Here is a 56,525-nt window from a genome sequence, read left to right as displayed (position 1 = left end):
GGTCCGGGTCAGCGCGCAGACCGCCCACAACCATGTCTGCGGCTGCACCAAGTGCTGGAAACCCGACGATGCGGTGTTCAGCCAGATCGCCGTGGTGTCCCGCGATTCCGTCGAGGTCCTGGAGGGCGCCGACAAACTGGAGGTCGTGGACGCTGGGGCCGCCATCCAGCGCCACCGCTGCCGCGAGTGCGGCGTGCACATGTACGGCCGGATCGAGAACAAGGACCATCCGTTCTATGGGCTGGACTTCGTTCATACCGAACTGTCGGGGGAACAGGGTTGGTCGGCGCCGGAATTCGCGGCATTCGTCAGCTCCGTCATCGAATCGGGGGTCGAACCAAGCCGCATGGACGGCATCCGTTCGCGCCTGCGCGAACTGGGGCTGGAGCCCTATGACGCGCTGTCCCCGCCGCTGATGGACGCGATCGCCACCAGCATCGCCAAGCGCTCCGGTGCGCTGCCCGCTTGACGGGGATGCGCATTAGACTGGAAGAACAGCCAAGGGGCCGCTTGTCGGCCCCTTAGACCTGACTGAAACGCCCGACCGACAAGCCCGTGAGGGAACAGGAGAATAGTCATGAGAACCCGTGCCGCCGTGGCCCTTGAGGCCGGCAAACCGCTGGAAGTGATGGAGGTCAACCTGGAAGGCCCCAAGGCCGGCGAGGTCATGATCGAAATCAAGGCCACCGGTATCTGCCATACCGACGAATTCACCCGTTCGGGCGACGACCCGGAAGGCATCTTCCCCGCCATCCTGGGCCATGAGGGCGCGGGCGTCGTGGTCGAGGTCGGCCCCGGCGTCACCTCGCTGAAGGTCGGCGATCACGTCATTCCGCTCTACACGCCCGAATGCCGCGAATGCGCGTCCTGCCTGTCGGGCAAGACGAACCTGTGCACCAAGATCCGCGCGACCCAGGGAAAGGGCCTGATGCCCGACGGCACGACCCGCTTCAGCATGCTGGATGGCACGCCGATCTATCACTACATGGGCTGCTCGACCTTCGCCAATCACACGGTCCTGCCCGAGATTGCAGTCGCCAAGGTCCGCGACGACGCGCCCTTCGACAAGATCTGCTATATCGGCTGCGGCGTGACCACCGGCATCGGCGCGGTCATCAACACTGCCAAGGTCGAGATCGGCGCCAAGGCGGTTGTCTTTGGCTTGGGCGGCATCGGCCTGAACGTCGTGCAGGGCCTGCGGCTGGCAGGCGCGGACATGATCATCGGTGTCGATCTGAACAACGACCGCCGCGAGATGGCCGAACGCTTCGGCATGACGCATTTCGTCAATCCCAAGGAAATCGACGGCGGCATCGTCCAGCACATCGTCGAGATGACCAAGACCCCCTTCGACCAGATCGGCGGCGCCGATTACAGCTTTGACGCGACCGGCAGCACCAAGGTGATGCGCGACGCGCTGGAATGCACCCACCGGGGCTGGGGCGTGTCGGTGATCATCGGCGTGGCCGCGGCGGGCGCCGAGATCAGCACCCGCCCATTCCAGCTGGTCACCGGCCGGGTCTGGAAGGGCACGGCCTTCGGCGGCGCGCGCGGGCGGACCGACGTGCCCAAGATCGTCGACTGGTACATGGACGGCAAGATCGAGATCGACCCGATGATCACCCACACGATGCCGCTCGACGATATCAACAAGGGCTTCGATCTGATGCATCACGGTGAATCGATCCGCTCGGTCGTCCTTTACTGATCCTTCATGGCTGCTTAGGTAAAAGAACGGCGGGGCCCCGGTCCCGCCGTCGCCATGAGAGAGAACAAGGAGCAGGCCGATGCGTCACCAGTGGCTGGACGATGACGACGACGAACCGCAAGAAGACGACCGCCGCCACAAGGAAGAGGGCGGGCTGGGCCTGCCCGAAGGCGACAAGATCGGCAAGCTGTACTTCAAGTCGCGCACGGTGATCGTCGCCGGCGCCATCAACGACAAGCTGGCGCAGCGCACCGTGGCCCACCTTCTGGCCTTGGCCGAGGAAAGCGACAAGCCGATCAACATGCTGATCTCGTCCCCCGGCGGGCATGTGGAATCGGGCGACATGATCCACGACGTGGTCAAGTTCATCCGTCCCACCGTACGCACCATCGGGTCGGGATGGGTCGCCAGCGCCGGCGCGCTGATCTTCGTCGCGGCGAAGAAGGAAAACCGCTACTGCCTGCCCAACACTCGCTTCCTGATCCACCAGCCCTCGGGCGGGATCGGCGGCACGTCCTCGGATATGATGATCCAGGCGGAACAGGTGCGCCTGATGCGCGATCGCCTGAACCAGATCTTCGCCGAGGCGACCGGTCAGAAGGTCGAGCGGATCGAAAAGGACACGCAGCGCGATTTCTGGCTGAACACGCAGGAGGCGCTGGATTACGGCCTGCTGGGCCAGGTGATCCGCAGCGCGGACGACCTGAAATGACGGCAGGGGGCGGATTGACCATCCGCCCGGCCACCCCCGCCGATCACGATGCGATCTGGGCCATCCTGGAGCCCGTCTATCGTGCCGGAGAAACCTATTGCATCCCCCGCGACATCACCCGCCCCGAGGCGATCGCCGACTGGTTCGGACATCCCTTCACGGCCTTCGTCGCGGTGCTGGACGGCCGCATCCTGGGGACCAGCCATGTGGGCGCGAACCGCCCCGCAGGCGGGTCGCATGTCGCCAACGCGTCCTTTGCGACCCATCCGGACGCGCGGGGGCGGGGCGTCGCCCGCGGGCTGGTCGAACATGCGAAATCATGGGCCGCCGCGCAGGGATTCGCCGCGATGCAGTTCAATTTCGTGGTGTCGACCAATGCCGATGCCGTCCATTTGTGGCAGAAGGCCGGATTTTCCATTGTCGGCCGGCTGCCGGGGGCGTTTCGTCATCCCCAGCTTGGACCGGTCGATGGGCTGGTCATGTTCCACACCCTGAAGGGAGAGCCCGATGAGCCTTGAGACCCTGTCCGAAACCCGCAGCTTCGGCGGCACCCAGGGCGTCTATCGCCACAAGTCGCAGGCCACCGGCACCGACATGACCTTTGCCGTCTACCTGCCGGAGATGGCGCTGCACGGGCGCGTACCGGTTCTGTGGTACCTGTCCGGCCTGACCTGCAACCACGAGAACGCGATGACCAAGGCCGCCGCCCAGCAGTGGTGCGACGAGGCCGGCATCGCCATCATCTTTCCCGACACCTCGCCCCGCGGCGAGGGTGTGGCCAACGACGAGGCCTATGACCTGGGCCAGGGCGCGGGCTTTTACGTGAACGCCACGCAGGACCCGTGGAAGCCGCATTTCCAGATGTGGCATTACATCGTCCATGAACTGCCCGAACTGGTGTCCGACAACTTCGCCATCGACCGCGATGCGATGGGCATCACCGGCCATTCGATGGGCGGGCACGGCGCGCTGACCATCGCGATGACCCATCCCGACCGCTACAAGTCGGTGTCGGCCTTCTCTCCGATCGCGAACCCGACGGAATCGGACTGGGGTCGCAAGCAGTTCACGGCCTATCTGGGCGAGGATCGCGCCACATGGCGGGCCCATGACGCGACGCTGCTGATGACCGAGAAGGGCTATCCCGGAGAGGTGCTGATCGACCAGGGCGCCAATGACCAGTTCCTGGACCTGCTGCGTCCCGAATCGTTGGCCCACGCGATGATGGCACGCCGCCAGCCCGGTCAGTTCCGCATGCATCCGGGCTATGACCACAGCTACTTCTTCGTCCAGAGCTTCATGGCCGACCATGTCTTCTGGCATGCCGAACGGCTGGTCTGAACCGATTGCCGAACATTCCCGATGCTCCTGCCGTTTTCCCATAAGACTTTAGGGGCAAAGGGCAGGGGCCGCGATTGACGCAAGGGGGTGCCCGACCAACTACTTGGACATGGAATGCCGCGGGGGGAGGAAATCCGCGGCGCTTATCCAGGGAGCGGAGGAGCACTCGATGAAACATCTCTTGAACAGCGCGGCTGTCGCGCTGCTTTTGACCGGCGCATCGGCTTACGCGAATGAAAGCGTCCTGACCGAGACCGCCGAGGCCGGACAATGGGCCATCCAGACCGGCGACTATGCCAACACCCGGTATTCCGAACTGGACCAGATCACCCGTGAGAACGTCGGCGACCTGCGCGTCGCCTGGACCTTCTCGACCGGCGTGCTGCGCGGACACGAGGGCGGGCCGCTGGTCGTGGACAACGTGATGTATGTCCACACGCCCTTTCCGAACAACATCTTCGCGCTGGACCTGAACGACAACGGCAAGATCCTGTGGCGCTACACGCCCCAGCAGGACCCCGAGGTCATCGCGGTCATGTGCTGCGACACCGTCTATCGCGGTCCGGCCTATGCAGACGGACTGATCCTGTCGCACCAGGCCGACACGACGCTGGTGGCGCTTGACGCCAAGACCGGCGAGGTCAAGTGGTCGGTCAAGACCGGCGATCCGGCCATCGGCGAGACGAACACCGCGACCGTGCTGCCCGTGGGCGACAAGGTGATCGTGGGCGTGTCGGGCGGCGAATACGGCGTGCGCGGCCGCGTCACCGCCTACAGCCTGGCCGACGGGTCCGAGGTCTGGAAGGCCTATTCGACCGGTCCCGACGAGGAGATGCTGGTCGATCCGGAAACCACCATGCACCTGGGCAAGCCCATCGGTGCCGACAGCTCACTGAACAGCTGGGAAGGCGATCAGTGGAAGATCGGCGGCGGTTCGACCTGGGGCTGGTATTCCTATGACCCGGACCTGAACCTGATCTATTACGGCACCGGCAACCCGTCGACCTGGAACCCGTCGCAGCGTCCCGGCGACAACCGCTGGTCCATGACCATCATGGCCCGCGACGCCGATACCGGCATGGCCAAGTGGTTCTACCAGAAGACGCCCCATGACGAATGGGACTATGACGGCGTGAACGAGAACATCCTGGTCGACAAGGAAATCGACGGCCAGATGCGCAAGCTGCTGGTGAACTTCGACCGCAACGGTTTCGGCTACACGCTGGACCGCGAGACGGGCGAACTGCTGGTGGCCGAAAAGTTCGACCCGGCCGTCAACTGGGCGACCGAAGTCGACATGAACAAGGACTCCGAGACCTACGGCCGTCCGCTGGTCGTGTCGGAATACTCGACCGCCCAGAACGGCGAGGATACCAACACCACCGGCGTCTGCCCGGCGGCGCTGGGCTCCAAGGACCAGCAGCCGGCGTCCTATTCGCCGAAGACCGGCCTGTTCTATGTGCCGACCAACCACGTCTGCATGGACTATGAACCTTTCCGCGTCGCCTATACCGCAGGTCAGCCCTATGTCGGCGCGACGCTGTCGATGTATCCGGCGCCCGAAAGCCATGGCGGCATGGGCAACTTCATCGCCTGGGACGCCGTCGCGGGCGAGATCAAGTGGTCGCTGCCGGAGCAGTTCTCGGTCTGGTCGGGCGCCTTGGCGACCGCGGGCGACGTTGTCTTCTACGGCACGCTGGAAGGTTACCTGAAGGCTGTCGACGCCGAGACGGGCGAGGAGCTCTACAGCTTCAAGACGCCGTCGGGCATCATCGGCAACACGATGACCTACGAGAACAACGGCAAGCAGTATGTCGCGGTTCTGTCGGGTGTCGGCGGATGGGCCGGCATCGGTCTGGCGGCCGGTCTGACCAATCCCAATGACGGTCTGGGTGCCGTGGGCGGCTATGCGGCCCTCAGCGACTATACCGAATTGGGCGGTCAGCTGACCGTGTTCGAACTGCCGGACTGATCTGCCGGCCGCGGGGCGTCTCATACTTTCGTTCCGCATACGCAAGCGTGACCTATGACGGCGCCGCCCCAGCACTAGACTGGGGCGGAACCGTCTGAGGAGACAGACGACTTTGGGAGGACTTCCGACATGAAAGCCATCACCAGCCTCACGGCGCTGGTTCTGGGCGCGTCCTTGGCCGGCATGGCTTGGGCGCAGACCGAAACGACGCCCCCGGCGGACGCGGGCGCTGGTGCGGCCGCCGCCGTGTCGGGTGATGCCGCGGCAGAGGCCCCCGCCGATGCCGCAGCCGCCGAACCTGCAGCCGACGCAGCCGTCGAAGGGACCGAGACCGCAGCCGCAGGCGCCCATGTCCTGCCCAACGGCCAGGACACGACCCCGGTCGAGGAGCTGGACGGCCGCTGGCGCAATGACGAGGGCATTCCGACCTTCAAGGTCGAGGATGGCGTCGTCGATTTCGCGACCTTCAACGGTTTCCGCCGCTATCACGCGGAATGCCATGTCTGCCACGGTCCTGACGGCGAGGGGTCGACCTATGCCCCCGCGCTGAAGGAATCGGTGCTGCGCATGGATTATTACGACTTCATGCAGACCGTGGCGTCGGGGCGGCAGGGCACGAACTCGGTCATGCCCGCCTTCGGCACCAACAAGAACGTCTGGTGCTATATCGACGACATCTATGTCTATCTGCTGGCGCATGGCACAGGCGAGATCGGTCGCGGTCGTCCGGCGGAACGCGCCGACAAGTCAGAAGAGTATACCGCGCAGGAAGATTCCTGCATGTCCAGTTGACGGCCCTAGGACGCCTTGCCGGGCTGGTGCTGGCGGTGGGGGTTTTGTCCACCCCGGCCGCGGCCCAAGTGGCGGACCTGCGCTCCACCACCCAGTTCCGGGTCTGCGCCGACCCCGCGAACGCGCCGATGTCCAGCCGGGACGGCAGCGGGTTCGAGAACAAGCTGGCCGAGTTCTTCGGCCAGCAGCTTGGACTGCCGGTGACCTATTTCTGGTTCCCGTCGGGCATGGGGTTCGTGCAACGCACCCTGCGGGAGGGCAATTGCGACGTGGTGATCGGCTATGCCCAGGGGGACGAACTGGTCCAGAACACCAACCACTACTACACCTCGGTCTATGGCATCGTGACGCGCAGGGACGGTCCGCTGGCCAAGGTTGACCGCCTCAGCGACCCGGCGCTGAAGGAGGTCGGCATCGGCGTCGTGGCCGGAACGCCGCCTGCCACGCATCTGGCGCGGGCGGGTCTGGCGCCCAACATGCGCGGCGCGGATCTGTTCGTCGACCGCCGGGTCGAGGATCCGATGGGCGATCTGCTGGAGGATGTCCGCAGCGGTGCGACGGGCGCCGCCGTGCTGTGGGGCCCGTTGGCCGGACCGCGCGTCAAGGACGACCCCGACCTGCAATTCACGCCCCTGCTGCACGAGGAGGCGTCGCCGCGCCTGTTCTTCCGCATCACCATGGGGGTGCGCCCCGAGGAGCAGGAATGGAAGCGCGAGCTGAACAGCTTGATCCGTCGCAATCAGGACGGCATCAACCAGATCCTGCACGATGCCGGGGTACCGCTGGTCGACGACTATGGCAAGGAAGTGCTGCCGTGATCCGGCTGCTGGTGCTGGCGCTGCTGCTGGCACCCGCGGCGCGGGCCGAAACCGTGCCCAAGCCCGACACCTATCACGGCGAACCCTATCGCTCTCCGGTTCCGGCAACGCTGGCCGGGGCGCAGGTCATCGACGTGGGTCAGGCCATCGCCCTGCAGGGGCAGGCGGCGTTTCTGGACGTGCTGCCGCGGCCCAAGGCCAAGCCCGCGGGCCTTCCAGAAGGGACGATCTGGAACGAGCCGCCCCACCGCTCGATTCCCGGGGCCGAATGGTTGTGGGACACCGGGTACGAAGCCCTGTCCCCTGCCGAGGAAGCGCGCCTGCGCGACGGGCTGACCCGCGCCAAGGCCGGCGATCCCGATCGCCCCGTGGTGATCTTTTGCCGGTCCGACTGCTGGATGAGCTGGAACGCCGCGCGGCGGGCGGTCGAATGGGGCTTTGACCCGGTGATCTGGTTCCCCGGCGGCACGGATGCCTGGGAACAAGCCGGCCAGCCGCTGGTCACCGTGGAGCCTGTCGCCCCGTAAAGCTGCCGAAGGCGCGGGGACCTGATGGCATGTCGATGATGTGCGTCACCACCAGCGTCTTGGCGTCCAGAATCGTAAGTGTGTCCGAATCCCAGTTCGCGACGGCGACGCCGCTGCCGTCGGGCAGGGTCGCGATTCCTTCGGGATAATCGCCCACGGTGACGGTCGCCACCGGGTTCAGCGTGGTCGCGTCGAACACGGTGACGGTGCCGTCATACTGATCGGTGACGAAACCCCGCCCCCCGGCAAAGGCGACGGCATAGGGATGGCTGCCGGTTGGCACCCGGCCCGTCAGCTGCCCTGCGACCGGATCGATGACCGACACCATATCCCCCTGCACATCCGCCGAAAACAGCCGCCCGTCATGGAAGGTCACGCCGAAGGGATGCGCCCCGGCCGTCGCCACGCGATGCAGCAGCGCGCCCGTCCCTGCGTCAAAGATGCTGATCTGATCCGCATCACGATCCGCCGTGGCCACCAGGCCCATACCGTCGGTCGCCACGCCCGCCGGCGTGTCGCCGGTGGGCGCGCTCCAGACCGGCTGCAGGTCGGCGTCCAGCCGCGTCAGCCGCGCACCGTACCAGTCGGTGACGAAGACCCCGCCATCGCCCGCCGCGGCCAATCCGAAGGCCCCGGCGCCCAGGTCCCGATGGGCCAAGGGCAAGGCGTCTTCGTCCAGCACGTGCAGGCGTCCGCTGTCGGCGGCAATGACATAGACGCGCCCGGCCTGCGGGTCATAGGCTACAGGCGCAGGGGCATCTGGAATGTCGGCCGTCGCGACGATCGCGCCCGTCCCCAGGTCGATCACCGACAACGCATCGGCGTTCTGCGAGGTCACGAACGCAAGATCCCCGGCCAAGACCGGGGACCCTGTCAGCAGCAGCGCCAGGAAAGCACCCCGCACCTATTCGACGCGGCCAAAGCGTTCCGCCAAGGCGTCCAGCCCGGCCTGATAGACGCCGTCGACCGCCGCGATGGCAGCATCGTCGTTCAGTTCGGCCGGGGGTTCGTTGTTCGGGAAACCGCGATAGAAGCCGCCCTTCCACAGGACCTCGGCCTTGCCGTCCTTGTCGCTGACCTGCAGCGTCGAGGAGTAGTTGGTCACCGGCAGGACCGCCGTGTCGACCTCGGTGATCATGTACTTGTACATCATCTTGTCGTTGTCGATGGCCATCAGCTGTTCGGTGATGGTGGGCGCCCCGTCGCCGTTCAGCGTCAGCACGCGGGTCGATTCGTCGGGAACGTCCGCCGCCGCGCCCTCGGGCGTCATCGCGGTCGATGCGACCACCGGATGCCAGCTCATGTCGTCGAAGCGGCCGATCACCTCCCACACCTCGGCGGGGGTGGCATCCAGCGTCACGGTCTTTTCCGTCTTCAGGCGCGACGGGCCATGCGCCCCCGCCATCCCCGTCAGGGCCAGCACCGCACCAAGCGCGCCCGCCAGAACTGTCGTCCTCATTCCTTCCGTTCCTCCCGAAAGATCACATTTCTCAGCAGATAGCTGTAGCCGCGCCGGAACGCGTCATCGGTGTTGCCGCGGATCTCGACCGATCCGGCGCGCACGGTCTCTCCGGTTTCGGCATCGCGCAGGGTCAGATTGACCGACTGGATCAGGTTGGAGACCTTCTGCACCTCTCCGGCGATGGCATAGTCCGATCCCATCCCGCGGGCGATCTTGGTATCGGCGCCGTTCGACCGGACCGGGTTCAGGATGCCCGCCACCGCCTCGGCCGGGGGCGGGGTCAGGGCAAAGCCGCGTCCGGTCAGGTCTTCGGCGATGAAATCCTCGACCATGGCGATGCGCGCGGTTTCGTCCGCGCGGACGCCGTTGATGGCGCCCTCGGTCGAGGTGTCGATGTAATGCAGGCCGAACCAGGTCGCGGTCCCCGGGGGCGGTGCCGGCTGGGCAAGGGCGGCCATGGGGGCCAGCAGCAAGGCCGATATCAGGCTGAAACGGGTCATCCCCTGACCATGCGCCGGGGTCGGGCAGGCGTCCATTAAGACAAAAGGTGCAGCCGCCCCCGACTTTGGGTTGAGGGAAAAGTTCCCGGACGAAACGGGAACAATAACCGGCTTGCCGCATCCCGGATCACCCCCCACCATGCCTGCAGGGAGAGACGAAATGTTCAAAGGAATCATGGGACTTTTGGCTGGTGCCGTGGCACTGGCCCAGCCCGTCGCGGCCCAGACCCCGGACCCGGTGCAGATCCGCACGGCCGTGCTGCGGGTCGACGACCCTGGCCTGCCGCCGATCTCGCGGCTGGACCTGATGCCCGCCGATCTGGGCTTTGCAGGCGCGCGCCTGGCGATCGAGGACAACGACACCACCGGCCGCTTCATGGGTCAGGACTTCGAGGCCGAGGAGGTCGCCGCAACCCCCGAGACCGCCGAGGCCGAGATGGCACGCCTGCTGGACGAGGGGGTGCAGTTCATCGTGCTTCTGGCCGATGACGCGACGACCCTGGCCCTGGCCGACCAGGCGGGCGACCGGGCGATGGTCTTCAATGCGATGGCGCGCGGCGACAACCTGCGCGGGAACGATTGCCGGTTCAACACGATCCACGTCGCGCCAAGCCGTGCGATGCTGACCGACGCCATGACGCAGTTCCTGATGTGGAAGAACTGGCCCCGCTGGTTCCTGATCCACGGCAGCCACCCCGAGGACCAGGCGCTGGCCCAAGCCTGGCGCACCAGCGCCGCCAAGTTCGGCGCCCAGATCGTCGAGGAACGCGAATACACCGATACCGGCGGCGCGCGCCGCACTGACAGCGGTCACGTGCAGGTCCAGGCGCAGATGCCCGTCTTTACGCAGCGCGCCGCGGACCATGATGTGGTCATCGCCGCGGACGAGGCGGACGTCTTCGCCGCCTATCTGCCCTATCTGACCTGGGACGCGCGCCCGGTGGCGGGATCCGCCGGGCTGGTGCCGCGCAGCTGGCATCCGGCGATGGAGGCCTGGGGCGGCACCCAGTTCCAGAACCGCTTCGAGAAGCTGGCCGCCCGCCCGATCCGCGAGGAGGATTACCAGACCTGGCTGTCGCTGCGCATCGTCGGAGAGGCGGCGACCCGCACCAATTCCGGCGACCCCGCCGCGCTGAAGGAGTTCATCCTGTCCCCCGATTTCGACGTCGCGGGGTTCAAGGGCCAGGCTCTGACGGTGCGCGACTGGGACCACCAGGTGCGCCAACCCATCCTGCTGACCACCGGGGTGCTGACCACCTCGGTCAGCCCGCAGGACCAGTACCTGCATCAGACCAGCCAGCTGGACACGCTGGGCGTCGACCGCCCCGAAACCCAATGCCAATTCTGAGAGGCTGCATGCGACATCTTCTGAGTGCCACCGCCGGGCTTGCGCTGATGCTTGCCGCCGGACCCGCCCTGGCGAACCGCGTCTTCGTCACCAACGAACGCAGCAACGACGTCACCGTCCTGGACGGAGAGACGTTCGAGGTCATCGGGACCTATCCCGTGGGCAACCGCCCCCGCGGGATCACCATCAGCCCCGACGGGACCGAGCTGTATGTCTGCGCGTCGGACGACAACCTGGTGCGCGTCTTCAACCCCGAGACGATGGAGGAGATGCACACCCTGCCGTCGGGTCCAGACCCGGAACTGTTCGTGCTGCATCCGTCGGGCAACCCGCTGTTCATCGCCAACGAGGACGACAACATCGTCACCGTGGTCGACACCAAGACCCACCAGATGCTGGCCGAGGTGCCGGTCGGCGTCGAGCCCGAGGGCATGGGCGTCAGCCCCGACGGCAAGGTCGTGATCAACACGTCGGAAACGACGAACATGGCGCATTTCATCGACACCGAGACGTTCCAGATCACCGCCAACGTGCTGGTCGACAGCCGCCCGCGCTTTGCCCAGTACACGGCCGACGGAACCAAGCTGTACGTCACGTCCGAGATCGGCGGCACGGTCAGCGTGATCGACCCGGCCACGCAGACGATCACCAAGAAGATCAATTTCGACATCCCCGGCGTCCTGCCCGAGGCGATCCAGCCGGTCGGCGCGCGCGTGACATCCGACGGGTCCAAGCTGTTCGTGGCCCTGGGCCCGGCCAACCGGGTCGCCGTGATCGACGCCGCCACCGACGAGGTGACCGATTACCTGCTGGTCGGGCAGCGGGTCTGGCAGCTGGCCTTCAGCCCGGACGAGAAATACCTCTATACTACAAACGGCAATTCCAACGACGTGTCGATCATCGACGTGGCCGCCAACGAGGTCGTCCGCTCGGTTCCCGTGGGGCAGCAGCCCTGGGGTGTCGTCGTCGCCCCGGACTGATCCGGCATCCCTGCATATCCTGAGGAGGAGAGATTCCATGACCACGCTGACGAAACTGATGTCCGGTGCCGCCTTGGCCCTGATCCTGGCGGTGCCCGCCACCGCCCAGGATGCCGCGGCCCCCGACGCCTCTGCCGAGCAGGCACCCGGCGGCGATGCCGTTGTGGGCGAACCTGCCGAGGCGGGCACCCAATCGGGCGAGGCCGTCGAGGCGGACGAGGATGATGACGACGAGGAGGAGGAGGCCCCGTCCGAGGGGACCTATAACGCTACCGGCATGTTCGATTACGGCTTCTCGGGCCTTCTGGCGCGAGAGAACCGCACCGACCTGGCGCCCCTGACGCTGGCATCCGGCCAGCCCGTCGCGGGCGGCGAATACACGATCAAGTCGGGCGGCTACTATCGCATCAACATCGTGGCCGACGGCAGCCAGGAGCTGGCCCTGTCGGGCGGCGACTTCTTCCGCGCGATCTGGATCAACGAGATCGTCATCGGCGACACCGAGATCCGGCCGATGGGCGTGCACAGCATCGAATTCGATGCCGACGGCACGGCGGTCCTCAGCTTTGTCGCGGTGCTGCCCGGTCGATACACCTTGTCAGTGCCGGGTTCTTCGGGCGACAGTCTGCAAGCCGTCTTCAACATCCAGTAGGGTTCATTGACCGCCGCGTTGCAGATCGACCATGTCAGCCACAATTTCGGTGCCGTGCAGGCGCTGGACGATGTGTCGCTGACGGTGCCGCGCGGCGGGTTCACCGCCCTTCTGGGGGTGAATGGCGCGGGCAAGACCACGCTGTTCTCGCTTGTGACGCGGCTCTACAACAACCGGTCGGGAATGATCCGCGTGGCGGGGCACGACCTGCGGCGCGAACCGTCGCAGGCGCTGGCCCGTCTGGGCGTGGTCTTTCAAAGCCGCGCGATGGATGCCGACCTGACGATCCGCCAGAACCTGATCTATCACGCCAGCCTGCACGGGATACCCGGCAGGCTGGCGCGGCCATGCATCGACCAGGTGCTGGGCCAGGTCGATCTGGCCGACAAGGCCGACACCCGCGTCACCGCCCTGTCCGGCGGCCAGTCGCGCCGGGCCGAGATCGCGCGCGCCCTGATCCACAGCCCCGACCTGCTGCTGCTGGACGAGGCGACGGTGGGCCTGGACGTGAAGTCGCGGGCCGAGGTATTGGCCCTGACCCGCCGCCTGATCGCCCGCGATGGCGTGTCCGCCTTGTGGGCCACCCATATCATGGACGAGATCGACCCCGCCGACGACCTGGTGATCCTGCATCGCGGCCGGGTGCTGCGCCAGGGTCGCGCCGCCGACATCGCCGGGCCGCACGGGCTGACGCGCGCCTTCCTGGACCTGACCGGAGTCGCGCCATGACCGCACCCACCGACCGCCCCCGCGGCTGGCTGACCGCCTTTCTGGGCATCGCGCGCCGCGAGACGCTGCGCTTCGTCAACCAGCGCGGGCGGTTTCTGGCGGCACTGGTGCGCCCGCTGGTCTGGCTGTTCATCTTTGCCGCCGGGTTCCGCGCCGTGCTGGGTCTGTCGATCACGCCGCCCTATCAGACCTATGTCCTGTACGAGGTCTACGTGACCCCCGGCCTGGTCGCGATGATCCAGCTGTTCAACGGCATGCAGTCATCGCTGTCGATGGTCTACGACCGAGAGACCGGGGCCATGCGCACGCTGCTGGTCAGCCCGTTTCCGCGTTGGTACCTGCTGGGATCCAAGCTGATCGCGGGGGTGATCGTGTCGATCATCCAGGTCTTCACCTTCCTGGCCATCGCGTATTGGTGGGGCATCCGCCCGCCCGTCTGGGGCTATGTCACCGTGATCCCGGCGCTGATCCTGTCGGGGCTGATGCTGGGCGCGATGGGTCTGTTCCTGTCCAGCGCGATCCGCCAGCTGGAGAATTTCGCGGGCGTCATGAACTTCGTGATCTTCCCGATGTTCTTTGCCTCGTCCGCGCTGTACCCGCTGTGGCGGATGCGCGAAAGCAGCCCGCTGCTGCACGACATCTGTGCCGTCAATCCCTTCACCCACGCGGTCGAGCTGATCCGGTTCGCGCTGTACATGCAGGTGAACTGGACCGCCCTGGCGGTGGTCCTAGGATGTTTGGCGGGGTTCTTCGGCGCGGCGGTCTTCATGTATGATCCGCAAAAGGGCCTGTGGGCCCGGCGGAAAGGAGGTCCCGCATGATCCGCATCACCCTGGCCCTGGCGCTGCTGGCCGGTCCCGCCTTCGGCGCGGCGGGGACCGATCCCGACTGGCCCTGCATCCAGCGCAAGCAGCCGCATCTGTCGATGGGCCAGGTCTGGACCGGCCCCATCCCGGACGACGAGACGCTGGCCCTTGCCCGCGATCCCGACATCGCCCGCCTGGCCGAACGCCTGGAACAGCGCCGCCTGCCGATCGAGGAGGCCGAGACGGAGATCGCCGAATTCGGAGCCGAGGCCCCCGACACGCATCTGGTCGCACTGATGCAGGCAATCTTCGACCGGATCGACAGTGACCGCAGCGCGCTGATCGCGGGCATCGCGCGCTATGGCCGGTCGCAGGTGGACCTGTCCGAACGGATCGAGGAACGCCGCGCCCGCATGGCCGAAATGGAGGCCGCCGAGGCCCCCGATTTCGACGCCATCGACGCCGAGGAAAAGGCCCTGGACTGGGATCAGCGTATCTTCACCGAACGCCAGCAGTCGCTGACCTATGTGTGCGAGACGCCGGTGATCCTGGAACAGCGCATCTTCACGCTGGGCCGCGCCATCGCCGGCCAGTTGGACTAGGGCGTGTCGCTGCGCGACAGGCGCAGGATGTCGTCATGGCTGCGGTCCAGCCGGCCCGCCAGCCCGTCGCGCACCGCCTGATCCAGGATGGTCCGGAACAGGGCGGCGTCCGGGCCGTAATCGCCGGCCTTGCGCCGCCACTTGCGCAGCAGCACCGGGACCAGTGGCCAGAACCACGGTCCCGCCGCCACCCGATAGGCCATCAGCGCATTGCGATACATGTAGAACACCTTCCACATCGGCCTCAGCACGACACCACCCTGCGCCTGCAGGGCCGTGGTGTCGTGATCGAACCGCACCTGCGGCGCGAACCCGATGCGCAGTCCGGCACGGCGCATCTGCAGCGTGTACAGCTGGTCGTCGCCATAGATGAACAGGCGCGGGTCGGGTAACCCGGCCCCCTGCAGCGCCGCGCGCGACAGGAACAGGCCGACGAAGCTGCTCATGTCCACCGGCAAGACCGGTGACCCGGTCCGGTAATCACCGTCGCCCAGATGGAACCCGGCACGGCCGCGGCCCAGTGGCATCCGCGCCAGGGTGCGCAGGAAGGCCCCCGGATTCCAGAACGGGTTGCGATACGGGCGGTTCATCTCGCAGATTCGGCCGTCGGGGTGATGCACCGCGGCGCCGATCGCGTCCCATCCCGACAGATCCATCGCCCGAAAGGCGTCGATGGCGCCAGGCGCGGGGCGACCGTCATCGTCCATGACCACGGTCCAGTCGGCCTGCGCCTCGTCTCGCGCAAGCTGCATGCCGACGGAAAACCCGCCCGCCCCGCCCTGGTTCGTGGTGCTGCGATGGACGCGCAGGCGTGGGTCGTCCAGCGCCGAAAGCCAGTCGGCGGTCCCATCGGTCGAGGCATTGTCGACCACGATCACGTGATCGACCGGCTGGTCCAGCAGGCGCGCGACCGTGACGGTCAGCTTGTCCAGCCGGTTGTACGTGACCACCACGGCGGCGATCGAGGGTCGGGTATGGGCCATGGCGTGCCGATCATGTCATCTGCCGGCAGGCTGCGGCCGGGTCCGACCGCGCGATACCACGAAGGGCATTTGTGCAGCAACCGCCACCCATGCTGGTTTTCCGTGCCGGACGGGGCTGACAAGGCGCGTCGATGCCCCTAGACATCGTGCAGGACAACCGCCCGAGGCAAAGATGCAGATCGAAACAACCCCGCTGCCCGGAGTGCTGCTGCTGACGCCGGCCCGTCATGGCGATGCGCGCGGCTTCTTCTCGGAAAGCTGGAATCGCAGGACGCTGGCCGATGCCGGGGTCGTGCTGCCCGAGTTCGTGCAGGACAACCATTCGATGTCCGCGCAGACCGGCACGCTGCGGGGTCTGCATTATCAGTCGCCCCCCTTCGCGCAGGGCAAGCTGGTGCGCTGCGGGCGTGGCCGGCTGTTCGACGTGGCGGTGGACGTGCGCATGGGCAGCCCGACCTATGGCCAATGGTTCGGGACCGAACTGAGCTTCGAGAACGGCCGCCAGCTGTGGATTCCCGCAGGCTTCCTTCACGGCTTCGTCACCCGCGAACCCGATACCGAGATCGTCTACAAGTGCACAGCCCATTATGACCGCGCGTCGGACGGTGCGGTGGCTTGGGACAGCGTCGGCATCGACTGGGACGTCACCGATCCGCTGCTGTCCGACAAGGATCGGGATGCGCAGCCGCTGGCAGAGTTGAAATCGCCCTTCGTCTTTGAGGAGCAGGCATGAAGATCCTGATCACCGGCGGCGCCGGATTCATCGGCTCTGCCGTCGTTCGCCTGGCGATCGCACGTGGGCATCATGTCGTGAACCTGGACGCGCTGACCTATGCCGCGAATCTGGAGAACGTGGCCGAGGCCGCCCGGTCCGACCGCTACGCGTTCGAGCAGGCCGACATCCGCGACCGCGCGGCGCTGGACCGCATCCTGGCGCAGCACCGCCCCGACGCGATCATGCACCTGGCCGCGGAGAGCCATGTGGACCGGTCCATCGACGGCCCTGCGGCCTTCGTGGAGACGAACGTGATCGGCACGTTCAACATGCTGGAGGCCGCCCGCGCCTATTGGACGGCCCAAGGGCGCCCCGACAGCTTTCGCTTTCACCACATCTCGACCGACGAGGTCTTTGGATCCTTGGGCGAGACGGGGCAGTTCACCGAAACTACGCCCTATGACCCGCGCAGCCCCTATTCGGCCAGCAAGGCGGGGTCCGACCATCTGGTCCGCGCGTGGGCCGAAACGTATGGCTTGCCCGTCGTGCTGACGAACTGTTCGAACAATTACGGCCCCTATCATTTCCCAGAAAAGCTGGTGCCTGTGGTGATCCTCAAGGCGCTGTCGGGCCAGCCGATCCCGGTCTATGGCGACGGTGGCAACATCCGCGACTGGCTCTATGTCGAGGATCACGCCGATGCGCTGCTGCTGGTCCTGGAAAAGGGCCAGCTGAACCGCAGCTACAATATCGGCGGAGAGAACGAGGCCACCAACATCGACCTGGTCCGAACCATCTGCGCCCATATGGACGAGCTGCACCCGACGGGCGCGCCGCATGCGGACCTGATCACCTTCGTGACCGACCGTCCGGGCCATGACCGCCGCTATGCGATCGACCCGACCCGCATCCGCACCGAACTGGGCTGGCGCCCGTCCGTGACGGTCGAGGAGGGGCTGCGCCGCACCGTCGAATGGTATCTGGCCAATCGCGACTGGTGGCAGCCGCTGCTGGACCGTGACGGCGTGGGCAAGCGTCTGGGGACGGCCTGATGCAGGGCCTGCTGGTCTTTGGCCGCACCGGCCAAGTCGCGCGGGAACTGGCCACGCTGGCGCCCGATGCGACCTTTGCGGGCCGCGACCGGGCCGATCTGACCGACCCCGCCGCCTGCGCCGCCCTGATCCGCGCGGCGCGTCCGCGTGCGGTCATCAATGCTGCCGCCTACACCGCCGTGGACCGGGCCGAGACGGACCCGGACACCGCCCGCCTGGTCAATGCCGACGCGCCTGCCGCGATTGCGCGGGCCTGCGCGGATCTGGGCATCCCGTTCCTGCACATCTCGACCGATTACGTCTTTGACGGATCGGGCGACCAGCCGCGGGCAGAGGATGCGCCCACCGCACCCCTGGGCGTCTATGGCGCGACCAAGCTGACCGGAGAGCAGGGCGTGGCCGCCGCGGGCGGAGTCTGGGCCGTGATGCGGACCTCCTGGGTGTTCTCCGCCCATGGCGCGAATTTCGTCAAGACGATGCTGCGCCTTGGCGCGGAGCGCGACCGCCTGACCGTAGTGGCCGACCAGATCGGGGGGCCGACGCCTGCCGCCGACATCGCGGCCGCCTGCCTGCGGATGATCCGCGTCATGCGCGACAGGCCCGACACCACGGGCGGGATCTATCACTTCGCGGGCACGCCCGACGCCTCCTGGGCCGAGTTCGCGCGCCAGATCATGGCGCAGGCGGGCTTGGCCGCGCAGGTGGCGGACATCCCGTCATCCGACTATCCGACACCCGCCGCGCGCCCGCTGAATTCGCGGCTGGATTGCGGACGCATCGCGCGGGATTTCGGGATCGCGCGTCCCGACTGGCGGGCCGGGCTGACCCGCGTTCTGGATCAACTGAAGGACAAGGCATGACACAGCGCAAGGGCATCATTCTGGCCGGCGGATCGGGCACCCGGCTGTATCCGATCACCATGGGCGTGTCCAAGCAGCTGCTGCCGCTTTACGACAAGCCGATGATCTTCTATCCGATCAGCGTCCTGATGCTGGCCGGCATCCGCGAGATCGCGATCATCACCACCCCCGAGGATCAGGATCAGTTCCGCCGCCTGCTGGACGACGGCAGCCAGTGGGGAATCAGCTTCACCTACATCGTGCAGCCCAGCCCCGACGGCCTTGCGCAGGCCTATATCCTGGCCGAGGATTTCCTGGCGGGCGCACCGTCCGCGATGGTTCTGGGCGACAACATCTTCTTCGGGCACGGTCTGCCGGAGCTGCTGGCATCCGCAGATGCGCGCGACGGGGGTGGCACGGTCTTCGGCTATCGCGTGTCGGACCCGGAACGCTATGGCGTCGTCGATTTCGACGACCAGATGCGGGCCCGCGCCATCGTCGAAAAGCCCCCCGTGCCGCCGTCGGACTATGCCGTGACGGGGCTCTATTTCCTGGACGGCACCGCGCCGGAACGGGCCCGCGCCGTCCAGCCCTCCGATCGCGGAGAGCTGGAGATCACGACCCTTCTGGAAAGCTATCTGCATGACGGGTCGCTGACCGTCGAACGCATGGGCCGCGGCTTTGCCTGGCTGGACACCGGCACCCATGCCAGCCTGCTGGATGCGGGCAACTTCGTGCGCACGTTGGAGAACCGCCAGGGTCTGCAGACCGGCTGCCCCGAGGAGATCGCCTTCGAGGCCGGCTGGATATCGCCTGACCAGCTGCGCGCGCGTGCGGCAAAGTTTGCCAAGAACGATTATGGGGCCTATCTGCTGCGTCTGATCGACTGACCCTTCCTCCCGACAGACGGATTGACCTCGCCCATGTCCGACCTTGCCTCGCACACGCCCGCAGATCCTGCGCTGGTGGCCCATATGACCGCCGGCATCGCCGAGGCCCGTGCGATCTATGAGCTGCTGTTTCCCACGCAGCAGCTGTTCTTCATCCTGTCGCAGGGCAACAACCCGATCTGGGCCGCCCCCGAGGTGATCGAGGGTCCGCACAATCCGCGTCCCCAGGACCTGGGTGCGGATTATCTGGGCACCCTGACCCGGCCGGGCGCCTATGACGGCGCGCCGCAGGTGACCATCCGCCTGGCCATCCCGCGCCTGCCTCTGCCCGGAGAGATCAAGCAGATCGATGCGCCCTGGAGGCCCATGCGCGGTCTGGGCGCGCTGTTCCGGGCCAGCCCGCTGTGGTACGAACAGGTGCGCTATGGTGCCGAGATGGCCCGCAAGCGCCAGGCCGACCGACGCACGGACCAGACGGCCATGCCCCTGGGCGACGGCTCGGCCCTGTTGCCCCCGCCCGTGGCGCCCGACAGCGACAAGCGTCCCGCCATCCTGATCGGCATGCACTGGCTGGAGATGGGCGGCGCCGAGAAGCTGGGCTTCGACACCATGCGCTGGGCGCTGGCGGCCGGGCTGCGGGTGTTCGTCGTGGCGTCGGTTTCGGCCGTGCAGCGGCTGGCGGACAAGCTGCCCGACCATCCGGACCTGACCTTCATCCGACTGGATCGCTATCTGCCGCACCACCTGTGGCCGCGCTATGTCCAGCGGCTGGCGATGGCGGAAAACATCCGCGCCGTGCACATCCACCATTGCACGCCGCTGTACGAAAGCCTGACCATGCTGCGCATGCACCTGCCGTGGGTGCAGACGATCGACAGCACGCATATCGTCGAATACGCGAATGGCGGCTATCCGCGGATCTCGGGCGTGTGGTCCAACTATCTGGACATGCAGCATGTCATCAGCGGAGAGCTGGTCCGCTATTTCCGCGACCGCTTCCATGCCCCGGCGGGCAAGGTCGTCTTGGGCCGCATGCTGGACCGCAAGAACAACGATGCGCTGCCGCCGCTGCGCCTGCAGGCGGGACAGAAAGCGCTGCATGCCTGCTTCATCGGGCGGCTGTTCTATCAGAAGCGGCCGGTCGTGGTGGTCGAGGCCCTGCGCGCGCTGAATGCCTGGGCCGGGCGCAACGGCATCACGTTGACCGCGACCATCGTCGGCGAAGGTCCCTATGACGGCACGCTGACGCGCCTTCTGCGCAAGCACGGTCTGTCGTCCAAGGTCGACCTGCTGCCCGGCAATACCGACATTCCGGCCCTGCTGGAACGGTCCGACATCCTGCTTCTTCCCTCGAACAACGAGGGTCTGGCGCTGGTCTGCTACGAGGCCGTGGCCCATGGCTGCATCCCCATCTCGACCCGCGTCGGATCCCAGGACGAGGTGCTGCCCGACGGCCTGCTGGTGCCGCTGGCGCCGCGTGCGGCCGTGGCGGGCACCGTGGCCGCAGTCGACGCGATGTGGCGCGATGCAGGCACCCTGGCGCGACACAAGGACGCCCTGCAGGCTGCGTGGACGCGTCTGACCGCCGATCCGACCGCCGAGGAGGTGCTGATGCCCGTCTATCGCCGTCTGGCCCAGGGGGACGCGGCATGAGCGTCCTGAACAAGACGGCTGCGGTCATCGTCACCTTCAACCGCTCGGGCAAGCTGATGGCGGTGCTGGACGCGCTGGCGGCGCAGACCCTGCGCCCCGACATCGTGCTGGTCGTGGACAATGCCTCGACCGACGACACCGCGGCGCTGGTGCAGGCGCGGGCCGACGCCGACCCGACCATCCGCCACCTGCGGCTGCCGGCGAATGTCGGCGGGGCGGGGGGGTTTCATGCCGGGATCAAGGCAGCCTACCAGATGGGCGCGCAGTATTTCTGGGTGTCGGACGACGACGCCTATCCCCGACCGGACGCCCTGCAATCCCTGCATCGGGCCCTGACGGGTTTCCAGGCCGATAACGGCTGGCGCCCCAGCTTTGCCTGTTCGCGGGTCGAGTGGATCGACGGATCGCTGTGCGAGATGAACTGTCCGCGCACGGTATGGGACTGGGCACGCTTCGTGCGGCCGGGCAGTGCCTGGGCGTTGGTGGACAGCGCGTCCTTCGTGTCTGTGATGATCCCGCGTTGGGCCGTCAGCGAACACGGACTGCCGATCGCGGATTACTTCATCTGGTTCGACGATGCCGAATACACCCGCCGCATCGCGCGCAGCTATCCGGGCATCTTCGTGCCCGAAAGCGTCGTGGTCCACGACACGCCCGACAACCGGGGCGTCAACTTCGGCCTGGTCGACGACAAGAGCCTGTGGAAGTTCAAGTACGGAGCCCGCAACGAAACCTCATGGCGCCGGCGCGAGATGGGCCTGATGGGCGTGCTGGCCTATGCCTATGGAGTCCGGGGGCAGATGCGCCGCGGCGACGTGCCCTCATCCCTGCGCCGCCAGATCTATGGCGCGATCATCAAAGGCTTGGGGTTTCGCCCGGCCATTGAGCGCGTTTGACGGACAAGGTGATGCTGACGCGGCATGCGCGTCAGCACTGATTTTTAATGGGTCAACCGAGTGGTCAACACATCTGCAATCTTCTGTTGATCGAACGGTTCTTGCAGCATGTCGAACAGCGGCTTGATTGCATTTGGATCCTGTGAAAATCTTTCATAGGACATCATGATAGAACATTCTTTGTGTCGATCGTAATACTCCGAAAACCTCTGATCCATGTCGCGCACAAGCTTCTCAACATCTTGTAACTTCCAATCTTTCCACCAAGCAGATTTTGCGACATCTTCAATGTTGCGCGTATTGAATATGAAAATCGGATCTTTGAAATGAAAGCGCATAAAGTCGAGTAAGTCGGGAAATCTATCGCCAAGTGCGTTGTATCGGATTTCCTTGAATCCAAAATATTTTGCGTTCCGTGGTGGGGTGATTACGTTGTCGATCATAGAATCGATCATGCCAGCAGCAAATAGCGCAGGACGAATATTTTCTGCGCCAAACCACGGATGATTCGACTTTCGTTCTTCGTTCCCCCAAGTGCCTCGCGTCATTCGCGCCCTCATGGCGGCATTCCAAATTGTTTCAATAACGTTATGGTTCTCACCCCGGATTGTGCAGTCCGGCAGCGTTTGTACAAGACTTTGAAGAAGGGTTGATCCGGTTCGGCCATAGGTGACAATAAAGATATTTCGTTTTAACGCAGGAAACCGCGCATTGAGCCTATGAGTATTGGATATCGTCATCCCTGTATTCCCAGTGTTTGATTGAGAGATCGCAGCGGTTGCCGCATTGCCGCCAGCGTCTGATCTGGCCGCCATCGCTTTTGCTTTTATGCTTGCGAGATCTGATAGAGGAAATTTTGGAAGGGCGGCGTCACATATCTGTTGGGCACATGCAAATTTTTTTCTTTTTATTGCGTGATTTGCCATTACACGATGATATTGAACGGCAGCTTTACGGTTTCGTGCAAGAATCTGAAATTCGCTTTTATCCAGCGACATTTCGATCATTTTCTGGGTTGTTAGCTTTAGCAGTCCCATTTGAGAGAGGAGAGGAGAAACCCCATGACCACCACCAGGAAGGTTGAGGTGCGTTGTTTTCGCCGGGTTACCAAATCGACGTGCGTGCCGCCTATCCGGTCGATCAAGTCCATCATACACTACGTAACAGTGCCTAGCATAAGCAACTCCTTCAGCGGCTTCACTGTAAGGCAGGCTCCAATCCTGGGCCTTCCCTTCGGAATATCGCCACTCCCACGGAACTTTTTTTGCATCTAATGTGCTCTGCGGACTGAACGCAATAACAAGAGAATTAGGCGCAAGAGGTGCAAATGCTGCTGCAGCAAAACCACCCATTGATCCTCCGCTCATGATCACCCTGTCAAATGATGCAAAAAACCCGCCATCTCGGAGCGACTCTAACGCTTCTATTATCTTCGGATCTCTATACCAAATAGCGCGACGAGCTATAACACCAAGGATGGAAAAGCCTTCGCTGCGATAAAACTTGTCTCCCCATGTCGGTCGACCAATATACGGCTCTTGCGCTGGACGTGCGGCGTTGTCGAAACTTACGATTAGAGTTTCATTTCCTGGTTCAAACTGAAGCCTGTGATCGCCAAGCTCCCGAACGAAGGCTTCTTGTGGTCTGGGCGTGCGCTTTGCCTTGCGTTGAAAAAGGTGCCTAAACATTTATAGGGGCTCTGCAGCAAAAGCCGGCATATCAGCGGCGTGGTTTGTGAACTTCTTTGCCGTGTCAAGCGCCTCTCTGATCGTCACGTCCATGTCCAGATAGCGATAGGTGCCGAGGCGGCCCACGAAGGTCACGCCGGGGGTGGCATGGGCCAGGTCGACATACTGCTCCAGCAGGGATTTCTCCTTGACCAGGCGGATCGGGTAATAGGGCGTGTCGCCCGGCTCTGCCGCGCGGGAGTATTCGCGATAGCAGACGGACCCCTGGTGGCTCTCCCAGGGACTGAAATGCTTGTGCTCGGTGATGCGGGTATAGGGCACATCGCGGTCGCCGTAGTTCATAACCGCACAGCCCTGATAGTCGCCGTCATGGCTGAAGCGTTCGAAATCCAGCGTCCGATAGCCAAGGCGGCCAAGGCGATAGTCGAAGTATCCGTCCAGCGGCCCCGACCAGAAGACGTGATCGGCCTCTGCCGCCATCTCGGCGCTGTATTCCGTGCCCAGTTCGACCGTGATCCGCGGATGGTCCAGGATGGCCGCGACCATCGCGGTATAGCCGTTCTGCGGCATCCCCTGGAAACGGTGGAAGAAATAGTTGTCGTCATAGTTGAACCGCACCGGCAGCCGCTTGAGGATCGACGCCGGCAGTTCGGTCGGCGAACAGCCCCACTGCTTTTCGGTGTAGCCCTTGAAGAAGGCCTCGTAGAGTTCCGGGCCCACGAACCGCAGGGCCTGCTCCTCGAAGCTCTGCGGATCTGTGATGGTCGTGTCGGCCTTGGAGTTGATGAAGGCGCGCGCCTCCTCGGGGCGCAGGGTGGTGCCGAAGAACTGGTTGATCGTCAGCAGGTTTACCGGCAGCGAATAGACCCGGCCCTGCGCGGTCGTCTTGACCCGGTTCTGGAACGGCATGAAGCGCGCGAAGCGGTTGACGTAATCCCACACGCCCTCGTCGTCGGTATGGAAGATGTGCGGGCCATAGACATGCATCATGACGCCGGTGTCAGCATCGCGTTCGGTATGGCAGTTGCCGGCGATATGGGGGCGCGCGTCGATGATGCGGCAGTCATGCCCGGCCTCGGCCAGCTCCCGCCCGATCACGGCACCGGACAGTCCCGCACCCACCAGAAGAATTCTCATTGCCCCGCCCCGCCTTTGCGCATGGTCGACAGTCCGTCATGCTTTGGCCGATGCTATAGCGTGCCGGGAAGGGCAGGCCAACAGGCCGCCGCCTAGGCGACGGCTGAAACCTGCTGCTGCTGACAGATCCAGTCCCAGCTGTCGCGCATGCCCTGCTCCAGCGGGATGGTGGGGTTCCATCCGACCGCCTTTCGAATGCGCGCGATGTCCAGGATGATCCTGGGCACGTCGAAGCCGCGGCCGGGTCGATAGAGCGGCGACAGATCCCGCCCGGTGATCTGTGCCGTCAGCTCGACGATGCGCTTGACCGATGCGCCTTCGCCCGAACCGGCATTGAAGCAACCGTTGATCGGCGATTCCAGGGCGATCGCCGACAGCGCCGCAAGGTCGCGGACGTCGATGAAATCGCGAATGACGCTGCCGTCGCCCCATACCTCGATCTGTTCGCCGCGGGCGATCTTCCACAGATAGGTGCCGATGATGCCCTGCAGGCCTGCATGACCCTGGCGCGGGCCATAGGGATTCGAGGCCCGCAAGGCGACGAAATCCAGCCCATGCAGCTTGCGCTCCATGTGCAGATAGTTCTCGATGGCGACCTTGACGATTCCGTAAGAGCTGATCGGCTGCAGGGGGTGGCTTTCGGGCACCTCCTCGCACTGGGGCACGCCATAGACGGTGCCGCCCGACGACAGGAACACCAGCTTGTGAATGTTGCGGGCCCGCATCGCGTGCAGCAGCCGGACGGTCGCGATCAGGTTGCCCTCGATGTCGGCGCACGGGTTCAGGTTGGAGGTCGCGGGCACCGTCGTGCTGGCGCTGTGGATCACTGAATCGACATCGCGCAGAGCAACCTTCAGGACATCCTCGGATGAGAAGCTGCCCTTGACGTATTCCACCCCGGGCAGGGGGGGGCGGAAGGCTTCGGGTTTCATGTCCAGCACGCGGACGTTGTGTCCGCGGGCGACAAGCGCGTCGACGATATGAGATCCGATGAAGCCGCAGCCGCCGATCACTAGGGTTCGGTTCATGAATGATAATCCGTTATTGTCGCGGTATTCCGTCGAAACGCGGGCTGATCGTGACTGACATGCGCGGCGCAACGTGGCCTTGGCACGATCACCCATACCGGAAACATGCTGCATTGCAAACAACTGCAGGGCTGGCCATAAGCCCTGTACGGTCACCGCAATCCGGGTCTTTGGACAGCACCGCGTCGGCGGAACAGGTCACCCCGAGGGAGCAGGCATAGTGTTGATCCTACACGCGAAGGCAAGCCAGCAGGCACAGGCATTGTCTGCCGAGCTTTTGAAAGAAAACGACTTCCTTGTGCTTGCCGGGCCGGTGGGAGCATTCGATGCCACCGCGCTGCACCCCGGGCCGGGTCGGGTCGGCGGGACCGTTCTGCGCTTTACCCACCTGACCCCCCGGCCATCTGCCTTTCAGGTGTTGGCCGACTGCGCCTGCCTCTGTCAGCGGCTTCTTGCCGAACATCTGTGCGCCCTGCGCTATCGTCAACCGCAGGACGAACAGACCGCCTTTTCCGGCGATGCCCCCGTCGCCTGGTCGGCGCAGGCGGACGGAACCGTGACCGCATTCCGCATTGCGCCGATCATCGCCAGCAGTCCGCTGCTGATGTCGCTGTCACGCGATCTCTGTGGCCGGTCGATGTCGGACGACCGGCGCTTTGCCTTTCTTGCCGCCGCCTTTGCAGGAGCCTGAATGCCACAACTGAACGACATCTGGACGGCCATTGCCGGTCGCGCCGGGATCGCGGACCGACGCCCTGATTTTCGCTTCGACCCGGCATTCTACGCCCGCACCTATCCCGAAATCGACGGTGACGATGCCGCGCTGCTGCGCCATTTCGTCGACTGCGGAAAGGCCGAAGGCCGCAACGGCACATATTACAGTCTCCTGCGCCGACAGGCGCCCCATATCGACGGTGCCCTGGACAGGCTGGTCACGGACCCGGGCATTCGCGCGGCGATCGACGCCGGGCATCCCGATGCCCTGCACTTGGCGTTCGAGGCGATCCTGCTGGGCGCTCCGGTCGATGCGGCCATCTCGGACTTTTCGATGTCGGCCTATCTGGAATGGTATCCCGACATCGAGGCGGCGGGGATGAACCCGTTGATGCATTATCTGCGCTTCGGATCGGTCGAGGGTGGGCGCCGCACCCTTGCGGATCTGCGCAAGGGACTGCACCGGGGCCAGCAGGTGTTCCGGCCCGAACTGCCCACCGTCCTGATCTGCGTCCACGAGATGTCGCGCACCGGCGCTCCCGTCGTCGGGCGCGATCTTGTCCGCGAGGCAAGCCGGACCCACAACGTCGCGGTCGCCGCCCTGCGCGGCGGGGACCTGCTGGACCAGTTCCTGCCGCACTGCTGCGGCGCGCTGGTGACCCAGAACCCGCTGCGCGAGATGCCCTACCTGAACGCCGACGTGTTCCGCCGGATCGACCATGCGATCCTGAATTCCGTCGAATGCGCGCCGTTCATCCATCCGCTGGTCGCACAGCAGGTGCCGTTCGCAGCCTATATCCATGAATATTCGGACTATACGTTCCCGTCGTGGAAGTCCCTGTACATGGCGGCCTTTGCGGATCTGCTGATCTTCTCCTCCGAACATGTCCGCGACAGCTGGCAGGGGCGCCTTGCGGATGTCGACTTCGACACCGCGACTGACAGCACCATCATTCCCCAGCATCCGCTGATCGACGGGCAGGTCACCGAACGGCGCCGGGTCGAGGCGCGGCGCAGGATTTCCGCGGCCCTGGGCCGTGATCTGGCGGATGCGCGCATCGTCTGCGGCGCGGGCCACGTCCAGTGGCGCAAGGGCACCGACATCTTCGTGCAGGCGGCGCAGATCTGCGCCGATGCGGACCCCGACACCGTGTTCGTCTGGATCGGCGACGGCCGGAACCACCAGGACATGGGGTTCGGCGTCTGGTTCGACTATCACCTCCGCCAGGTCGGCGCGAACCGGCCGGACGGCAACCTGTTCATGCTGCCGGCGGGGCCGCTGTATCTGGACGTGATGGACGCCGCGGATTCGATGTTCCTGTCCTCGCGGCTGGACCCGCTGCCGAACGTGGTCTTCGACGCGGTGCGGCGCGGCCAGACGATGGTCTGCTTCGACGGAGCCACGGGCTTTGCCGACGACCGGTATCGCGGATCCGACCGGATCACGCGCACCCCCTATGCCGACCCGGCCGCCGCGGTCCGGGCCCTGCTGGCGCTGCCCCGCAAGACGGGAACGCCGGACCAGGACCAGCCCGCCGCCGATGACGATGGGCCGCGACTGTTCCACCGCATGCGCAGCGCCCTGCACGACCGCCTGGTGCAGCAGCGCAACTTCGTCCTCGGCGAAAGCCGGATCGACATCCCGCTGCTGTTCACCAAGTCCGAGGCCGACCGCCCCCTGCGCCGGCAGGAACGCGAGAAGCTGTTCCGCTATGGCCGCCGGTTGCTGTGGCGCGACGTGGACGACGCGCGCACGACCGTCGCCGCATCCGACAACTGGGTGCACCGCCGCCTGCGCCTGGAGGAGTATCGGGCCATCGCGCCGGACGATGCTGGGGTGGCGGACTTTGCCATCCACGTCCATGCGTTCTACATCGACGATCTGGATGACGACCTGCGCGATCAGGCGGCCTTCGCACGGGCCTCGCGCATCGTCGTGACCACCGATACCGAGGCCAAGGCCGACCGGATCCGCCAGATGGGTGCCGACCGCGGCCTGACCATCCAGACGCAGCTGGTGCCCAACCAGGGCCGGGACATCCTGCCCTTCCTGCGGCTGTTCGGGCGCGACGGCCTGGCGGGCGACGATCGCATCTGGTGCCACCTGCATCAGAAGAAGTCGGTCCAGACGACCTCGCACGGCGATGTCTGGCGGCGTTTCCTGCATCGCATCCTGCTGGGCGACCAGGACATGCTGTCCTGGGCCGTCCGTCGGATCGCGGACCCCGACGTGGGCCTGGTCGCGCCGTTCGAGCCGCATTTCGTGCCCTGGGACGATTCGCGGCGTCTGCTGGCGGGCATCGCGGACCGCTTTCCGGGCCCGATGCCGCAGAACCCGCTGCTGTTCCCGGTGGGCAACATGTTCTGGACCAAAGCCGATGTCGCCCGTCAGATGCTGGACCTGTTCGGAGAGGACCACCCCTGGCCCAATGAACCGATCCCGACCGACGGCACCGAGTACCACCTGATCGAGCGCCTGTGGCCCGCCATCGCCGCGCGAATGGGGCTGGATTCGGTGTTTCTGCACAAGGATGATGAGGAGCGGGTCTGAGCAATGCGTCCCTGAGCCAGTGTCCTGCAATCCTGCGACACGTCATTTTTGGACGGAGTCCTGCTAAATGGAGGTATTATGATTGAAGTTATTTTTCACATTGGCATGGGCAAGACAGGCACGACGTCATTGCAGCATGTACTGCGGTCCAGTCACGACGTCCTTCAGTCGGCAGGGATCCGATATTTGGGGATGTGGCAGGAATTAATCTCTGAAAAGTATTGTGATTATGTCGGGTTTCAGGGGTTCCGACAATTGCCTGTTGATCAACAGCCTGCTGCCGCAGAGCGGCTGGTGCATCAACTGACCCGCTTGGCGTCACAGGATGGCATTGATCGGTTTCTGTTTTCCAACGAGCAGTACTTTGAGAACATCGACCATCTTCACCCATTTTTCGAACGGCTACGGCAGTTCGTCACGGTGCGGTTTTTTCTTTGGGTCAGACCCGCCGATGCATGGTTGCCCTCGGCTTGTGCGCAATGGGGTATCTTGCACAAGACGAATGTCGGTCCCGTTCAACCGTTCGTCGACCAGGCGGACCGCCTGATCCTGCAGTATCGTCATGTTGTGACGTGGAAACGGCTGTTCGGCGACAGTGTGGTGATCCGCCCGTTCATCAAGGGTGTGGACCCAGTCGCCGACTTTGCAGAACAGCTTGGCCTTCCCCTTCCGGTTTCGCAGGATCGTCGGCAGATGCGGCCTGATGCAGCGGACCTGATACTGCGAGCGGCTTTCAACACGCAGTTTGACGGAATGGTGTTACCGGACGTTTTCAACGCGGCAATAGGCAGGTATCGGCCGTTGACCACGGCACAAGGTCTCCAGGCCAAGGCAGACCTTCTTTTGGGACGCAGCAGCATGCCGCAAGTCGTCGAGAAGCATCGCGATCTTCTTGGTCGGGCTTCAGAAGCAGCAGGCTTCGACGTTGCAGGAACGGATATTGCGCGGGACGATCTCCCTTCGCGTGACGAACTGGTAGACAGCCTTTTGGGACGCGCTGTCGAAATCATCGCCGGGCAAGCTCGGGAATTGGCAGAGATGCGTGACCGCATAAGCGTTTTGGAGAGGCGTTTGGAACACTAGGGTACGATGTTTTCCTTGAACGCCTTGCAGGCATTTGCGATGGGCAGGAGACCGTCACGCAGACAGTCGGTCCCTGCCCGCCAGGCAGACCGACCCCCTTTGGGAGGAGGGGCGCGCTGCCTCTGACCCCGACCGGAGACGCATCAGATGACCTCGACCAGCCCGCAGACCGACCTGACCGTGCCGCCGGTCAGAACCGCCCTGATCGTGCTGGGCATGCACAGGTCGGGAACCTCGGCGTTGGCGGGTGTGCTGGGGCATCTGGGTGCGGCGCTGCCGCAGGACCTGATGGCGCCCTCGGACATGAACGCCAAGGGGTTCTTCGAATCGAACCGCATCACCGGGCTGAACGACCGTCTGCTGGCGCAGGCTGGCGTCACCTGGTGGGACCCGCGCCGCTTTCCCGCCGCGTGGTTCGACACCCCCGAGGCGGCCACCCTGCTGGACGAGGCCGTCGAGGTGCTGCGGGCGGATTACGGCGATGCGGCGCTGTTCGTCATGAAGGACCCGCGGATCTGCCGCCTGCTGCCCTTCTGGATCGCCGCGCTGGACCGCTTCGGCGCGCAGGTCCGGATCGTGCACACGCACCGTGCCGCGTGGGACGTCGCCGCGTCGCTGGCCCGGTGGGCGGAGTACGAGCCCGAGTTCGGGCTGGTGCTGTGGTCGCGCCACGTCCTGGACGCCGAGGCCGACAGCCGCGCACTGCCGCGCTGCTTCACCAGCTTCGAGGCGCTGATGGACGACTGGCGCGCCGTGGCCCGCCATATCGCCGACGCGCTGGACCTGGACTGGCCGCGGGGCCCGGATCAGGCCGGCGTCGCGGTGGACGATTTCCTCAGCCGTGACCTGCAGCATTTCCGCGGCGCATCGGCGACCGGTCCCGACGGCCAGCCCCTGCCTCCGGTGGCGGCAGAGTTGCAGCAGGTTCTGGGCGCATGGGTCGATGAGGGAGAATCGTCGCAGGATCACGATCGCCTTGACCGCCTGCGGTCGGCGCTGGATGCCAGCGGGCCGCTGTTCGACGGATTGGCCCTGCGGACCGTGCATCGTGCCCGTCAGGTGGCACATCTGTCGGGCCGGGTCGAAAGCCTGACGGCGGACCTGACCCAGGCGCGCCGGGACCTGAGCCGTGCCGGGCAGGAGGCCGACCGCCGTGACGCCCAGATCGCCGAACAGGCAGAGCGTCTGGAGGTCATGGAGCGGCGCCAACACGTCGCGTCGGTCCAGTTGCGACAGCTGACCGAACAGCGCGAACGCGAGATGCAGGAGCGCCTGCGGCTGGCCATCGCACTGGACGACCCGAACGCCATGGCGGACCGGCTGGACGACCTTGCCGAACGCGTGGAACGTGTCACCGCCGAACGCCGCAGGGAGCGCGACCGCCTGAACGCCGAAGCCGAGGCCATGGCCGCCGAAGGCGCGCGGCTGCGCGAGGACCTGGCCACGGCCCGTGCCGAACGCGATGCCGCGCAGCGCTGGGGTGCGACCCGCGAGGCGGAGCTGCTGGCCAGCACCTCGTGGCGCGTGACGGCACCGCTGCGGGCGGTGTCGCGTGTGGCGCGGCGGCTGCGGCCCTAGTCGCGCTGCCAGGGGCGCAGCTCGGCCTCCATCCAGGTGCCGTGGGCGGCGTTGGGAAAGACGATCCAGTCCTGGCCGAAGCGGTCGGCGTGGTCTTCGGTCAGGCGGTGCTGATCCTCCAGCGCGGCCCCGGCGAAGGCCCCATGGAAATCGTGCAGCGTGTCGCCCAGCTGCAGCACGATGCGGTGCCCGTCCTCGACCTGCGCGCGGCGGGCGGCCTTGGGCGGACCGAAGAGCAGGACCTGTTCGGCGCGGACCTGGGGCAGGCCGAGACGCGACAGAGTCGCGATGGTGGCCAGCTTGTTCTCCTCGAACCGGTCCGAGACGTAGAAGATCGTGACGCCCAGGCTGTCGGCCAGCGCAAAGAACTCGGCCGCGCCGGGGATCAGGTGGGGATTGCCCTCGCGCTCCCACAACAGCCAAGTGTCGATGTTCTGGAACATCCCCTCGTTGTGCATCGCGGCCGCCATGACGGCGCTGTTGTCCAGGATCGTCTCGTCGATGTCGCTGAGGACCGCCAGCCCGGCGCCGCCGCCTGCCTGGTCAACGGCGGCACGCAGGCGCAGGGTCGCCAGCGCATAGCATTGCCGCTGCAGGGCGCGCACCTCGGCCGAGGCCTGCTGATAGCGGACGGCGATGGCGTGGTCGTGAGGCGTGCGGGTGGGCTGCATGATCTGTCCTTTGGTCGCGCGCAGCATAGCTATGCCGCGCGCGCCGCCGGGTCAAATGACGGTCCGGTGGTCTGCGCCGCGTGGTCAGATGGCGGGCGCGGGGATGCGATAGGGCGCCTCGCGGACGGGCAGGTGGATCAGGGCGCTGAAGGCCCCGATGCCCACGCCGATCCACCAGACCAGGAAATAGTCGCCCGACGCGTCGTACAGCTTGCCCCCCAGCCAGACCCCCATGAACGATCCCAGCTGGTGAGACAGGAACACGAACCCGTAGAGCGTCCCCATGTAGCGCAGCCCATAGATATAGGCGACCAGACCCGAGGTCAGCGGCACCGTGGCCAGCCACAGCCCCCCCATGACCAGCGAGAACACGACCACCGTGGCAGGCGTCATCGGCGTCAGGATGAAGGCCGCGGCGGCGATGGTGCGCAGCGTATAGATGCCCGCCAGCAGGTATTTCTTGGTATAGCGCTTGCCCAGATATCCCGCCAGGATCGCCCCGCCGATATTCGCCAGCCCGATCAGCGAGATGGCGATCGCCCCAAGCGCCGACGTGGTGGTGATGCCCAGGCCCGCCAGCATGCCGGCAGGGTCGATGGGGCCGCACATCTCGGTGATCATCGCGGGGAAATGCGCGGTGATGAAGCCCAGCTGATAGCCGCAGGAGAAGAACCCCGCAAAGATCATCATGAAGGACGGGTCGCGGAACGCGCGCCGCAGCACGGTGCCCATGCTGTCCTCCAGCTGCGACGGGGTCGCGGGCCTGCCGTCCCCCAGCATCGGAAGGAACAGCATCGTCGACAGGACGATCACGCCGAAGATGATGAAGACCGACTGCCACGGATAGAAGGCCAGCAGCCCTTCGGCCAGGGGCGCGCCGAAGACCTGTCCCGCCGATCCGGCGGCGGTGGCGATGCCCAGGGCCAGGCTGCGGTTGTCGTCGCTGGCGGCCCGGCCGACCACGGCCAGGATCACCCCGAACCCGGTGCCCGCGATGCCAAAGCCCACGATGATCTCGAGCAGCTGGATGCTGGCAGGGGTCGTGGCAAAAGCGGTCAGGATCAGGCCGGAGCTGTAGAGGATCGCGCCGACGATGATCGCCCACCGGTCGCCCCAGCGTTCCGCCATCGCGCCAAAGATCGGCTGGCCGATGCCCCAGGCCAGGTTCTGGATCGCGATGGCCAGCGAGAACTCGGCCCGCGGCCAGCCGAAATCCTGTGCGATGGGAATCTGGAACACGCCAAAGCTGGCGCGCAGTGCAAAGTTGATCAGCAGGATCAGCGATCCGCCGATCAGCACGGGTGTCAGGATGCGGGAATGGGGCATGGCTGCGGCCTTGGATGGGGTCAACCGCAGCGTTGCCCCCGGCATGGGGGCGCGTCAATCACGCAATTGTCAGGATGCAATCGCCGCCGGTCAGCGGCGCTGAACCTCGGACTGGATCGAGAAGCGCGAGGCGGGGATCGTTCCGCCCTTAGACATCTCTCCTAGGATCACGGTCGTCTTCTGGCCGGTATCGTCTGTCACGACCCACTGGCGCAGCTCGGTCGGCGCGGTGAACACCATCTGGATGGTACCGTTCTGCGGCCGCTGCGGATCCTGCGCGGTGACGACGGTGCCGTTGTTCTGTTCGCTGTGTCCGGTGACCATGCCCTGGCGGCCCAGGTTCACGTTGGCGTCCAGGATGATCGACAGCGGCGTCTGGGACAGGGGATACTGCTGCGGGCCGCCGTTCGACTTGCCGTCGAAGATCGCCACGTTGCCGCCGGATGCCAGAACCAGCGTCGGGTCGTTGTCGTATTCGAACCGCACCCGGCCGGGACGCTGGATATAGACGGTCCCCGTCGATACCGTGCCATCCGGGTTGATCTGCGTGAACTCGGACGTGACCGTGGTCAGGCTGTTGAGATAGCGCGAGATCTCGGACAGCGGGATGCGTTCGGCCAAGGCCGGAAAGGCCATGGCGACAAGAAGGGCGGGCGCAAGGGCGAGGGTGCGTATGTTCATGGTCCCGATCATATCCTTTCGCTGTTGCGATGCACATCACGTCTGGCGGATGAACGCGCAGCCAACCATCGCGCGTCCGTGACGGTTCCCCATCATTTGTTTCATGCCCGACGCCTTGCGAAGAACGCATGGGGAACATATCTTTCCCGGCATGGCACAGCGCACCTTGCAGGACAAGCTGGCGATCCTGTCGGACGCCGCGAAATACGACGCCTCCTGTGCGTCCAGCGGAACGACGCGACGCGATTCGCGGTCGGGGGGCATCGGCTCGGCCGGGGGCACGGGGATCTGTCATGCCTATACGCCGGACGGGCGCTGCATCAGCCTGCTGAAGATCCTCATGACGAATTTCTGCATCTATGATTGCGCCTATTGCATCAACCGCGTCAGCAGCAATGTCGAACGCGCCCGGTTCTCTCCGGAGGAGGTGGTCCGGCTGACGCTGGAATTCTATCGCCGCAACATGATCGAGGGGCTGTTCCTGTCGTCGGGCATCATCCGCAGCCCGGACCAGACGATGGGCGACATGGTCCGCATCGCGCGGATGCTGCGGATCGAACACGGGTTCAAGGGATACATCCACCTCAAGACGATCCCCGATGCCTCGCCCGACCTGGTGGCGCAGGCGGGGCTGTTCGCGGACCGCCTGTCGGTGAATGTCGAACTGCCCCAGGATGCCAGCCTGCGCCACCTTGCCCCAGAAAAGCGCCCCGAGACGATCCGCGCCACCATGGCCGACGTGCGCCTTGGCCGCGAGGCCGCCAAGGACCGCAGCCATACCGGCAAGCGCCCTCCGCGCTTCGCCCCCGCCGGGCAGTCCACGCAGATGATCGTCGGCGCGGATCAGGCCACCGACGTCGACATCCTGAACACGTCGGCCAATCTCTATTCGGGGTATCAGCTGAAGCGTGTCTATTACTCGGCCTTCAGCCCGATCCCCGACGCGTCCGCCATGCTGCCGCTGATCAAGCCGCCCCTGATGCGCGAACATCGCCTGTATCAGGCCGACTGGCTGATGCGCTTTTACGGCTTTGACGCGACAGAGATCGGGTCGGCGCATCCGTCCGGCAACCTGGACCTGGCGATCGACCCCAAGCTGGCCTGGGCGCTGGCCAACCGGGCGCAGTTCCCCGTCGATGTCGCCCGCGCCCCGCGCGAGATGCTGCTGCGCGTGCCGGGCTTCGGCACCAAGACCGTGGGCCGCATCCTGACCGCGCGTCGGAACGGCGTGCTACGATACGCGGACCTGCTGCGCATGGGCGCGATCATGTCCAAGGCCCAGCCCTTCGTCACGCTGCCCGACTGGACGCCGGGCGCACTGACCGACAGCGCCGGCCTGCGGGCGCGCTTTGCGCCGCCGCCTGAACAGCTGTCCCTGTTCGGATGATCCGGGTCCCGCTGCCGCGGTTCGGACGCTTTGACGCCTGGCGTCAGACCGCCCGCGATCTGGCCAGCGCACGCGTCCCGATGGAGGACGTGACCTGGGCCGACCCCGACACGCCTCCCGACCTGTTCGGCGCCGACCCGGCCCCGCCGCCGGGCGATCATCCGGTGATCGCCACGCAGGAGTTCCTGCAGCTGGCCCGTCAGGTCGCCAGCCATTCGGACCCGGAACGCTGGTCGCTGCTGTACGGAGCATTGATGCGGGCGCAGGGCGACCGACGCTTTCTGTCCAATCCCGCCGATCCAATGATGGACCGCCTGTCGCGCACGGCGAAATCGGTGCGCCGCGACATCCACAAGATGCACGCCTTTGTCCGGTTTCACGAACTGCCCTCGGACGGGCCGCGCCGGGCCTTCGGTGCGTGGTTCGAACCCGAACACCCCATCCTGGAGGCCGGGACGCCGTTCTTTGCCAAGCGGTTCGCCGACATGGACTGGCTGATCGCCACGCCCGAAGGCACCGCCCGGTTCGACGGCGGCACCATCGTCTATGACGACCCGGCCCCGCGCCCCGATCTGCCCGACGATGCCAGCCATGACCTGTGGCAGACCTATTTCGCCAACATCTTCAACCCCGCGCGCATCAAGACCAATGCAATGCGGTCCGAGATGCCCAAGAAGTACTGGAAGAACCTGCCCGAAACCCGGCTGATCCCCGACATGCTGGCCGATGCGCCACGCCGTGTTCAGGCCATGCGCGACGCGGGGGCGACCGATGCGCCGGCCTTTGCGCCCAAGATCACCGCCCGCCTGCGCCAGCAGCCCGACGACAGCATCCCCGACACGCTGGAGCAGGCCGCGTCCCAGGCCGCCCGCTGCACCCGGTGCGAGCTGTGTCATGCGGCCACCCAGACCGTCTGGGGGCAGGGCGATCCTGCCGCCCGCCTGATGCTGGTGGGCGAGGCGCCGGGCGATCAGGAGGATCTGGCGGGCCTGCCCTTCGTCGGCCCCGCGGGCCAACTGTTGCACCGCACCATGGCCGAGGCCGGGCTGGCCCACGACCGTGCGTGGATGACCAATGCGGTCAAGCATTTCCGTTTCACCCCGCGCGGCAAGCGCCGCCTGCACCAGACGCCCGACCGCGACCATGTCGATCAGTGCCGCTGGTGGCTGGACCTGGAACGCCGCATGGTCGCGCCGCGCCTGACCGTGGCCCTGGGGGCGACGGCGGCCTTCGCGCTGACCGGCAATCGCAAGCCGCTGACGCCGCGCCGCGGTCTGGTCGAACCGGCGCGCGACGGCGGCCCCGTCCTGATCACCTGGCATCCCAGCCTGATCCTGCGCCTGCCGCCCGACCGCGCCCCCGCGGCCTTGGCCGAACTGCGCGCCGATCTGGCGCAGGCCGTGCAGATGGTGGCCTGAGGCGTCAGCCGAAGACCGACCAGCCGGTGAATTCGGCCAGCCGTTCGGCGGCCAGTGTGCCCATCTGCGAATTGCCCCATCCGTCCAGCCCCGGCGACCAGATCGCGATCGACGCCTTGCCCGGCGCGATGACCAGCAGCCCACCCCCCACGCCGGATTTGGCGGGCATGCCCACGCGGAAGGCGAAATTGCCCGACCCGTCATATTGCCCGCAGGTCATCATCAGCGCATTGATACGCCGCTGTTTCACCGGGGCCAGAAGGGGCGGCGCGCAGTCCAGCCCGGCGATCACCCGGCCCGCGCGGGCCAGCTGGATGCAGGACATCTCGATCGCGCATTGGTGGACATAGGTGCCGATGACATGGTCCGGCGGATTGCGCAGATTGCCAAAGCTGCGCAGGTAATGCGCCAGGGCCGCGTTACGATAGCCGGTCCGCGCCTCGGACCGGGCGACGGCCTTGTCGATGTGGATGTCGTCATCCTCGGCCGCCGCGCGCACGAAGCCCAGGATCTCGGCCAGGGTCTGCTGGGGGCTGCGTCCGGTCAGCAGCTGGTCGGTGACCACGATGGCGCCCGCGTTGATGAACGGGTTCCGGGGCCGGCCCTTCTCCTGTTCCAAGAGCAGGATCGAATCGAACCGGTCGCCCGACGGCTCGCGCCCCACGCGCAGCCACAACTGTTCGCCGATGCGGCCCAGCACGCAGGCCAGCGCGAACACCTTGCTGACCGACTGTATGGAAAATCCCCGATCCGCCTGCCCGGCGGTCAGCACCTGCCCGTCGGCCAGGGCCACGGCGATGCCGAACTGATCGGGGGCGACACCGGCCAGTTCGGGGATGTAGTCGGCGACCTTGCCCCAATCGGCGGCCTTGCGGATGTCGCGGTCCAGGTCCTGCAGAAAGCGTTCAAGCGTCATGGCGTCCCCCGATGCTGCGCAGAGCCTATGGCGCGAAACCGCCGCCCGGGGAAGGTTAAAGCGCCTGACCCGCCAGCATCCGCGGCATCGGCGACACGGACAGCCCCGCCGCCTGCCGCATGAAGCCGCGCCGCAGTCCCGGCAGTGCATCGACCACGCCCATGCCCGCGCCGCGCAGCCCGGCCACGGCCGGATTGTCTGTCGCGAACAGTCGGTTCACCCCGTCCATGCCCAGTGCCAGCGTCGTTGCATCCGGTCTGCGCCACGCCTGATACCGCTCCAGCACCAGCGTGCTGCCGATATCCTCGCCCCGTCGGGCGGCATCGACCAGCACCTCGGCCAGGGCGGCCACGTCGCGCAGGCCCAGGTTCAGGCCCTGGCCCGCGATGGGATGGACCCCATGCGCCGCGTCCCCTACCAGCGCCACGCGGTCGGCGGCATAGCGTTCGGCCAGGGACAGCGACAGCGGATAGCTGAAGCGCGGCCCCGCCAGCGACAGATCGCCCAGGAAATCGCCAAAGCGCGGCCGCAGGACGGCCAGGAAGGCGGCGTCGTCCAGGGCGGCGATGGCCGCGGCGTTCGCGGTGGTTTCCGACCAGACGATGTTGCTGCGGTTGCCGGGCAGGGGCAGGATCGCCAGCGGCCCGGTGGCCATGAAATACTGATGCGCGATGCCTTGATGGGGCAGGGCATGGTCGATGGCCGCGACCAGCGCGGTCTGGCCGTAATCCCAGCCCTGGCGCCGGATGCCCGCGCGCGTGGCCACGCCCGACCCGCGCCCGTCCGCACCGACCAGCAGCCGGGCCGTCAGCCGCTGCCCGTCAGACAGGATCGCAGTGACGCCCGCCGGGCCGGCTTCGTGGCCGGTGACGGACAGGCCGGGCAGGGTGGTGACAGTGCCCTCCATCGCATCGGTCAGGGCGGCGTGCAGGAAGCGGTCCTCCAGCATGTGGCCCACCGGGCCTTCGCCCAGTTCGGCGCTGTCGAAATGCAGGAAGAAATGGCCCGCGCCCTCTCCGGGCCGGCCTTGGGACGCCTTGATCTGGTGGATCGGCTGGGCGTCGGGGGCCAGCCGGTCCCACAGGCCAAGCGCCTTCAGCACCCGGACCGAGGCGATGGCCAGCGAATAGGCCCGCCCGTCGAAGCCCGCCCCCGACCGCGCGCGCGCGGGGCGCGGATCGACCACGGCCACGCGCAGCCCGGCCTGGGCCAGCGCCAGCGCCAGGGTCGGGCCGTTCAGCCCGCCCCCGGCCACCACGATGTCGAAATCCTGTGTCATGGCCCGCAGCTTGCACGGGCCGTGGGCAAAGGCAATGCGGCGCGCGGCCTCACGCGCCCTGGGCCAGCAGGGCGGCCAGCCCGGTCTGGTAATCGGGATAGTGCAGCGTCACGCCCAGGTCGCGCTTGATCCGGTCGTTCCGGACCCGCTTGCTGTCGCCATAGAAGGACCGCGCCATCGGGGTCATGTCGGCCTGATCGAAGGGCACCGCGGGCGGCAAGGGCAGGCCCAGCAGGGTCGCCGCATGGGCGATCACGTCCTGAGGCGGGGCCGGATCGTCGTCGCAGACGTTGTAGATGCCGATCGGGTCGGGCGCGTCGATCGAGGCCAGCAGGACCTGGGCGATATCCTCGACATGGATGCGCGAGAAGACCTGGCCGGGCTTGATGATGCGCCGCGCGGTGCCGTCGCGGACCTTCTGGAACGGACCGCGACCGGGACCATAGATCCCCGCCAGCCGAAAGATGTGCAGCGGCAGGTCATGGGCGCGGGCCAGGTCCTGCCACGCGGCTTCGGCGGTAATGCGGGCCTGACCGCGCGGCCCCGACCCGTCCAGGACCGAATCCTCGTCGACCCAGCCCCCGTCGCGGTCGCCATAGACGCCAGTGGTCGACAGATAGCCTAGCCACCGGAGCCGGGCGCGAGCCAAGTCGTCGCGGAACGCGGCCAGAACAGGGTCGCCGTCCGGTCCGGGCGCGGTGCTGACCAGGATCGCGTCGGCCTGGGCGATGGCCGTGCGCAGCGCATCCTCGGACCCCGGCCACAGCAGGGGCACGGCGCCTGCGGCCGCGACGCGGTCAGGGTCGTCGCGGGTGGTGCCGGTGACCTGCCAGCCGCGGGCGGTCAACAGGGGTGTCAGGAAGCCGGCGCTGTAGCCGTGACCGAAAACGAGCATCTTCATGACGGCACCGTAACGGCGCGCGCGTGGCTGCGCCAGACGCTTGCCTGCCGCCTGCCGCGCTGGCAGGGTCGGCGCAGCAAGAAGGACAGATCCGATGACGACAGACGCCCGCTTTCTGCCGGTCCAGACCCCCGACGCCGCGGCGCCCCGCGACTTTACCGACGCGGCCGCGGCCGTGGCCCATCTGCGTGCGCTGTACGACCAGGCGACCGGCTTTCTGCTGGGCCATTTCACCGCCATCCTGGAAGGCACGTCCCCCGTCGCGCGCTATCGCGCCTTCTACCCCGAGGTGCGGCTGATTGTCCCGACGCATGGCAAGATCGACAGCCGCCTGTCCTTCGGCCATGTGGTCGCGCCCGGCGTCTATGCGGCCACGGTGACGCGCCCGGACCTGTTCCAGCATTACCTGACCGAGCAGCTGGGCCTGCTGATCAAGAATCACGGGGTACCCGTGACCATCGGCCTGTCGGACACGCCTATGCCTGTCCATTTCGCGGTCGCCGCCCAGAGCGACCTGGCCGTCCCGCAGGAGGGCGTTCTGGATTTCAGCCTGCGCGACGTCTTTGACGTGCCGGACCTCAACACCATGAACGACGACATCGTGAACGGCGTGGCCGGCGCCATGCCCGATGGCAGCCAGCACCTGGCGGCGTTCACTGCGCAGCGCGTGGATTATTCGCTGGCGCGCCTGGCGCATTACACGGCGACCGCGCCCGAGCATTTCCAGAACTTCGTCCTGTTCACCAACTATCAGTTCTATGTCGACGAGTTCGAGGCCTTTGCCCGCCACGTCCTGTCGGACCCGGACAGCGGCTATACCGCCTTCGTCGCCCCCGGAAACCAGCAGATCACCGACGGCCATGACACGATCGTGCCGCTGTCCAAGCTGCCGCAGATGCCGACCTATCACCTGAAACGCGCGAACGGGCAGGGGATCACGCTGGTCAATATCGGCGTCGGCCCGTCCAACGCCAAGACCGCGACCGACCACATCGCGGTGCTACGCCCGCATGTCTGGCTGATGGTGGGCCATTGCGCGGGGCTGAGGAACAGCCAGTCCCTGGGCGATTTCGTCCTGGCCCACGCCTATCTGCGCGAGGATCACGTGCTGGACGACGACCTGCCCGTCTGGGTGCCGATCCCGGCCCTGGCCGAGGTCCAGGTCGCCCTGCAGGAGGCCGTGGCCGAGGTCACCCAACTGGACGGGTACGAGTTGAAGCGCATCATGCGCACGGGCACCGTCGCCACCATCGACAACCGCAACTGGGAGCTGCGCGACCAGTCCGGCCCGGTCCACCGCCTGTCGCTGTCGCGCGCGGTCGCGCTGGACATGGAAAGCGCCACGATCGCCGCGAACGGGTTCCGGTTCCGCGTTCCCTACGGCACGCTGCTCTGCGTCAGCGACAAGCCGCTGCACGGAGAGCTGAAGCTGCCGGGCATGGCGACGGACTTCTATCGCACGCAGGTCGCCAACCATCTGCTGATCGGCATCCGCGCGATGGAGAAGCTGCGCGACATGCCGCTGGAGCGCATCCATTCGCGCAAGCTGCGGTCCTTCAGCGAGACGGCGTTCCTGTAGCGCGGCGGCAAAACACCAGCAAACGCGGGTTTTCGCGCGCGGGGCGAAAAAGGCTTGATCTGCCCGTCAAAACCGTGTGTAGCAGGCGATATGCCGCAAAAGGCGCAATTTGTGGGCCCGGTGCAACAGGGCAAGAGGAGACGGACCATGGCTACGGCTGCTGCAAAACCGATGACCAAGACCCAACTGGTGGCGACGATCGCCGAAGAAATGGGCTCGGACAAGAAATCCGCTTCGGCCGCTCTGGACGCGATCGTGGCGATCGTGACCCGCGAAGTCGCCGGCGGCGGCGCGGTGACCCTGCCGGGCATCGGCAAGATCGCCTGCCGCGCCCGTCCCGAGCGTCAGGTCCGCAACCCGCAGACCCAGGAAATGATGACCAAGCCGGCCGACAAGCAGGTCAAGGTCACCATCGCCAAGGCCCTGAAGGACAGCGTCAACAGCTGATCCGCAGATGCTGCGATGACGGATCGGGGTCGTGCCATCGGGCACGGCCCCTTTTCTTTATGTCTTCACCCCGCGGCGGTGCTCTGCTAGCCGTTTTGCATCACCTGCAAGAAAGGCCTGGTCCATGGATCTTCGCGCGTTGCTGATGGGTCTGGCCTTCGCGGTGATGTGGGCCTCGGCCTTCACCTCGACCCGGATGATCGTGACCGAGGCGCCGCCGCTGATGGCGCTGGCCCTGCGCTTTGCGCTGTCGGGCGTGGTGGGCGTGATGATCGCGCTGGCCATGGGGCAGACCTGGCGCACCCTGACGCGGGCGCAGTGGCGCGCCGTGCTGATCCTGGGGCTGTGCCAGAACGCGCTGTACCTGGGCCTGAACTGGACCGCGATGCAATGGATCGAGGCGGGCTTGGCCTCGATCATCGCCGCGACCATGCCGCTGATGGTGGCCGCCCTGGGCTGGAGCCTGATGGGCGAGCGCCTGCGCCCGATGGGCGTGGGCGGCCTGATCCTGGGCGTCGTGGGCGTGGCGATCATCATGGGCGCGCGCCTGCAGGGCGGCAGCGACCTGACCGGCATCGTCATGTGCTTCGTCGCGGCGCTGGCGCTGGCGGTGGCGACCCTGACGGTGCGGGGCGCCAGTTCGGGCGGCAACGTGATGATGATCGTGGGCCTGCAGATGCTGGTCGGCGCCGTGACCCTGGGCCTGATCGCGCCCTGGTTCGAGACCTGGGACGTCACCTATACCCCGCGCCTGGTCGTGGCGTTCCTCTATACGGTGATCGTGCCGGGGCTGGTCGCGACCTGGGTGTGGTTCATGCTGGTTGGGCGCATCGGCGCGGTGCGCGCGGCGACGTTCCATTTTCTGACACCCTTCTTCGGCGTGGCCACCGCCGCCCTGTTCCTGGGCGAGGATCTGGGCGCGGGCGACGTGATCGGCGTCGCGGTCATCATGGCAGGCATCCTGGCGGTGCAGCTGTCCAAGGCGCCCCCGGTCAAGCGGCCGCCGCCCAGCTGACGGACCCCTGCGGCCGTCGGCGGCGTTGAACCCGCGCCAACCCCTGCGATGATGGTGCCATGCGTCCCGACCAGATCCTGCACCCGACCGAGGCCGGGCTCTATTGCCCGCCCGGCGATTTCTACATCGACCCGGTCCGCCCGGTGCCCCGCGCGCTGATCACGCACGGGCATGGCGACCACGCCCGTGCAGGTCATGGGGCCGTCATGGCCACGCAGCAGACGCTGGACATCATGGCGATCCGCTATGGCGAGGATTTCACCGGCACCCGCCAGGCCGCGGAAGGGGTGGCTCGCATTGGCGACGTGCAGGTCAGCTTTCACCCCGCGGGCCATATCCTGGGCTCGGCTCAGATCGCCGTGATGCCCGACCGCGGCCCCAAGATCGTCGTGTCCGGCGACTACTGCCGCGCCCCGAACCCGGTCTGCGCCCCCTATGAGCCGGTGCCCTGCGACATCTTCGTGACCGAGGCGACCTTCGGCCTGCCGGTCTTCCGCCATCCCGACCCGCTGACCGAGATGACCAAGCTGATCGCCAGCATGGCCGAGTTTCCCGAACGCCAGCACCTGATCGGCGCCTATGCCCTGGGCAAGGCGCAGCGTGTCATCGCGCTGGCCCGACAGGCCGGGATCGACGGTCCCATCGCCATCCACGGCGCGCTGCAGCGGCTGTGTGATTTTCACGTAAAACAAGGGATCGACCTTGGCCCGCTGGTCCCCGCCACCGCGAAACAGGTCGATGCCCAGCTGGTCATCGCGCCGCCTTCGGCCTTTGCCAGTGCCTGGGTCCAACGGTTCCGCGACCCGGTGATCGGCTTTGCCTCGGGCTGGATGACGGTGCGGGCGCGGGCGCGGCAGCGGGGGGTGGAGCTGCCCCTGGTCATCAGCGACCATGTCGACTGGCCGCAGGTCACACAGACCATTCTTGAGCTGGCCCCCCAGGAGGTCTGGATCACCCACGGGACCGAGGACGGGCTGATGCGCTGGTGCGAGCTGCAGGGCATCGCGTCCCGCCCCCTGCGCCTGATCGGATACGAGGATGAGCCGGAATGAAGGCTTTTGCCCATCTGCTGGAACGGCTGGCCTTCACCGCCGCGCGCAACGCCAAGCTGCGCCTGCTGCGCCATTACCTAGAGGCCACGCCCGACCCCGACCGCGGCTATGCGCTGGCCGCGCTGACCGGCGATCTGAAGCTCAGGGCGGTGACGCCGGGCCTGTTGCGCGGGCTGATGGCGGGGCGGGTGGACGAACAGCTGTTCGCGATGTCCTATGATTTCGTGGGCGATCTGGCCGAGACCATCGCGCTGCTGTGGGATACCGACCAGGATCAGGACGTGCCCCTGCGGGATGCCGTGGCGCTCCTGCGCGATACGGGCCGCGCGGGCCTGCCTGCGGCGATCACCGCGATGCTGGACCGGCTTGGCCCGTCGCAGCGGCTGGCCTTTCTGAAGCTCGCCACGGGAAACATGCGCGTGGGCCTTTCGGCCCGCATGGCGCGCATGGCCCTGGCCGAGATGGGCCCCCCCGAGGTCAAGGACATCGAGGAGATCTGGCACGGCCTGACGCCCCCCTATCAGCCCCTGTTCGACTGGATCGCGGGGGGGGCGCGCCCCGAACATGCGGCCCGCGCGCCCTTCCGGCCGGTTATGCTCTCCACGCCGGTCGATCTGGATCAGCTGCGCGCCTTCGATCCCGGCGATTACATCGCGGAATGGAAATGGGACGGCATCCGCGTTCAGGCGATCAACGACGACGGCACCCGGCGCCTCTATTCCCGGACCGGAGAGGATGTCGGCGCGGCCTTTCCCGACCTGCTGGAGGCGCTGAACTTCGACGGTGCGCTGGATGGCGAGCTGCTGGTGCGGCGCGGCGCCGACGTGGCGCCCTTCGGCGATCTGCAGAAGCGGTTGGGCCGCAAGGTCGTTGGCCGCGCGATGCTGGACAGCCATCCGGCGGGCCTTCGGGTCTATGACGCGATGATCTGGCAGGGGCGCGACCTGCGCGACCTGCCGCATCAGGAGCGGCGCGCGGTGCTGGAGGACGCCGATTTCGGCAGCGACCGGATCGACCTGTCGCCGCTGCTGCCCTTCCGGACCTGGGACGATCTGGCGGCCCTGCGCGCCGACCCGCCCAGCATCGTGATCGAAGGCGTGATGATCAAGCGCCGCGACAGCCCTTACGTCGGCGGCCGCCCGCGCGGGCCCTGGTTCAAGTGGAAACGCGACCCGATGATGGTGGATGCGGTGATGCTCTATGCGCAGCGCGGGCATGGCAAGCGGTCGGGCTTCTACAGCGATTTCACCTTCGGCCTGTGGGACGGCGAGACGCTGGTGCCCGTGGGCAAGGCCTATTTCGGCTTCACCGATGAGGAGCTGCGCGAGCTGGACCGGTTCGTCCGAAACAACACCACCGAACGGTTCGGCCCCGTGCGCTCCGTCGCGCCCAAGCTGGTGCTGGAGGTCGCGTTCGAGGGGTTGAACGCCTCTCCGCGCCACAAATCCGGGGTCGCGATGCGCTTTCCCCGCATCAGCCGCATCCGATGGGACAAGCCCGCCGCCGAGGCCGACCGGCTGCAGACGCTGAAGGACATGATCCCGTGACGCTGCCCCCCGCGTTCCAGGACTGGTTCGCCCGGCAGGGCTGGCAGCCGCATCCGCATCAGCTGGCCCTGCTGAAGGCTGGGGAGGACAGCCTGCTGATCGCGCCGACTGGGGGCGGCAAGACGCTGGCGGGGTTCCTGCCGTCACTGGTCGAACTGACCGCGCCGCATAAGGGGATGCACACGCTCTATGTCTCGCCCTTGAAGGCGCTGACGGCGGATATCGCGCGCAACCTGTCGCGCCCGGTCGCCGATCTGGGCCTGGACATCCGCATCGAGGACCGCACCGGCGACACCCGCGCCAGCCAGCGCGCCCGCCAGCGCATGGACCCGCCCGACATCATGCTGACCACGCCGGAATCGCTGGCTTTGATGCTGTCCTATGAGCAGGCGCCCGCGATCTTTGGGGGCCTGCGCCGGGTGGTGCTGGACGAGCTGCATGCCTTGGCCGAGAACAAGCGTGGCGATCAGCTGATGCTGGCTTTGTCGCGGCTGCGCGCGCTGGCGCCCGACCTGCAGGTCACGGGCCTCTCCGCCACGGTCGAGGACCCGTCGCGGCTGGCCCGCTTCATGGGCGGCGCAACCGTGATCCACGCCGACCCCGGCCCCGACCCCGACATCGCCATGCTGCCCACCGCCAAGGCCCCGCCCTGGGCGGGCGCGGGCGGGCATTACGCCGTGCCCGACGTGCTGGCCGCCGTGGCGCAGGCCACGACCACGATCATCTTCATCAACACCCGCGCCCAGGCCGAGCTGTTCTTTCAGGCGCTCTGGGCTGCGAATGACGCGAACCTGCCCATTGGCCTGCATCACGGCAGCTTGTCGCGCGAGGCCCGCGCCCGGACCGAGGCCGCGATGGCCGCGGGCGAATTGCGCGCCGTGGTGGCGACCGGGTCCCTGGATCTGGGCATCGACTGGGGCGCGGTCGATCTGGTGATCCAGGTCGGTGCGCCGCGCAATGTCAAGCGGCTGGTCCAGCGGATCGGGCGGGCGAACCACCGCTACAATGCGCCGTCACGGGCGCGGATCGTGCCCGCCAACCGCTTCGAGGTCATCGAATGCGTGGCCGCCCTTCAGGCCGTGCGCGAGCGCGATCTGGACGGCGACGACCGGGGGCCGGGGCCGCTGGACGTGCTGTGCCAGCATATCCTGCTGACCGCCTGCGCGGGGCCTTTTGACGTCAATGCGCTGTTTGCGGAGGTCCGCACTGCCGGGCCCTATCGTGACCTGTCCCGCGCCGATTTCGATGACTGCGTCGCGTTCGCAGCCACCGGCGGCTATGCGCTGCGGGCCTATGACCGCTGGCAGCGGCTGATGGAACGCGAAGGGCTGTGGCGCCTGCGCGACCCGCGCGCGGCGCGAAACCTGCGCATGAACATCGGCACCATCGTCGAGGCCGAGATGCTGAAGGTCCGCTTCCGCGGACGCGGCGGCGCCCCCTTGGGCGAGGTCGAGGAAGGCTTTGCCGCGACCCTGGCACCGGGCGATACCTTCCTGATCGGCGGGCAGACGGTCCGCTATGATACACTGCGCGAGATGGTGGTCGAAGTCACGAAACAGCCCTCTAAGGAGCCCCGTATCGCCACGTTCTCGGGCATGAAGCTGGCCACATCAACGCAGCTATCCCATCGGGTTCTGGCACTGATTGGCGATCCGGCAGCCCATGCCGGCCTGCCAGCTGACACCCGCGACTGGCTGGCGCTGCAGGCGCGGGTCAGTACGCTGCCGCGCCCCGGCACGCTGCTGACCGAGGCGTTCCCCCATCAGGGCCGCTGGCATCTGGCGGTCTATGGCTTTGCCGGGCGCAATGCGCTGCAGACTCTGGGCCTGCTGATGACGCGGCTGATGGAGGAGGCGGGGCTGGCCCCCCTGGGGTTCCTGGCCACCGATTACGCGCTGCTGATCTGGTCGCTGGACCCGGTGACCGACCCTGCGCCTTTGCTGGACCGCGACGGTCTGCGAGAGGGTCTGGGCGACTGGCTGGCCAGCAATGCGGTGATGAAGCGCAGCTTTCGCAACGTGGCGACCATCGCCGGGCTGATCCAGCGCAACCTGCCGGGCGCGCGCAAGTCTGGGCGGCAGGCGACGTTCTCCAGCGACATCCTGTACGACACGCTGCGCAAGTACGACCCGGACCACCTGATGCTGCGCATCACCGCGGCCGAGGCCAGCCGGGGGCTTGTGGATTTCGGCCGGATCGAGGAAATGCTGGACCGCACCGACCGCCTGGACCACCGCATGCTGGAGCGCGTGTCGCCCTTGGCCGCGCCGCTGATGCTGGAACTGGGTCGCGTGCCCATCGCGGGACAGGGACGCGAGCGCATGGCAGAGGCGGAGGCTGCGGCATTGATGGCAGAGGCAGGGCTTTCGTGACGTTCCACCCTTTCGATTTCGAAGGTCAGGCGCTGCAGGCGCGGGCCACCGGTGCGCTGTTCTGGCCCGAACGGCGCTGGCTGATCGTGGCCGACCTGCATCTGGGCAAATCCGAACGCATGGCGCGGCGCGGGGGTGCCCTGCTGCCCCCCTATGAGACGCTGGAGACGCTGGACCGCCTTCAGGCGGAGATCGCAGCGACCGATCCTGCGGTGGTCGTCAGCCTGGGGGACGGGTTCGACGACGACGCGGCGGGGCGCGCGCTGCCCGACGATGTCTGCGACCGGCTGCGCACGATGGCCCAGGGCCGGCGCTGGATCTGGGTCAGCGGCAACCACGACCCCGGGGCGATCTGTCCCCGCCTGCCCGGCGATACCGCGGCGGACCTGCACGACGGCCTGATCCTGCGCCACGAGGCCGGTCAGGGGCCGGACGTGTCGGGCCATTACCACCCCTGCATCCGGCTGGCGGGTCAGCGGCGGCGGTGTTTCCTTGTCGGCCGCGACCATCTGATCCTGCCCGCGTTCGGTGCCTATACCGGCGGGCTGGAGGTCACGGACAGGGCGCTGGCCGCGCTGGTGCCGCAGGGGTTGGCAATCGCCTGCGGCACGCGCGCCCTGCCGGTGCCGGTGGGCATGCGTCGCCGCGCATGAAAAAGGGCCGGCACACATCGCGGCCGGCCCCCGTCATCCTGAGTGGTCTGATCAGAAGCGGAAGTTCGCACCGATCTTGACGCTGCTCATGGTCATGCTGGCGCGGGTCGAGAGGGTGTCGATCCCATCCGAGAATTCCACCCGCTCGTTGCCGAAATCGCGGTACTGGTATTCGGCGAAGATCGATGTGCGCGGGTTGATCATGCGCTCCACGCCCAAGCCGCCTGCGGCACCCGTCGCGGTGAAGCCGCGCGTCTGCGAGAAGTCGCCCGTGCTCAGCGTATAATCGAAATCACCGCGGGCGACGCCCAGGGTGCCATAGACCAGCGTCTGCGGATTGACCGCATAGCCGGTCTTGATGACCAAGGTGGCGATGTTCTTCATCTCGCTCTCGACGCGGCCCAGCAGCGGATCACCGATGTCGATGCTTTCGTCGACCGAGCCGAACTCGACGCCCAGTTCAGGACCGAAGACCCAGTTGCCGCGGTGCCAGCGATAGCCCAGCTGCAGACCTGCGGTTGCGCCGGAAATGCCGACATCACCCAGCCCGCCGATCAGGCCCACATCCTCGCCGTCGATGACCTCGGAGAAACCCACCTGATCCTCGGTGTCGAAGATATAGCCGAGCGACCCGCCCACATAGGCGCCACCCCATGCCGAGGCGATCGGCGCCACGGGTGTCACCGTCACCGGTGCCACGTCGACGACGGGCGACACCACGCCCCCGGCAAGGGCAGCGCCTGCCCCCAGGACCAGGGCCGAGACGGAGGAGAGAGCAAAGAGGCGCATGGGGGATACTCCTGAAAAGCTGGGGCACGCCCACCGGCTGCGCCCGATCTGCAAATGATATCCGGTCAATCCAGCGCAGAGAATCGGCCCAAGATCAATTAAAACGCGCATTGGCCCCTGTCCCTGCACGCGGTGACGGGCATGGACAGTGACCTTTGGGCAACATGGGCCGTTCAGGTATCCAGATTCTCGACGTTCAGGGCGTTCTGTTGGATGAACTCGCGGCGCGGTTCGACGACGTCGCCCATCAGCTTGGTGAACAGGTCCTCGGCCTCGGCCACGTCCTCGACGCGGACCTGCAGCATGGTGCGCGCGACGGGGTCCAGCGTGGTTTCCCACAGCTGCTCGGGGTTCATCTCTCCCAGTCCCTTGTAGCGCTGCAGGGACAGGCCCTTCTCGCCCTCCAGGAACACCGCCTGCAGCAGGCCCAAGGGGCCGTGAATCGGCTGATCGCGATCCTTGCGGATGAGGCGGGCAGGCTTGGCATAGATGTCCTGCAGGGCCTGGGTCATCTCGCCCAGCCTGCGGCTCTCGCCGCTGCGCAGCATCTGGCCGTCCAGGGTGCGGTTCTCCTCGACCCCGCGCAGGGTGCGCGACAGGCGGATGCCGGCATCCTGGGTCGGGCGTCCCTGCCAGCCGCGCTCGTACTCCTCGGCGATCTGGTCCAGGCGGGCGGCGATGTCGGTAGCCACGCCCTGGGCGTCCTGGTCGATGCGGCCCGGCACCAGCGCCCCGGCGATCGCGGCCTGTTCGGTGATGTGGGGCGGGTAGTGGGTCGGATAGGCGCGCAGGACGCGGCGTGCCAGCCGCGCCTCCTCGACCACGCGGGCCAGGTCGTTGCCGGTGATCTCCTCGCCCGAGGCCAGGCGCAGCGATGCCCCTTCGACGCCCTGCTGGATCAGGTAATCCTCCAGCGCGGCCTCATTCTTCAGATAGACCTCGGACCGGCCGCGCCCGACCTTGTAGAGCGGGGGCTGCGCGATATAGAGATGCCCGCCCTCGATCAGCTCCGGCATCTGCCGGAAGAAGAACGTCAGCAGCAGCGTGCGGATATGCGCGCCGTCGACGTCGGCGTCCGTCATGATGACGATCTTGTGGTAGCGCAGCTTCTTCAGGCTGAACTCGTCGCGCCCGATGCCGGTGCCAAGCGCGGTGATCAGCGTGCCGATCTGGTCGCTGCCCAGCATCCGGTCGAACCGCGCGCGTTCCACGTTCAGGATCTTGCCGCGCAGCGGCAGGACGGCCTGGTTCTGGCGCGAGCGGCCCTGTTTTGCCGAACCGCCGGCCGAATCCCCCTCGACGATGAACAGTTCGGACAGCGCCGGGTCCTTTTCCTGGCAATCGGCCAGCTTGCCGGGCAGGGATGCCACGTCCATCGCCGTCTTGCGCCGCGTCAGCTCGCGCGCCTTGCGCGCCGCCTCGCGGGCCAAGGCGGCCTCGATGATCTTGCCGACGATCTGGCGGGCCTCGGTCGGGTTCTCCTCGAACCATTCGGCCAGCTTCTCGCCCACCAGCCCCTCGACCGCCGGACGGACCTCGCTGGAGACAAGCTTGTCTTTGGTCTGGCTGGAGAATTTGGGATCGGGCACCTTGACGGACAGCACGCAGGTCAGGCCTTCGCGCGCGTCATCGCCGGTGAAGTCGACCTTTTCCTTCTTCGCGATGCCGCTGTCCTGCGCATATTTGCCGATCACGCGGGTCAGGGCGCCACGGAAACCGGCCATGTGCGTGCCGCCGTCCCGCTGCGGGATGTTGTTGGTGAAGGGCAGGACGGTCTCGTGATAGCTGTCGTTCCACCACATCGCGACCTCGACGCCGATGCCGCCCTTCTCTCCGGTGATGAAGATCGGCTCGGGCATGACGGCGGTCTTGGACCGGTCCAGGTATTTCACGAATTCCTTGACGCCGCCCTCGTAGAACAGCTCGGTCTTCTGGACCTCGGCATGACGCTCGTCCTCCAGGATGATGCGCACGCCGCTGTTCAGGAAGGCCAACTCGCGCAGGCGGTTCTCCAGAGTCTTGAAGCTATAGTCCAGGTTGCTGAAGGTCCCGTCCGGATGCACGGTCTTGGCCGAGGCCATGAAGCGCACCTCGGTCCCGCTTTCACCCGGCGCATCGCCCACCACGACCAGCGACTTGACGGTGTCGCCGCGCTCGAACCGGACGAAGTGCTCCTTGTCGTTGCGCCAGATGCGCAGCTCCAGCCAATCGGACAGGGCGTTCACGACCGACACGCCCACGCCGTGCAGGCCCCCCGACACCTTGTAGCTGTTCTGGTCGAACTTTCCGCCCGCATGCAGCTGGGTCATGATAACCTCGGCCGCGCTGACGCCTTCTCCGGCATGCATGTCGACCGGGATGCCGCGCCCGTTGTCGCGCACGCTGACGCTGCTGTCGGCATGGATCTTGACCTGCACGAAGTCGGCATGGCCGGCCAGGACCTCGTCGATGCCGTTGTCCACGACCTCATAGACCATGTGGTGCAGGCCGGACCCGTCGTCGGTATCGCCGATATACATGCCGGGACGCTTTCGCACGGCGTCCAAACCCTTGAGAACCTTGATGGAATCGGCGTCGTACAAAGCGGGTTGGGCGGCGGTGTCGGTCATGCGTCGGGCTTTCTGTTCGTCATGTCTTGATATAGGCCTTCGCAGGGGCAAAGTCACGGCTTTGGCTGGGTTTTTCGGCCCCGTCGGCGGGTTTTATGCCCGGCCTGCCCAGATCTGGCCCGCACCCAGCACCAGCCCCACGAAAATCAGCAGCCAGCCCGATGCCAGGTTCATCCGCCGCAGCCCCGCGGGGGTCGCCAGACGGGCGCGCAGCGCGGCCAGCGTGGCGCCCATGCCCAGGTTCAGCAGGAACGGAATGGCCCCCGACATCCCCACGATCACCGCAACATCGCGCCCGGTCAGCCGCGCCACGTCGAAAAAACCGGGCAGCACGCCGACATAGAACAGCGCCGCCTTGGGGTTGCCCGCGATGGCCAGCAGGCCCGCGCTGAAGCCCGCCCATCCACCACGCCGGGTCAGCCGGCTGTCGCTGTCCACGGCCTGTCCGGCATGGCGCAGCAGCCCGATGCCCATGCCCAGAAAGACCGCGACCGCGATCCAGCGCAGGACCGACAGCAGGGCCGCCTGATCGCCCACCAGCAGCGTCAGGCCGAAGATGGCGATCAGAGGCCAGATCATGTCCCCGATCGCCACCCCAAGTGCCAGCGGCCAGACCCCCGCCCAACCGGACGACAGGCCCCGCGCCATGATCGCTACCCAGACCGGGCCGGGCGTCAGCCAGATCGCCGCCAGCGCGCCCGCATACAGCCAGATCGCCTGCACGCTCAGCGTCATGCGTCCTCGCATGCCGCTGAGGCGCCGTCGGTCTTGGTCACGGCCAAGCTGCGCGCGCGCGGGCCGAACGCGTCGAACAGTTCCGGCCCCGTGCCGGTCAGCAGGGTCTGGGCGGGCAGGTCGGTGATGCGGTCGTAAAGCGCCGCGCGCCGGTCGGCGTCCAGATGCGCCGCGACCTCGTCCAGCAGCAGCAGGACCGGCTGGTCCGACAGCGCACGCGCATTAGCCAGGATCAGCGACAGCAGCAACGCCTTCTGCTCTCCGGTCGAGGATTGGGCGGCGGGCATGTCCTGCGGCCCCCAGCTGGCGCCCAGATCGGCCCGATGCGCCCCGGTCAGCGTCCGCCCGGCGGCCATGTCGCGGTGGCGCGTCGCGGCCAGGCGCGCGGCGATGCTGGCGGGGTCGGCATCGTCGGCAAAGCCGTCCTGGGCCAGTAGGGTCAGGCGGGCGGCCGGAAAATCCGTGCCGCCGTCCTGCGCGGCCATGATGGCGGACAAGGCCGCCTGGCGGTTGCGGGTCAGGCCCGCGCCGGCCTCGGCCATCTGCGTCTCCAATGCGCGGTACCAGCTGGGATCGCCGATCTGATCGCGCAGCAGGCGGTTGCGTTCGCGCATGGCCTTGTCATAGGCCAGCGCCAGGTCCGCGTGGTCGGGCATCAGGGACAGGGTCACCCGGTCCAGGAACCGCCGCCGCCCTTCGGGTGCGTCCGACCACAACCGGTCCATCGCGGGCACCAGCCAGATGACCCGCACCAGCCGAGCCAGCGTGGTCTGGGTCACGGGCTTGTCGTCCAGGATGACATGGCGGGGTTGGCCGGGGGGCGCCGCGGTCTCGACCGCGTGATCGCCAAGCGTGGCGCGGAGGCGCCAGCCCGCATCGGGGCCCATCCGCGCCTGGTCTGGGGCGGCCACCGCGCGCAGTCCGCGGCCCGGCGCCAGCATGGACAGCGCTTCCAGGATGTTCGTCTTGCCGGACCCGTTCGGCCCGTGGATCGCCAGGGGGCTGGCGTCCAGCGACAGGTCCAGCCGCGGCCAGGACCGGAACTGGGACAGCCGCAGCGCCGTCAGTGTCACACGCGCATCGGCATGACGACATAGACCGCGCTGAGATCGCTGCCCTCGCGGATCAGGGCGGCGTCGCCCGAGCCGTTGAACAGGAACACCGCATTGTCGCGATCAACCTGGCCCGCGATCTCCTGCAGGTACTTGGCGTTGAAGCCGATCTCCAGCGGCTCGTCGGCATAGGCCACGATCAGCTCCTCCTCGGCGGCGCCGGCATCGGGGGCGTTGACCGACAGGACCAGCCGGTCCGCGTCCAGCGACAGCTTGACCGCGCGCGAACGTTCGCTGCTGACGGTCGCCACGCGGTCGACGGCGCGGGCAAAGTCGGCGGCGTCCACCTCCAGCTTGCGGGCGTTGCCCTGCGGGATCACGCGGCTGTAATCGGGGAAGGTCCCGTCGATGACCTTGGAGGTCAGCGTGATCGTGGGCGTGGCAAAGCGGACCTTGGTCTCGCTGACCGACACGGCGATCTCGGCCTCGTCGTCGTCCAGAAGCTTGCGCAGCTCTCCGACGGTCTTGCGGGGCACGATCACGCCAGGCATCGCATCCGCGTTCGCGGGCAGGGGCGCGTCGATCCGGGCCAGGCGGTGCCCGTCGGTCGCCACACAGCGCAGGACGGGGCCGTCCTCGGATTGGGCCACGTGCATGTAGACGCCGTTCAGATAGTACCGCGTCTCCTCGGTCGAGATCGCGAATTTCGACTTGTCGAACAGCCGGCGCAGCACCGATGCGGGCGCCTTGAAGTTCGCGCTGTATTCGCTGGTGGCCATGACCGGAAAATCGGCCCGCGGCAGGGTCGCCAAGCTGAAGGACGACCGCCCGGCCTGGACCGACAGCCGCCCCGAGGCGTCGTCGCTGGCCAGCTGGACCAGGGCGCCGTCGGGCAGCTTGCGCGCGATCTCGTTCAGCATCACGGCGCTGACGGTGGTGGCGCCGGGGCGTTCGACCTGGGCCACGGCGCGGTCCACGACCTCGGTGTCCAGGTCGGTGGCCCGGAAGCTGACGCCTTCGGGGGTGGCCTCGATCAGCACGTTGGCCAGAATCGGGATGGTGTTGCGGCGTTCCACGACCGACTGGGCCTGCGACACGGCCTTGACCAGAACGGCGCGCTCGATCGAGAATTTCATCAGTTTCCCCTGTCCCATGGCTCTGCGGCCCCTGCCGGACCTGATGTGTAGCCGCCCGCGCGGGCAGTCACAAGATTTTCGTGATCAGGCTTCCAGCATCCGCTTCAGCACGGCGATGTCCTCGACCATGGCGCTGTCCTCGACCAGCAGCTCCTCGATCTTGCGCACGCCGTGCATGATCGTGGTGTGGTCGCGCCCGCCGAAGCGGCGGCCGATCTCGGGCAGGGACCGGCTGGTCAGTTGCTTGGACAGGTACATCGCGATCTGGCGGGGCCGGGCGACGTTGCGCGCGCGTTTCGGACCCATCATGTCGGCCAGGCGGATGTTGTAATGCTCGGCCACCTTGCGCTGGATGTCGTCGATGTTGATCTTGCGGTCATTGGTCCGCAGGATGTCGGCCAGGCATTCCTGCGCCACCTCCAGCGTGATCTCGCGGCGCAGCAGGCTTGCATGCGCGAACAGGCGCTGCAGCGCGCCTTCCAGGACGCGGACGTTGGTGGTGATGCGATGCGCCAGGAACTCCAGCACGCCCGCGCCGATTTCCAGGTCGGGCTGCTGGGCGCGGAAAGCCTGCGTCTTGGACTGCAGGATGCCCAGGCGCAGCTCATACGTCGTCGGGTGCAGGTCCACGATCAGGCCGCAGGACAGGCGCGACTTGATGCGTTCCTCAAGGCCCTTGATCTCGGCGGGCGCGCGGTCGGCCGAGATCACGATCTGCTTGCCCTGGTCGACCAGCGCGTTGAACGTGTGGAAGAATTCCTCCTGGGTGCTGTCCTTGCCGGCGATGAACTGCACATCGTCGACCATCAGCATGTTCACGTTCCGGAACATGCTCTTGAAGTCCATGATCGAGCTTTCGCGCAGTGCCTGCACGAAGCGGTACATGAACTGTTCGGCCGACAGGTACAGGACCTGCGCCGACGGGTGGCGCGCCTGATAGTCATGCGCGATCGCGTGCATCAGGTGCGTCTTGCCCAAGCCCACGCCGCCATAGAGGAAAAGCGGGTTGAAACCCACAGGCCCCCCCTCGGCCACGCGGCGGGCGGCGGCATGGGCCAGCTCGTTCGGCTTGCCGACGATGAAGTTCCCGAAGGTGAAGCGGCTGTCCAGCGGCGCGCCCAGATCGGTGCGGGCGGCGCGGGTGGTCGGCGCCTCGGCCGGCTGGCCCGCGGGGGCCGTGGCCTGGGCCGAGGGGCGCGCCGCG

The 56,525-nt window shown here is 66.7% G+C and carries 53 protein-coding genes (1 of these 53 running past the window's edge); 34 read left to right on the top strand and 19 right to left on the bottom strand.

From position 1 onward, the window contains the following. From gfa to FHD67_RS06775, 9 genes are all read left to right on the top strand, one after another. A protein-coding gene (gene gfa, locus FHD67_RS06815; RefSeq protein ID WP_139598320.1) for an S-(hydroxymethyl)glutathione synthase crosses the window boundary here: on the top strand, positions 1-469 show its 3' portion. 116 nt of this gene lie to the left of the window's left edge; the window shows 469 of its 585 coding nt (coding positions 117-585); its start codon lies beyond the left edge, outside the window; the stop codon is at positions 467-469. 108 nt (positions 470-577) lie between these two features. Further along, positions 578-1,708 carry an S-(hydroxymethyl)glutathione dehydrogenase/class III alcohol dehydrogenase gene (locus tag FHD67_RS06810; RefSeq protein WP_046000533.1) on the top strand — a complete coding sequence of 377 codons (1,131 nt, stop codon included), beginning with the start codon at positions 578-580 and terminating at the stop codon, positions 1,706-1,708. A 79-nt stretch (positions 1,709-1,787) separates the two neighbouring features. Continuing rightward, a complete protein-coding gene (locus tag FHD67_RS06805; RefSeq protein ID WP_045981891.1) occupies positions 1,788-2,420 on the top strand; it encodes an ATP-dependent Clp protease proteolytic subunit in 633 nt (210 codons plus the stop codon). After that, positions 2,417-2,938 carry a GNAT family N-acetyltransferase gene (locus tag FHD67_RS06800; protein WP_139598268.1) on the top strand — a complete coding sequence of 174 codons (522 nt, stop codon included), beginning with the start codon at positions 2,417-2,419 and terminating at the stop codon, positions 2,936-2,938. Before FHD67_RS06805 ends, FHD67_RS06800 begins: the two co-directional genes overlap by 4 nt. Continuing rightward, the gene (fghA, locus tag FHD67_RS06795; protein WP_046000535.1) at positions 2,928-3,761 is read left to right on the top strand and encodes an S-formylglutathione hydrolase; all 834 of its coding nucleotides are present in this window, start codon (positions 2,928-2,930) and stop codon (positions 3,759-3,761) included. Before FHD67_RS06800 ends, fghA begins: the two co-directional genes overlap by 11 nt. A 169-nt stretch (positions 3,762-3,930) precedes the next feature. Beyond that, positions 3,931-5,733 (top strand): methanol/ethanol family PQQ-dependent dehydrogenase, encoded by a 1,803-nt coding sequence (locus FHD67_RS06790; RefSeq protein WP_046000536.1) that lies wholly within the window; start codon positions 3,931-3,933, stop codon positions 5,731-5,733. Between the two features lie 129 nt (positions 5,734-5,862). After that, the gene (locus FHD67_RS06785) at positions 5,863-6,525 is read left to right on the top strand and encodes a c-type cytochrome, methanol metabolism-related (RefSeq protein WP_246071252.1); all 663 of its coding nucleotides are present in this window, start codon (positions 5,863-5,865) and stop codon (positions 6,523-6,525) included. Continuing rightward, positions 6,522-7,343 (top strand): quinoprotein dehydrogenase-associated putative ABC transporter substrate-binding protein, encoded by an 822-nt coding sequence (locus FHD67_RS06780; RefSeq protein ID WP_139598267.1) that lies wholly within the window; start codon positions 6,522-6,524, stop codon positions 7,341-7,343. The genes FHD67_RS06785 and FHD67_RS06780 overlap by 4 nt, the downstream gene beginning before the upstream one ends. Continuing rightward, complete coding sequence (locus FHD67_RS06775; RefSeq protein ID WP_139598266.1) at positions 7,340-7,870, top strand: PQQ-dependent catabolism-associated CXXCW motif protein; 531 nt, start codon at positions 7,340-7,342, stop codon at positions 7,868-7,870. Before FHD67_RS06780 ends, FHD67_RS06775 begins: the two co-directional genes overlap by 4 nt. On the opposite strand, the gene FHD67_RS06770 is transcribed toward FHD67_RS06775, so the two are convergent. The 3 genes from FHD67_RS06770 to FHD67_RS06760 form a co-directional block, all read right to left on the bottom strand. Then, positions 7,845-8,708: a YncE family protein gene (locus FHD67_RS06770; protein WP_218062285.1), complete on the bottom strand. Its 864-nt coding sequence runs from the start codon at positions 8,706-8,708 to the stop codon at positions 7,845-7,847. The genes FHD67_RS06775 and FHD67_RS06770 overlap by 26 nt on opposite strands. A 66-nt stretch (positions 8,709-8,774) precedes the next feature. Beyond that, on the bottom strand, positions 8,775-9,329 hold the full coding sequence (locus FHD67_RS06765; RefSeq protein WP_139598264.1) for an SRPBCC family protein: 555 nt from the start codon (positions 9,327-9,329) through the stop codon (positions 8,775-8,777). Further along, entirely contained in the window at positions 9,326-9,832 is a 507-nt protein-coding gene (locus tag FHD67_RS06760) for a DUF3280 domain-containing protein (RefSeq protein ID WP_046000541.1), read from the bottom strand. Before FHD67_RS06760 ends, FHD67_RS06765 begins: the two co-directional genes overlap by 4 nt. Positions 9,833-10,007: 175 nt before the next feature. On the opposite strand from FHD67_RS06760, the gene FHD67_RS06755 reads away from it, so the two are divergent. Genes FHD67_RS06755 through FHD67_RS06730 form a run of 6 tightly spaced genes read left to right on the top strand, consistent with a single transcriptional unit; the run spans position 10,008 to position 14,949 of the window. Next, on the top strand, positions 10,008-11,180 hold the full coding sequence (locus FHD67_RS06755) for an ABC transporter substrate-binding protein (RefSeq protein WP_139598263.1): 1,173 nt from the start codon (positions 10,008-10,010) through the stop codon (positions 11,178-11,180). 8 nt (positions 11,181-11,188) lie between these two features. Further along, positions 11,189-12,160, top strand: coding sequence for a YVTN family beta-propeller repeat protein (locus tag FHD67_RS06750; protein WP_139598262.1), 972 nt, complete (start codon positions 11,189-11,191; stop codon positions 12,158-12,160). Between the two features lie 37 nt (positions 12,161-12,197). Then, a complete protein-coding gene (locus tag FHD67_RS06745; RefSeq protein WP_246071251.1) occupies positions 12,198-12,812 on the top strand; it encodes a cupredoxin domain-containing protein in 615 nt (204 codons plus the stop codon). Between the two features lie 6 nt (positions 12,813-12,818). Continuing rightward, the gene (locus FHD67_RS06740) at positions 12,819-13,541 is read left to right on the top strand and encodes an ABC transporter ATP-binding protein (RefSeq protein ID WP_139598261.1); all 723 of its coding nucleotides are present in this window, start codon (positions 12,819-12,821) and stop codon (positions 13,539-13,541) included. Beyond that, positions 13,538-14,362 (top strand): ABC transporter permease, encoded by an 825-nt coding sequence (locus FHD67_RS06735; RefSeq protein WP_045981879.1) that lies wholly within the window; start codon positions 13,538-13,540, stop codon positions 14,360-14,362. Before FHD67_RS06740 ends, FHD67_RS06735 begins: the two co-directional genes overlap by 4 nt. Next, the gene (locus FHD67_RS06730) at positions 14,359-14,949 is read left to right on the top strand and encodes a hypothetical protein (RefSeq protein WP_045981878.1); all 591 of its coding nucleotides are present in this window, start codon (positions 14,359-14,361) and stop codon (positions 14,947-14,949) included. The genes FHD67_RS06735 and FHD67_RS06730 overlap by 4 nt, the downstream gene beginning before the upstream one ends. Here FHD67_RS06730 and FHD67_RS06725 read toward each other — a convergent pair. Continuing rightward, positions 14,946-15,932 (bottom strand): glycosyltransferase, encoded by a 987-nt coding sequence (locus FHD67_RS06725; RefSeq protein WP_139598260.1) that lies wholly within the window; start codon positions 15,930-15,932, stop codon positions 14,946-14,948. The genes FHD67_RS06730 and FHD67_RS06725 overlap by 4 nt on opposite strands. A gap of 172 nt (positions 15,933-16,104) precedes the next feature. On the opposite strand from FHD67_RS06725, the gene rfbC reads away from it, so the two are divergent. Genes rfbC through FHD67_RS06695 form a run of 6 tightly spaced genes read left to right on the top strand, consistent with a single transcriptional unit; the run spans position 16,105 to position 21,977 of the window. Next, positions 16,105-16,665 carry a dTDP-4-dehydrorhamnose 3,5-epimerase gene (rfbC, locus tag FHD67_RS06720; RefSeq protein ID WP_046000546.1) on the top strand — a complete coding sequence of 187 codons (561 nt, stop codon included), beginning with the start codon at positions 16,105-16,107 and terminating at the stop codon, positions 16,663-16,665. Continuing rightward, on the top strand, positions 16,662-17,699 hold the full coding sequence (rfbB, locus tag FHD67_RS06715) for a dTDP-glucose 4,6-dehydratase (RefSeq protein ID WP_046000547.1): 1,038 nt from the start codon (positions 16,662-16,664) through the stop codon (positions 17,697-17,699). Before rfbC ends, rfbB begins: the two co-directional genes overlap by 4 nt. After that, positions 17,699-18,559, top strand: a complete 861-nt coding sequence (gene rfbD / locus FHD67_RS06710) for a dTDP-4-dehydrorhamnose reductase (protein WP_046000548.1) — start codon at positions 17,699-17,701, stop codon at positions 18,557-18,559. The genes rfbB and rfbD overlap by 1 nt, the downstream gene beginning before the upstream one ends. Then, entirely contained in the window at positions 18,556-19,428 is an 873-nt protein-coding gene (gene rfbA, locus FHD67_RS06705) for a glucose-1-phosphate thymidylyltransferase RfbA (protein ID WP_046000549.1), read from the top strand. The genes rfbD and rfbA overlap by 4 nt, the downstream gene beginning before the upstream one ends. A 33-nt stretch (positions 19,429-19,461) precedes the next feature. After that, entirely contained in the window at positions 19,462-21,081 is a 1,620-nt protein-coding gene (locus FHD67_RS06700; protein ID WP_139598259.1) for a glycosyltransferase, read from the top strand. Continuing rightward, complete coding sequence (locus tag FHD67_RS06695; RefSeq protein WP_139598258.1) at positions 21,078-21,977, top strand: glycosyltransferase family 2 protein; 900 nt, start codon at positions 21,078-21,080, stop codon at positions 21,975-21,977. Before FHD67_RS06700 ends, FHD67_RS06695 begins: the two co-directional genes overlap by 4 nt. A 44-nt stretch (positions 21,978-22,021) precedes the next feature. Here the strand turns inward: FHD67_RS06695 and FHD67_RS06690 are convergent, their stop codons facing one another. From FHD67_RS06690 to FHD67_RS06680, 3 genes are all read right to left on the bottom strand, one after another. Continuing rightward, on the bottom strand, positions 22,022-23,665 hold the full coding sequence (locus FHD67_RS06690; RefSeq protein WP_139598257.1) for a sulfotransferase: 1,644 nt from the start codon (positions 23,663-23,665) through the stop codon (positions 22,022-22,024). Continuing rightward, the gene (glf, locus tag FHD67_RS06685) at positions 23,666-24,802 is read right to left on the bottom strand and encodes a UDP-galactopyranose mutase (protein WP_139598256.1); all 1,137 of its coding nucleotides are present in this window, start codon (positions 24,800-24,802) and stop codon (positions 23,666-23,668) included. A gap of 92 nt (positions 24,803-24,894) precedes the next feature. After that, a complete protein-coding gene (locus FHD67_RS06680; RefSeq protein WP_139598255.1) occupies positions 24,895-25,830 on the bottom strand; it encodes an NAD-dependent epimerase/dehydratase family protein in 936 nt (311 codons plus the stop codon). A 262-nt stretch (positions 25,831-26,092) separates the two neighbouring features. On the opposite strand from FHD67_RS06680, the gene FHD67_RS06675 reads away from it, so the two are divergent. The 4 genes from FHD67_RS06675 (at position 26,093) to FHD67_RS06660 (ending at position 31,756) form a co-directional block, all read left to right on the top strand. After that, a complete protein-coding gene (locus FHD67_RS06675; RefSeq protein ID WP_139598254.1) occupies positions 26,093-26,521 on the top strand; it encodes a hypothetical protein in 429 nt (142 codons plus the stop codon). Next, positions 26,522-29,095 carry a rhamnan synthesis F family protein gene (locus FHD67_RS06670; protein WP_139598253.1) on the top strand — a complete coding sequence of 858 codons (2,574 nt, stop codon included), beginning with the start codon at positions 26,522-26,524 and terminating at the stop codon, positions 29,093-29,095. Between the two features lie 78 nt (positions 29,096-29,173). Next, positions 29,174-30,178 (top strand): hypothetical protein, encoded by a 1,005-nt coding sequence (locus FHD67_RS06665; protein WP_139598252.1) that lies wholly within the window; start codon positions 29,174-29,176, stop codon positions 30,176-30,178. 147 nt (positions 30,179-30,325) lie between these two features. Continuing rightward, the gene (locus FHD67_RS06660) at positions 30,326-31,756 is read left to right on the top strand and encodes a sulfotransferase family protein (RefSeq protein ID WP_139598251.1); all 1,431 of its coding nucleotides are present in this window, start codon (positions 30,326-30,328) and stop codon (positions 31,754-31,756) included. On the opposite strand, the gene FHD67_RS06655 is transcribed toward FHD67_RS06660, so the two are convergent. The 3 genes from FHD67_RS06655 to FHD67_RS06645 form a co-directional block, all read right to left on the bottom strand. Continuing rightward, positions 31,753-32,427, bottom strand: a complete 675-nt coding sequence (locus FHD67_RS06655) for a 5'-nucleotidase, lipoprotein e(P4) family (protein WP_176695071.1) — start codon at positions 32,425-32,427, stop codon at positions 31,753-31,755. The genes FHD67_RS06660 and FHD67_RS06655 overlap by 4 nt on opposite strands. A gap of 84 nt (positions 32,428-32,511) precedes the next feature. Next, on the bottom strand, positions 32,512-33,753 hold the full coding sequence (locus FHD67_RS06650; RefSeq protein ID WP_127897557.1) for an MFS transporter: 1,242 nt from the start codon (positions 33,751-33,753) through the stop codon (positions 32,512-32,514). Between the two features lie 90 nt (positions 33,754-33,843). After that, positions 33,844-34,434, bottom strand: coding sequence for a LolA family protein (locus FHD67_RS06645; RefSeq protein ID WP_045982343.1), 591 nt, complete (start codon positions 34,432-34,434; stop codon positions 33,844-33,846). 151 nt (positions 34,435-34,585) lie between these two features. On the opposite strand from FHD67_RS06645, the gene FHD67_RS06640 reads away from it, so the two are divergent. Then, positions 34,586-35,821: a putative DNA modification/repair radical SAM protein gene (locus FHD67_RS06640; RefSeq protein ID WP_045982288.1), complete on the top strand. Its 1,236-nt coding sequence runs from the start codon at positions 34,586-34,588 to the stop codon at positions 35,819-35,821. After that, positions 35,818-37,239, top strand: a complete 1,422-nt coding sequence (locus tag FHD67_RS06635) for a UdgX family uracil-DNA binding protein (protein ID WP_139598249.1) — start codon at positions 35,818-35,820, stop codon at positions 37,237-37,239. The genes FHD67_RS06640 and FHD67_RS06635 overlap by 4 nt, the downstream gene beginning before the upstream one ends. Before the next feature lie 4 nt (positions 37,240-37,243). Here FHD67_RS06635 and FHD67_RS06630 read toward each other — a convergent pair whose 3' ends face one another. The 3 genes from FHD67_RS06630 to FHD67_RS06620 are packed head-to-tail and all read right to left on the bottom strand — an operon-like array spanning position 37,244 to position 40,335. Beyond that, positions 37,244-38,155 (bottom strand): glutaminase, encoded by a 912-nt coding sequence (locus FHD67_RS06630; protein ID WP_045982290.1) that lies wholly within the window; start codon positions 38,153-38,155, stop codon positions 37,244-37,246. A 55-nt stretch (positions 38,156-38,210) separates the two neighbouring features. After that, complete coding sequence (locus FHD67_RS06625) at positions 38,211-39,434, bottom strand: UbiH/UbiF/VisC/COQ6 family ubiquinone biosynthesis hydroxylase (protein WP_139598248.1); 1,224 nt, start codon at positions 39,432-39,434, stop codon at positions 38,211-38,213. A gap of 49 nt (positions 39,435-39,483) precedes the next feature. Continuing rightward, complete coding sequence (locus FHD67_RS06620; RefSeq protein ID WP_139598247.1) at positions 39,484-40,335, bottom strand: SDR family oxidoreductase; 852 nt, start codon at positions 40,333-40,335, stop codon at positions 39,484-39,486. A 94-nt stretch (positions 40,336-40,429) separates the two neighbouring features. Between FHD67_RS06620 and FHD67_RS06615 the strand changes: the two genes are divergently transcribed. The 7 genes from FHD67_RS06615 (at position 40,430) to pdeM (ending at position 49,000) form a co-directional block, all read left to right on the top strand. After that, positions 40,430-41,914 (top strand): AMP nucleosidase, encoded by a 1,485-nt coding sequence (locus FHD67_RS06615; RefSeq protein ID WP_139598246.1) that lies wholly within the window; start codon positions 40,430-40,432, stop codon positions 41,912-41,914. Positions 41,915-42,061: 147 nt separating this feature from the next. Continuing rightward, positions 42,062-42,361: an HU family DNA-binding protein gene (locus tag FHD67_RS06610; RefSeq protein WP_042246023.1), complete on the top strand. Its 300-nt coding sequence runs from the start codon at positions 42,062-42,064 to the stop codon at positions 42,359-42,361. A 124-nt stretch (positions 42,362-42,485) separates the two neighbouring features. After that, positions 42,486-43,376, top strand: coding sequence for a DMT family transporter (locus FHD67_RS06605; protein WP_046000564.1), 891 nt, complete (start codon positions 42,486-42,488; stop codon positions 43,374-43,376). A gap of 59 nt (positions 43,377-43,435) precedes the next feature. Then, complete coding sequence (locus FHD67_RS06600; protein ID WP_139598245.1) at positions 43,436-44,428, top strand: ligase-associated DNA damage response exonuclease; 993 nt, start codon at positions 43,436-43,438, stop codon at positions 44,426-44,428. Continuing rightward, positions 44,425-45,975, top strand: coding sequence for a cisplatin damage response ATP-dependent DNA ligase (locus tag FHD67_RS06595; RefSeq protein WP_046000566.1), 1,551 nt, complete (start codon positions 44,425-44,427; stop codon positions 45,973-45,975). The genes FHD67_RS06600 and FHD67_RS06595 overlap by 4 nt, the downstream gene beginning before the upstream one ends. Next, entirely contained in the window at positions 45,972-48,347 is a 2,376-nt protein-coding gene (locus FHD67_RS06590; RefSeq protein ID WP_139598244.1) for a ligase-associated DNA damage response DEXH box helicase, read from the top strand. Before FHD67_RS06595 ends, FHD67_RS06590 begins: the two co-directional genes overlap by 4 nt. Then, positions 48,344-49,000, top strand: a complete 657-nt coding sequence (gene pdeM, locus FHD67_RS06585) for a ligase-associated DNA damage response endonuclease PdeM (RefSeq protein ID WP_139598243.1) — start codon at positions 48,344-48,346, stop codon at positions 48,998-49,000. The genes FHD67_RS06590 and pdeM overlap by 4 nt, the downstream gene beginning before the upstream one ends. Before the next feature lie 51 nt (positions 49,001-49,051). On the opposite strand, the gene FHD67_RS06580 is transcribed toward pdeM, so the two are convergent. The 6 genes from FHD67_RS06580 to dnaA all read right to left on the bottom strand — a co-directional run. Further along, complete coding sequence (locus FHD67_RS06580) at positions 49,052-49,789, bottom strand: outer membrane protein (RefSeq protein ID WP_176695069.1); 738 nt, start codon at positions 49,787-49,789, stop codon at positions 49,052-49,054. Between the two features lie 173 nt (positions 49,790-49,962). Then, the gene (gene gyrB / locus FHD67_RS06575) at positions 49,963-52,398 is read right to left on the bottom strand and encodes a DNA topoisomerase (ATP-hydrolyzing) subunit B (RefSeq protein WP_139598241.1); all 2,436 of its coding nucleotides are present in this window, start codon (positions 52,396-52,398) and stop codon (positions 49,963-49,965) included. A 93-nt stretch (positions 52,399-52,491) separates the two neighbouring features. Beyond that, on the bottom strand, positions 52,492-53,133 hold the full coding sequence (locus FHD67_RS06570; RefSeq protein WP_045982301.1) for a LysE family translocator: 642 nt from the start codon (positions 53,131-53,133) through the stop codon (positions 52,492-52,494). Then, on the bottom strand, positions 53,130-54,206 hold the full coding sequence (recF, locus tag FHD67_RS06565; protein ID WP_139598240.1) for a DNA replication/repair protein RecF: 1,077 nt from the start codon (positions 54,204-54,206) through the stop codon (positions 53,130-53,132). The genes FHD67_RS06570 and recF overlap by 4 nt, the downstream gene beginning before the upstream one ends. After that, positions 54,203-55,321 carry a DNA polymerase III subunit beta gene (dnaN, locus tag FHD67_RS06560; protein WP_046000572.1) on the bottom strand — a complete coding sequence of 373 codons (1,119 nt, stop codon included), beginning with the start codon at positions 55,319-55,321 and terminating at the stop codon, positions 54,203-54,205. The genes recF and dnaN overlap by 4 nt, the downstream gene beginning before the upstream one ends. An 84-nt stretch (positions 55,322-55,405) precedes the next feature. Beyond that, positions 55,406-56,525: chromosomal replication initiator protein DnaA (gene dnaA / locus FHD67_RS06555; RefSeq protein ID WP_139598239.1), on the bottom strand; the 1,120-nt coding region annotated here is incomplete at its 5' end.

The organism is Paracoccus haeundaensis (assembly GCF_006239215.1).
Classification (GTDB): domain Bacteria; phylum Pseudomonadota; class Alphaproteobacteria; order Rhodobacterales; family Rhodobacteraceae; genus Paracoccus; species Paracoccus marcusii.
Note: the sequence above shows the minus strand (reverse complement) of the source record. Positions and strands in the feature narration are given on the sequence as shown.

Bases quoted from the DNA above. Each gene is read 5' to 3' on its own strand.
- FHD67_RS06810 (WP_046000533.1), top strand. From the start codon at position 578: ATGAGAACCCGTGCCGCCGTGGCCCTTGAGGCCGGCAAACCGCTGGAA.
- FHD67_RS06805 (WP_045981891.1), top strand. From the start codon at position 1,788: ATGCGTCACCAGTGGCTGGACGATGACGACGACGAACCGCAAGAAGAC.
- FHD67_RS06800 (WP_139598268.1), top strand. From the start codon at position 2,417: ATGACGGCAGGGGGCGGATTGACCATCCGCCCGGCCACCCCCGCCGAT.
- fghA (WP_046000535.1), top strand. From the start codon at position 2,928: ATGAGCCTTGAGACCCTGTCCGAAACCCGCAGCTTCGGCGGCACCCAG.
- FHD67_RS06790 (WP_046000536.1), top strand. From the start codon at position 3,931: ATGAAACATCTCTTGAACAGCGCGGCTGTCGCGCTGCTTTTGACCGGC.
- FHD67_RS06785 (WP_246071252.1), top strand. From the start codon at position 5,863: ATGAAAGCCATCACCAGCCTCACGGCGCTGGTTCTGGGCGCGTCCTTG.
- FHD67_RS06765 (WP_139598264.1), bottom strand. From the start codon at position 9,329: ATGAGGACGACAGTTCTGGCGGGCGCGCTTGGTGCGGTGCTGGCCCTG.
- FHD67_RS06760 (WP_046000541.1), bottom strand. From the start codon at position 9,832: ATGACCCGTTTCAGCCTGATATCGGCCTTGCTGCTGGCCCCCATGGCC.
- FHD67_RS06755 (WP_139598263.1), top strand. From the start codon at position 10,008: ATGGGACTTTTGGCTGGTGCCGTGGCACTGGCCCAGCCCGTCGCGGCC.
- FHD67_RS06750 (WP_139598262.1), top strand. From the start codon at position 11,189: ATGCGACATCTTCTGAGTGCCACCGCCGGGCTTGCGCTGATGCTTGCC.
- FHD67_RS06745 (WP_246071251.1), top strand. From the start codon at position 12,198: ATGACCACGCTGACGAAACTGATGTCCGGTGCCGCCTTGGCCCTGATC.
- FHD67_RS06735 (WP_045981879.1), top strand. From the start codon at position 13,538: ATGACCGCACCCACCGACCGCCCCCGCGGCTGGCTGACCGCCTTTCTG.
- FHD67_RS06730 (WP_045981878.1), top strand. From the start codon at position 14,359: ATGATCCGCATCACCCTGGCCCTGGCGCTGCTGGCCGGTCCCGCCTTC.
- FHD67_RS06725 (WP_139598260.1), bottom strand. From the start codon at position 15,932: ATGGCCCATACCCGACCCTCGATCGCCGCCGTGGTGGTCACGTACAAC.
- rfbC (WP_046000546.1), top strand. From the start codon at position 16,105: ATGCAGATCGAAACAACCCCGCTGCCCGGAGTGCTGCTGCTGACGCCG.
- rfbB (WP_046000547.1), top strand. From the start codon at position 16,662: ATGAAGATCCTGATCACCGGCGGCGCCGGATTCATCGGCTCTGCCGTC.
- rfbD (WP_046000548.1), top strand. From the start codon at position 17,699: ATGCAGGGCCTGCTGGTCTTTGGCCGCACCGGCCAAGTCGCGCGGGAA.
- rfbA (WP_046000549.1), top strand. From the start codon at position 18,556: ATGACACAGCGCAAGGGCATCATTCTGGCCGGCGGATCGGGCACCCGG.
- FHD67_RS06700 (WP_139598259.1), top strand. From the start codon at position 19,462: ATGTCCGACCTTGCCTCGCACACGCCCGCAGATCCTGCGCTGGTGGCC.
- FHD67_RS06695 (WP_139598258.1), top strand. From the start codon at position 21,078: ATGAGCGTCCTGAACAAGACGGCTGCGGTCATCGTCACCTTCAACCGC.
- FHD67_RS06690 (WP_139598257.1), bottom strand. From the start codon at position 23,665: ATGTTTAGGCACCTTTTTCAACGCAAGGCAAAGCGCACGCCCAGACCA.
- glf (WP_139598256.1), bottom strand. From the start codon at position 24,802: ATGAGAATTCTTCTGGTGGGTGCGGGACTGTCCGGTGCCGTGATCGGG.
- FHD67_RS06680 (WP_139598255.1), bottom strand. From the start codon at position 25,830: ATGAACCGAACCCTAGTGATCGGCGGCTGCGGCTTCATCGGATCTCAT.
- FHD67_RS06670 (WP_139598253.1), top strand. From the start codon at position 26,522: ATGCCACAACTGAACGACATCTGGACGGCCATTGCCGGTCGCGCCGGG.
- FHD67_RS06665 (WP_139598252.1), top strand. From the start codon at position 29,174: ATGATTGAAGTTATTTTTCACATTGGCATGGGCAAGACAGGCACGACG.
- FHD67_RS06660 (WP_139598251.1), top strand. From the start codon at position 30,326: ATGACCTCGACCAGCCCGCAGACCGACCTGACCGTGCCGCCGGTCAGA.
- FHD67_RS06655 (WP_176695071.1), bottom strand. From the start codon at position 32,427: ATGCAGCCCACCCGCACGCCTCACGACCACGCCATCGCCGTCCGCTAT.
- FHD67_RS06650 (WP_127897557.1), bottom strand. From the start codon at position 33,753: ATGCCCCATTCCCGCATCCTGACACCCGTGCTGATCGGCGGATCGCTG.
- FHD67_RS06645 (WP_045982343.1), bottom strand. From the start codon at position 34,434: ATGAACATACGCACCCTCGCCCTTGCGCCCGCCCTTCTTGTCGCCATG.
- FHD67_RS06640 (WP_045982288.1), top strand. From the start codon at position 34,586: ATGGCACAGCGCACCTTGCAGGACAAGCTGGCGATCCTGTCGGACGCC.
- FHD67_RS06635 (WP_139598249.1), top strand. From the start codon at position 35,818: ATGATCCGGGTCCCGCTGCCGCGGTTCGGACGCTTTGACGCCTGGCGT.
- FHD67_RS06630 (WP_045982290.1), bottom strand. From the start codon at position 38,155: ATGACGCTTGAACGCTTTCTGCAGGACCTGGACCGCGACATCCGCAAG.
- FHD67_RS06625 (WP_139598248.1), bottom strand. From the start codon at position 39,434: ATGACACAGGATTTCGACATCGTGGTGGCCGGGGGCGGGCTGAACGGC.
- FHD67_RS06620 (WP_139598247.1), bottom strand. From the start codon at position 40,335: ATGAAGATGCTCGTTTTCGGTCACGGCTACAGCGCCGGCTTCCTGACA.
- FHD67_RS06615 (WP_139598246.1), top strand. From the start codon at position 40,430: ATGACGACAGACGCCCGCTTTCTGCCGGTCCAGACCCCCGACGCCGCG.
- FHD67_RS06610 (WP_042246023.1), top strand. From the start codon at position 42,062: ATGGCTACGGCTGCTGCAAAACCGATGACCAAGACCCAACTGGTGGCG.
- FHD67_RS06605 (WP_046000564.1), top strand. From the start codon at position 42,486: ATGGATCTTCGCGCGTTGCTGATGGGTCTGGCCTTCGCGGTGATGTGG.
- FHD67_RS06600 (WP_139598245.1), top strand. From the start codon at position 43,436: ATGCGTCCCGACCAGATCCTGCACCCGACCGAGGCCGGGCTCTATTGC.
- FHD67_RS06595 (WP_046000566.1), top strand. From the start codon at position 44,425: ATGAAGGCTTTTGCCCATCTGCTGGAACGGCTGGCCTTCACCGCCGCG.
- FHD67_RS06580 (WP_176695069.1), bottom strand. From the start codon at position 49,789: ATGCGCCTCTTTGCTCTCTCCTCCGTCTCGGCCCTGGTCCTGGGGGCA.
- gyrB (WP_139598241.1), bottom strand. From the start codon at position 52,398: ATGACCGACACCGCCGCCCAACCCGCTTTGTACGACGCCGATTCCATC.
- FHD67_RS06570 (WP_045982301.1), bottom strand. From the start codon at position 53,133: ATGACGCTGAGCGTGCAGGCGATCTGGCTGTATGCGGGCGCGCTGGCG.
- dnaN (WP_046000572.1), bottom strand. From the start codon at position 55,321: ATGAAATTCTCGATCGAGCGCGCCGTTCTGGTCAAGGCCGTGTCGCAG.